Genomic DNA, 54,006 nt, shown 5'->3' with positions numbered 1-54,006 from the left:
CCCAGTTCACGGCCGAGGTCGGCGACGCCTCCGCTGAGCCAGGGCAGTTCCAGGCGGTTGCCCTGCTCCAGGTCGTTGTGCATGGAGGAGGTCATCGTGGCGGGCAGCGTGTCGCAGAAGGCCAGTTGCTCGTCGACGAAGGACTCGTCGAGGTGCACTCCCGAGGCCCGGCCGACGGCGACGACCTCCGCCATGACGTCGCGCAGCAGCCCGCGGGTCGCGGGATCGGCGCGGACGACTCCGATCGGCTGGCGCACGGCCGAGGTGGTACCCGACAGGGCCGTGAGGAACACGAACTTCTGCCACACGATCCGCGCGATGTCGGGGCTGACCTCCGCGTCGACGCCGGCCTTCTCGCACACTGCGCGGAACTCCTCCGCCCGGGCGGTCCCCTCTCCGTCGTAGGGGCCGAAGACCAGCTTCTGCATCGTCCCGCGATGGGAGACGACGCCGGGCTCCTCGATGACGGCGGAGATGTAGCAGACCCCGCCCCACACGGCCTCGGGCGGCAGGTGACGGCGCAGGACGGTGTCCTTCTGGACGCCGTTCTGCAGGGAGATCACCCGTGCGCCCGCGTCGGCCGGGCCGCGCAGCCGGTCCGCGACGTCCTCGGTGTCCCACAGCTTGACCGCGACCAGCACGACGTCGACGGGACCGACGTCGCCGATGTCCGGCACGAACCGGTCGGCCGGCGCCCGGAACTCCCCCAGCGGGCTGCGGACGACGAGCGCGCCGTTGGCGCGGATCGCCTCCAGGTGCCGGCCACGGGCGACGAAGGTGACCTCGTTGCCCGCCTCCGCGAGCCGGGTGCCGAAGTATCCCCCGACGCCGCCCGCTCCCACGACCGCTATCCGCATGGTGTGCTCCCTTCCCGGCGCTGCCACGGCTTGGTAACCGTCTTAAGGGTTACTATTGTCACATGAGCGAGCGCGCACCGGCCACTCCCCGCACCCGCGTCACGGCCAAGGTCCGTGAACTGCGCTTCGACGCGGGCTCGCTGTCGCTCGACCTCGTCGCCACCGTCGGCCGCCGCCCGAGCACCCCCGTGGAGCGGCTCGGCGATCGCGACCGGCTCCGCGCCTGGTGCCTCGGCACCGGCCTGACCCTGCGGGACGAGGAGGACGGGACGTCCCTGCTCGGAGCCCTCCACGAGCTGCGCTCCGCCGCCACCGACGTCGCCACCGCGGCCGTGGACGGCCGCGCGCCGCGACCGGGGTCCGTCGGTCTGCTCAACGACCTGGCGCGCGTCGAACCACCGGCCCCGCGTCTGCGCGTCGACTCCGGGGGGCTTCCGCGTACCGCCACGGAACCGCTGTCGTCCGCCCAGCTGCTCTCCGTCGTCGCCCGCGACCTGATCGCGCTGGTGACCGATCCGCGCCTGCGGGAGCGGCTGCGCACCTGCGCTGCGGAGATCTGCGGCATGGTCTACCTCGACCCCGGCAACGGAAAGCCGCGCAAGTGGTGCTCCATGGAACGCTGCGGCAACAACGCCAAGGCCGCCCGGCACCGGAACCGTGCCTCCGAGTCCGCCTCCAAGGCGGCGTCCGAGTCCCCGTCCGCGTCGTAGGCGGACGCCTACGACGACGCCGGCTGCTCGAACGCCGCGATGAAGTGGCCGAGGTCGCGCCGTCGGCAACTGGACGGCCACACGGCCCACGTCCTGCGGACCAGGGGATCTCCGACCAGCGGCGACCACACGACGGTGTCGGGGATCGGCTGCGCCCAGTTCGGCGGGGCCAGCGCGAACGCCCGCCCCGTGATCACGGCCGCGAGCTTCACCTCCGCGATCAGCGGCTCCACCGCGCCCGTCTCGGGACCCACGTCCAGCCCGTGGCTTCGCAGCACCGCGGTCAGCTCGTCCCACCAGGCGGGGCTCCCGGCGCGGGGGAAACCGACCCACTCCAGCCCCGCCAGGGCCTCCAGTCGTACGCCCCGCGGGCCGGCGAGTTCGGCCGCCTGTCCGGCCGCGAGCAGCACCCCCAGGTTCTCCCTGACGACCAGCATCGCGTCGAACTCCGGCCCGGCCGGGCGCTCACGCATCAGCCCGACGTCCAGCTCGTCCGCGTGCAAAGCCTCCAGCTGCGCCGCCGTGGACAGATGACGGGCCTGCACCCGGGTGTCCGGGTAGGCCCGGGACAGTTCGCTGAGCACGGGAGTGAGCAGGTCGGGCGGCAGCTCCAGCGGAACGCCCAGGCGCAGGGTGCCCCCGCTCTGCGAGGTCAGGGCCGCCATCGCCCGTACGGCCTGGTCATGGCGGACGAGCACGGCCCGCGCCTCGGAGAGCAGCACCGCCCCGGCTTCCGTCGTCCGTACGCCGGAACTGGACCGCACCAGGAGTTTGACGCCCAGTTGCCGCTCCAGGGCAGTGACGGTCTGCGACAGCGCCGACTGACTCACGTGCAGCCGCCGCGCCGCGGCCGACATCCCGCCCTCCTCCGCCACGGCGACGAAGACCCGCAGCTCCCGCAGTTCCATCCGGACATCTCACCAACGCGGCGCCGCGAGGACGTCCCGACAGGCCAGGCGAGTTCCTTATGGCCGAACGCACCGACCCCCTGGGGGTGACGCGCCGGGCGCCCCGGCCCCCGGGAGGTTCCCGGGGGCCGGCCACCGCTCAGTGCGCGGCGGCCATCAGGGGCAGGACGTTCACCAGGGGCTCGCCGTGCGCGTAGCGCTGCAGCTGCCGCGTGATGAAGGCGAGGGAGGCCGGGGTGAAGGCGTCGGTGAAGGCCCCCACATGCGGGGTGATCATGATGCCGGGCAGGTACCACAACGGGTGACCGCTGGGCAGCGGCTCGGGCGCGGTGACGTCCAGGGCCGCGCGCAGCCGCCCGCGCCCCGCCTCCCGCACCAGCGCCTGCGTGTCGACGAGTTCCCCCCTGGCCACGTTGACCAGGACGGCCCGGTCCTTCATCAGGGCGAGGCGGGAGGCGTCCATCAGGTCGCGGGTCTCGTCCGTCAGCGGCGCGCACAGCACGACGGCGTCGGCGGAGGGAAGCAGCCCGGGCAGGTCCGCGAACCCGTGCACGTGGCCGTCCGCGGTGTCGCGCGCGGTGCGTGCCAGCCGGACCACGCGGCAGCCGAACGGGGCGAGCCGGGCCGTCACGCCCCTGCCGACCGCGCCCTGGCCCACGACCAGGACCTCCTTGCCGGACAACGTCGGGAACACACGGGGCCGCCACTGGCCCAGGGCGTGCCGGCGGGAGAAGTCGTCGAGGCCGCGCTCGGCGGCCAGCAGCAGCGTCACCGCCAACTCGGCCGTGGCCTCGCCGTGCACGCCGTTCGCCGTGGCGACGCGGCTGCCGGAGGGGAGCAGGCCGAGGAACGGGTCGAGGTAGTCGTGTCCGGAGCTGAGGACCTGAAGGACCTCGAGCCGCTCGGCACGGTTCAGCAGCCGGTCCAGGATCTCGTGCTGCTTGGCCGGGACGGGCGGGACGACGACGAAGCGTACGTCCCGGGGATCGGACGGGAAGGCCGAAAGACCGTCCCAGAAGTGGTACGACAGGCCGTCGGGCAGCGGGCCGGGAAATTCGCCGGACCGATAGGGCAGCCAGACCGCGCGGCTTTCTTGCATGATTCGCAGTGCTTTTCTGTGGAACTCGGAGTACGGGCGTGCCACGCCGGGCTTCGGGAGCGCCGGCCTCTCGGACCAGGGGCTTTTCGGTCGCGGACGGTCGCGTCCGCGGGCCCGGAGCATCTGACATCGTTGTCACACGTGAACCTTCAAGAACGCTAACACACGCCCCGGAAGCGGAATCGGGCGGCGGGCGCCAGGAAATGGCGGTATGCCAACGGGAGGTGAATTCCTCTCCCGGGAAAGGCAAAGGCACAGTCACGAACCGCCGCGCGGACGCCGCACCGCTGTTGCCCTCGTCACGTTCCACCCGGGGCGTCCCGGGCCGTGGGGAACCTGCGGCGCGAAGCGGCCGAACGGAGCAGCCGAACGGAGCGCGGAGCCGTCCGGCCGCGGAGAGGCATCCCCCCGGCGCCCCGCCGCGGCGTTTCCGGCCCCCGTTCCCCCGTTCCCCCGTCCCGCGGCGTCCGGTCTGCGCGACGCCACGGGGCGGAAGTCACATGGGCGCGGAGATCAGCGCCCAGACGGACTTTCCCGACTCGTCGGGCGGTGTCCACCCCCAGGACTCACTGAGCGAGTCGATGATGTGCAGTCCCCGCCCCGTCTCGGCGAACCAGTCCGGTTCCTTCACCACCGGAATGCCCGTACCGGGGTCGGCGACCGTGCAGAGCACGGCCTCGTCGTGGCGCAGCAGGCCCAGCCAGACCGGCCGGCTGGACAACGGTGCGTACGCCGGGTCGTCGAGGCCGTAGCGGACGGCGTTGGTCAGCATCTCCGACACCACGACGGAGGCGGTGTCGACGATCGCGAGCATCCCCCAGTTGCTCAGGGTGGCACGCGTGAACTGCCGCGCGGAACCTGCGGCGTGGAGGTCGCCGCTCAGGCCGCAGGCGGCAAAGCGTGACCCCGAGTCCTCGGTCAGGCCGAAGTCGAGAGGGATCGCCGGATGCGTGGTCATCGGGAACTCCGCAGAGCTGTCGGGCGGGGGGCGCGGTGCTGTCTGCGTCCACCACTATCCCCGTCGGATCCCTACCCGTGCAAGCACATCTGCAATTACAGTCGTAAGTGCAAGGGTAAGTACATCTGCACGTGCATCTGCACGTGCAGATGGCCCGTCAAGGAGGCGTAGCCATGCGGGAGTTCGACAACGGCGTACCGGCCACCGACATCGACGGCGCGGTCTGGAGGAAGAGCGGCCGGAGCAACCCCAGCGGCAACTGCGTCGAGCTGGCCGTGCTGCCCGGCGGAGGCTTCGCGGTGCGCAACTCCCGGCATCCGGGCGGACCTGCGCTCATCTACACGCGCGCGGAGATCGAGGCCTTCCTGGGCGGCGTGAAGGACGGGGACTTCGATGACATGACGGGCTGACAAAACGTCGGCATGCCATAAGATGCGGCTGTATTCGGGCGCCACTCAGTGAGACACTGGCGGTCCGCCCAGTCACCACGGGAGCCGGCATGACCGCGACGCGGCCGAGCAACGAACCGTCGATAAGGCAGTACCTGGAGCACCCGCGCGGTGGTCCGACGGTGCTGCGCATCGTGCTCGGCACCCAGCTGCGGAGGCTGAGGGAGTCCCGGGGCATCACCCGTGAAGCGGCGGGTGACGCGATCCGCGGCTCCCACGCCAAGATCAGCCGTCTCGAGCTGGGCCGCGTCGGCTACAAGGAGCGGGACGTCGCCGACCTCCTGACCCTCTACGGCGTGACCGACGAGACGGAGCGAGCGGACTTCCTCAAGCTCGCCCGGCAGGCCAACACGCCGGGCTGGTGGCACCGCTACGCCGATGTGCTCCCCGGCTGGTTCGAGACCCTCGTGGGCCTGGAGGAGGCCGCCTCCGTCATCCGTACCTACGAGGTGCAGTTCGTCCCCGGTCTGCTGCAGACCGAGGAGTACGCCCGCGCCGTCATCCGGCTGGGGCACCCCAGGGCGTCCGGGGTCGAGGTCGAGCGCCGGGTCGCGCTGCGCATGGAACGCCAGCACCTGCTGACCGGGACCAACCCGCCGAGGCTGTGGGCGGTCGTGGACGAGGCGGCGCTGCGCCGTCCGCTGGGCGGCGCCGAGGTGATGTCGCGGCAGCTGGAGCGGCTCATCGAGGTGGCCGCGCTGCCCAACGTGACGCTCCAGGTCGCGCCGTTCAGCGTCGGCGGCCTCGCCACCGCGGGCGGGCCGGTGACGATCCTGCGTTTCCTGGAGCCGGACCTGCCCGACATCGTCTACCTGGAGCAGCTCACCAGCTCGCTGTACCTGGACAAGCAGGACGACGTCGACAACTACCTGGCCGTCATGGACCGCCTCAGCGCCGAGGCCGAGCCGCCCGTCCGCACGCCGAGCTTCCTGAGGGACTTCCTCAAGCAGCTGTCGTGAGGTGACGCGGGTCCCGGGCCGGCCGCTGCGGCCCGGGGTCCCTCACGTGCTCAGGCCTTGCGGCCGACACCGCCGAACTCGATCCATTCCTGGGTGGCCTGACGGGGCGCCAGGTCGGTGTCGGGGCGCCAGGTGGACACCTCGACGAGCCCCGGCTCGAGGATCTGCAGACCGTCGAGGAAGCCGTGGACGTCGCTCTCCTGGCGGACCCGGCCCCAGTTGCCCTGGGTGCTGGCGTCCATGAACTCGGTGACGAAGTCGCGCACCGACTTGTCCTCGCTGACCAGCTGGCACACCACCATGAAGCTGCCCGGCGCCAGACGCTCCGCGACGCGCCTGACCAGTCCTGCCGGGTCGTCCTCGTCGGGGATGCAGTGCATCACCGAGACGAACAGGGCGGCCACCGGCTGGCTGAAGTCGATCAGCCGCTCCACCTCGGGGTTGCCGAAGATGCCGTCGGTGTCACGGAAGTCGGCCTGGATGACGGCCGTGTTCTCGTTCTCCTCCAGCAGCGCGCGGCCGTGCGCCAGCACGATCGGGTCGTTGTCGACGTAGACGACGCGCGAGGCCGGGTCGATGCGCTGGGCGACCTGGTGGACGTTGTCCTGCGTCGGCAGGCCGGACCCGTGGTCCAGGAACTGGCGTATCCCGTAGTCGCGGGCGAGCACGCCCACGACGCGCTGCAGGAACCTGCGGTTGTTGACCGCGAGTTCCTTGGTGCTCGGGACGACCTTGAGCAGCTCCTCGGAGGCCTCGCGGTCGACGGCGTAGTTGTCCTTGCCCCCGAGCAGGAAGTCGTACATCCGGGCGACGCTGGGAATCCCGGTGTCGATCGCGGTCGGCAGCGGTTCTCGCTCCTGGCTCATCCGGTTCCTCACAGTCCTGCCCACGCCCTGGACGCGGGGTGATCGCGGAGCCCCCATTCTAGGCTCAAGTCACCTTGTTGCCCTGCGGTTTCACCCATGGGAAGTGAATCGATCGGCAACATGTTTGACTCCTGAAACCCCATCAGTAACGCTTAACCGGACTTATCCCCCTCACTTCCGGGAGCCGTCTGTACGCTGAGGCGGTCTTGCCGCCCTCCAGGAACAGGACGGACACCATGGAGCTCGTCTTCGACTGCCGCGTGATCGAGTGGCGCGGGCCCGCGCCCTACTACTTCGCGACCGTGCCCGAAGAGGAGGCCGCCCACATCCGCGAGGTGGCCGCGATGGCCACCTACGGCTGGGGCGTCGTCCCCGTCGAGGCACGCATCGGTGACACGGCCTTCACCACGTCCCTCTTCCCCAAGGACGGCGGCTACCTGCTGCCGCTGAAGGCCGCCGTACGCAGGCCCCACGGCATCGCGGCGGGGGACGAGGTGACCGTGGAGATGACGGTCCGGCTCTGACCCCCGGGGGCGAAGCCGGCTCGGTTCGGCCCAGTTGCGCGGGTCGCTGCCGGGGCCGCCGGCGGCGCAGGCGGAACCCCGGTCGCGCGCGATCGTGGACAACGTCCCGGGTGCCGCGACAGACTTCGGCGATGCGATCACGAACGCGAGGCATGTGGTGGGGCACCGCAGTCGAGGCGCCCGATCCCGCGGCACTGGCGGCCTTCTACGCGGGGCTGCTCGAATGGCCCGTCGTCCACGAGGAACCGGGCACGTCCGTCGTCGCAGCTCCCGAGGGCCCGGCCTACCTGGTGTTCCAGCAGGCGAACGACTACCGGCCCCCCACATGGCCGCCCGCCGACGGCGACCAGCGGCCCATGATGCACTTCGACTTCCAGGTCGGCGACCTCGAGGCCGCCGTCGCCGACGCGCTCGCCCTGGGCGCCTCCCTCTCAGGCCATCAGCCCCGGGAGAACGTCCGCGTCCTCCTCGACCCGGCCGGCCACCCCTTCTGCCTCTGCCTGGACGAGGGATAGGCGTGCGTGCGGCGCGCGTTACCGGCCGGAACCGACCGGGACCGGCCGGGACCGGCCGGGAACGCGTCCATCGCTTGCAGGGGCGGCAGGATTTGAACCTGCGGCATGCGGGTTTGGAGTCCGCTGCTCTGGCCGGGCTGAGCTACACCCCTTCGGTGGCTCCACCTTGGCATGTGCGGCGGGGGACGGGCCACGCATTATCCGGGGGCGGCGACGCCGGGCACGGCTTCCGGTCCGTTCAGGACCGCGCGAATCGCCGGACCTCCCCCGTGAGGCAGATCAGGCGGTCCAGCGCCTCCTCGAAGGACTCCGCGACCAGCCAGTGCTCCCACTGGGTGTGGCAGACCGTGGTACCACTCGCCGACACGTAGAGACCGTCGACGTACATGAGCGCGACGGGGAAGAAGCCCAGGGGGCCGAAGCGGGCGTCCAACTCCGCGAGGACCTCCCGGCCGGCCGCCGGGTCGGGGGCGAAGCGCAGCGGTTCGACGTGGAAGTTGGCCCCGACGGGTCCCACGGGCTCCACGGTCAGCCCGTGCAGCGCCTCCAGGATCGATCGGGCGAGCGGATGCATCGGCAGGCCCCAGTCGGTGAACTCCCGCGCCTCCCCGGCCATGTCGGCGTGGCGGTCGGGCCACCAGCCGGCGTGTTCCAGCATCGCCCGCGTCGCCGCGTCCAGCCGGCTCGGCCCGAAGGTCCCGCCCATGGCGCTCCCCCGATCGTGGACCGACCGCGAGCGCAACCGACAGCGCCTGCGGGTGGTCGGGCCTTGGCCTTGATTCCGCATGCGGGCAGACTTGTGCCGGTGGAGGAAGCCGTCCCGCTCGGGCGAGGCGATGTGCGCTGGGTGTTTCCGGATCCGGGGGACATCGACGCCGTACGTGAAGCGCTCGTCGACGCCGATGAGCACGTCTCCCGGCTGGCCGGGCAGCTCGGCGTCCAGGCCGGTCACACCGGTGGCGGCCTGGAGTACCACCGCGTCGACGGCTTCGTGCTCGCGGGAGTCTTCGGTTCCGTAGAGCTACCCGCGGTCTCCTTTCACGCGCGGCTGTACTTCCCGCGCCGCTGCCTCTGGGATCTGAACTGGGGTCCGCCGTGGGAGGTCGAGGCGGAGGTCAGGGTGCCGTGCGACCGCGGGACGGATTGCGGCGGGCACACCGTTGCCGAGACCGGGCGCTCGTACGACACTCCCGTCGACTCGGCGCGCGCCTTGGTGCGGGTCACAACGTGGCTGCTCGCGCAGGGTGCCGGCCGGCCGCCGGGCGCGTGGCGCTCGCACGACCCCGGATCCCCTTCCCGCACGGTGCGTTGACACCGGGGGTCGCCGGCAGCGGGCGACCCTCACGCTTCTCTCTCGCGCTCCTCGAGCCATTCGAGGTACCAGGTGCGGAAGGTGTGGCGCTCGCCTGAGGCGTCGACGCACGGCTCGAAGGGCGGGTTGCCCCCGCAGTCCCGGTCCCGGAGCTCACCGCGGTGCGGGCCGACGACGATGAGCCAGCCGCTCATCCCGCATCCGTTGTCGCTGATGAGGATCGCGCCCCGCACACGTTCCTCGAACCAGTCCGCTTCGCCGGTGTCGCCGAAGGCACTGCGGTAATCGTCCAGGTAGTCGTCGTCATCGTCACGAGTGGTGGGCTCGTACCCGGCGGCGTGCAGGGTGGCTACCTGACGGTCGGCCCAGTCTGCGGTCTCGACGAACGGCCCGCTCGCGTCCAGCACCATGGGATCACACCCTGCCCAGATCCACCCCCATGTCCCGTCGACCCGGCGCAAGGACGCCAGCTCGAATGCGGGTCCGGGTCCGCCGGCGCCGACCTCTGCAAGGAACGTGCGGTACTCGTCGGGGAGCTCGACACCGTACTGCGCCTCGACCTCGGCGATCTCGGCGGCCGTCAGGACGGGTTCGAAGACCGGGTGGGGGGATGTCCCCCGACCGCTTGCCCGACGCTCGGCCTCCTCCACCGCGATCACACGTTCCCGGACTCCCGACCAGCCCGTGCGCGTGTCCATGACTGCTCCTTCCAAGGGCGGGCCCGGACAGTATCCGAAGGCACCGACATCCCGGGGACGCGATCGGCTTCGTCGCCTCGTCCTACGGCTGGAAGTACTCCGACATCAGGCGGCTGACCCATTCCGGCTGCCTGACGTCCAGAGGGCGGAACTCCTCCATCGCCGGCTTCAGGTCGATGACCGGGGTGCCCGAGACCGCGTCGAGGCCCACCACCGTCAGTTCGCGGCCCTTGACGGATTCGATGGCGCAGGACGTCACCCCGATGCGGTTCGGCCTGCGGGGGCCCCGGCCGGCGAAGACGCCGACCGGCGGGAGGTCGGAGCGGCCGCGGTACGGGCGGGGTTCGCGGTGGTCGTCGAGCTCCGGGAACTGGTCGAAGACGAAGAGGACCTCCACGTGGGAGAAGCCCTCCAGACCCTGGAGGCAGGCCTCGCCGAAGCGCTCGTCGACGGTGATCGTGCTGCGGACGGCACCCCAGTTGTCGGTGTGCTGCACGTCCGTCCGGTCATTCCGGACCGTACCTATCGATGTGATCTCGAAGCTCGGCATGGCCCGAGGCTATCCCCGCCGCGCCCCTGCCGGTGTCGGGACGATCGGCACGGCCGGCCGAAGATCCCCGTCACGCCGCCCAGCCCGTCGTGGGCCCCATCCTGGTGTGCCAGGATCTGCCGCTGTGACGGATGACGGACCCCTCGCCGGCCTGGACGATGTGCCCTGGGCCAGTCTGCAGCACTCCTACGGCATGGCCGACGACGTCCCCGGGCACCTCCGGGCGATGCAGGCGGGGGTCCTGGAGGACGGGTACCCGCCGAGTGCGCTGCTCGCGAACCACATCGTGCACCAGGGCACGCGGTCGCAGGCCGCGGTGTACACCGTTCCATTCCTCGTGCGGATGGCACTCAATCCGAGATCGGCCGACAGGCATCGGTGCGTCGGTCTGCTGGTCGCCATCGCGATCGGGCTGGACAACAACTACCTGCCGAACGGTTATGACCCCCGGGAAGACCGCGTCGCCCTGGAGAATCTGCGCGGCGAAGCCGACATCTGGGCTCGATGGATCGGCGAGGCGGCGGACGACGAGCAGCGGGAGGACCGCGAGGAGACCTGGGCGCATGTGCTCGTCGCCGCCGAAGCGGTGGTGCGTTCCTATGACGCCGTCCGGGAGGCGCTTCCCGCGCTGGCCGTCCTGCTGACCTCGGACAGCCCTGAACTGCGTGCCATGACGGCGCGCTTGCTGGCGTGGTTCCCCGAGTCCGCGGCGACATCGATTCCACTCCTGAAGGCCTTCGTCGCCGATGAAGTCGCCCCCGGCGCGGCGGCGACGGGGCTAGTCGCCCTCGGTCTGCTCGGTGAGCCGGCGACCGTCACCTTCATCGCCCCCTACCTGGACAGCCCGATCGTCGAGCTGCGCTGGGCCTCCGCGTTCGCGTTGACGCGGTTCGGCATCGCCGGTCCGGCCGTCGTCGACGTGCTCACGCAGGCCGTCGCCCGGCCCCCCGAGAAGACCGCGACCATGTCGTTCCTGAGCGGCTCGTACAGCGGTCTCGCGGCGATGGCCCTGGCCGAAACGTCCGGGGCCACGACGCTCCGGGCGGTCGATGCCATGCTGATCGGCCTGGCCGGCTGCACGGGCGTCGAAGCGTTCTACGACAGGTACTACACGGCGCGGATGCTGTTCACGACGGTCTTCCCGGGGGATCCCGCCGAACCGCCGCAGTCCTTCGACGACCTGAGCGACGTGCAGCAGCGTGTCGTGCGCTTCGTCGTCGACCAGGACGAGCCTGCCTTGCCATCCGGTGCGATGGAGGCCTTCCGGCGCTGGAAGGTGCCGACCAGGCGCTCGGACCTGCGCGTCTACGCCGGGACCGGCCGGGCCGGCGAATAGGCGGGCGGCCCGCGGACCCGACCCGGGCCGCCCACGACCGCGGTCCGGCCGTCTCCAGGGTCCGCCGACCCCGCGCCGGTCCAGCCGGCGCGGGTACCGGCGGGCCGGGTAGGTCGGTCACATACGCCGCTCCGCGCCTCGTGACGGCGGCGGGGTCGTGACGACACAGAGGGTGAAGTCCTCGCGTACCTTCGCGTCGAGGGCCACGGGCAGGCGCAGCCGTCCGGCGGCGGCCATGCCCCGCACGGCGGACCTGCTCAGGCCGAAGCCGGTCGTGAGGAGGTTCTCGACCCTGATGGGCGCCGGGAGTTCGAATCCGACGACGACCTCGAGCGGCAGCGGGTCCGCGGGGTCGGGCTCATAGAACGGCATGTCGGTCTCCAGCTCCCATGTGCCGCTCCAGTCGAGCCGGTACGAGGCCCTGCCCGCCAGTTCCCCGTCCATCGCCAGTTGCCGCACCATGGCCGGATCGTTGTTCTCGAACCTCCGCAGCCGTTCGCCCTCGAGTGCCTGCACATGGATGCGCTCGTGGACGGGGATCTTCGACGTGCGTCCGCACAGCGCGCAGCAGATCAGCATCCAGACGTCGAGGAGCTTGCCGTTCGCGTTCACGCGGATCTTCCCGGTGGGACGGTGCCGCGTGGACCTGCACGCGACGCACGCTTTGACGATGGCGGGCAGACCGAGTTCCCGGACCACCCACAGTGTTTTCCGGTCGACGTCGGCTCCGCCGGCTTCAGCGGGCACACGGCTGCTACTGGATTCGTTCATGGCTTCGGCGAGCTCCAGGGCTTGCGCGGGAGGCACCGCGCATCGCCGTGCGGCGTCGCGGGGTGCCTCCCGGAATCAGTGGCGTACGGCCGGCGCCGCAGAGCGGGGCACGCCGGCCCGCGCGACGTCGCAGATCACGTCGCGTGAAGGAAGCCCGCAGCTCGCGCCGATCACACGGTGCGGGCTTCGGGCGGTACGGCGGAGCGGGACGGGGAGTGACTCGAACCCGTCCTCATTCCGCGCATGCGCCACTGTTCACAGATCCATGCCGGAGATGATGCGCAACCGGCGGGTGGCCGGGCAAGAGGTTTTCCCGGAGGCGGGGTTCGGTCACCGAACCCCCGCCCGGGCGGGCCCTCTTGCCGGGCGCCGCCGCCCCGCATATCGTCCCGATATGTCGACTTGACCTATCAGGACGACGCTTGTGGTCGGCCGGCCGACGGGGGAGAGGCTATGAGGACGATCGACTACGACAAGGAGCAGTACCGGGACTACGCGCGCGGCCGCGCGCTGTCCGCTCGCCAACTCGGCGTGTGGCTGGACGCCTTCGAGGCCGTGCTGCCCGGACGGCGTCCGCTGGCGGGGCTGGACGTGGGCTCGGGGACCGGCAGGTTCACCCCCGCGCTGGCGCGGGCCTTCGGGCCGGTCATCGGTGTCGAGCCGTCGGTCCGGATGCGCGAGGTCGCACAGGCGCAGTCCGAGGGCCCCGGGGTGCGGTACCTGGCGGGCAGCGCGGAGGAGATGCCGGTGCCGTCCGGCAGCGCCGACTACGCCCTGATGTTCCTCTCCTGGCACCACGTACAGGACAAGCCCCGGGCGGCGCGGGAGCTGGCCAGGGTGCTGAGGCCCGGTGGGCGGCTGCTGCTGCGCGCGAACTTCAGTGACCACCATCCCCGGCCGTGGTGGCTGGAGCACTTCCCGCGGGGATACGAGGTGGACGCCTCGATATTCCAGCCGCTGCACGAGGTCATCGCGATGTTCACGTCCGTCGGCTGGAAGGTCGTCGACTACGGGACGGTCACCGAGCCGTCCCCGGGCACCCGCGGCGACATGCTGGAGCGCCTGCGCCTGCGCACCCTCTCGTTCTTCGCCCAACTCGGCCCCGACGAGGTGGAGTCCGGCTTCCGCCGCCTGGAGCAGGCCGTCGCCGCGGACCCCGACACACCGGCGCCCGTGTTCGCCGAGCCGCTGCTCACGTTCGAACTGCGCTGACGCCGCGCTTCGCCGCACCGGTCCCGGAAGAACCGGGCCACATCATGGCCGGCGATGGTGCGCGCGGCGCCCCGCGGGGTACGGCCGTTGGTGTTCGGCCCATGGAGGTCGGCTCCGTGGGCACGCAACAGGGCGATCAGGTCGTCGGCACCCTGATCGCGTCGGTGGTCGACCCCTCCGCGGCAAGGCGCAGCGGGGTGAGTCCCCGGTGGTCCTGGGGCGAGGGGTCGGCGCCTTGGGCGAGTGGCTGCTCGACCGCGTCGGCGTCGTTCACCAGGGGCGAGCGACCGTGCGCGGGCGGGGTGGGCGTCGGCTGCGTAGGGTGGGTGGCGCCGGGACGGCCGGGCCGACGGGAGGCTGGGATGAGCGCACAGGGCACGGACGCGTACACCGACGGCAACGCGCTGGCCGGACCGCTCGGGGAGATCTTCGCGGTGGACATGACGGCCGCCGAGGGCCGCTGCACGGGCTGCGGGCGCACCGGGCCGGTGGCGACGCTGCGCGTGTACGACCACGCCCCCGGGCTCGTGGCACGCTGCCCCGGCTGCGACACCGTGATCCTGCGGCTGGTCCGCGGGCCGTCCGCCGCGTGGCTGGATCTGCGGGGGTCGGTGAGCATGCGCATCCCGCTGCCGGAGTGACGTCGCGGGGCGCGGCCCGGCACGGTTGACCCCCGCACGTGTCTTGGCTCTTGGCCCCGCGTGCCCAACACTGTGCCGATGACGACGCGAGCGGAGTGGGAGACCCTGCTGGACCGGCTGGCCGTGGACGAGCTGATCAGCGGCTACGCGGCGGCCGTCGACGACGGCGACTGGACGGCGTACGTCGCGCTCTTCGCCCCGGACGGCCGGGCCGACTACACCTCCGCGGGCGGCATCGCCGGTCCCGCCGGCGAGGTCGCCGACTGGCTCGCCTCGACGATGCGGCTGTTCCCCGTGCGCCAGCACCTGATCGTCAACCGCCGGATCGTCCTCGATCCGCCGTCGGCCGAGGCGCTGGCCGACTACGTCAACCCCATGCGGCTGGACGACCCGGGGACGAAGCCGACCGCGCCCAACTTCGTGTGCGGCGGCCGTTACACCTTCGGTCTGCGGCACACCGGGGCGGGCTGGCGCATCCGGGAGGTGCTGGTCCGGGAGAAGTGGCGGTCCTGAGGCGCCGGGGCCACGGGCGCGCAGGGCGGTGGACGCGGGTGTATCCAAGAGTCATGGACGTTGCACGACGCCTGGGGCGGTGGGGGCGGTCGTGGCGGCTTGGGCATCTGCTGGTGGCCGCCATGCTCGGGCTGATCCTGCTCGTCACCGTCGTCGACGTCATGGCTCCGCCCGAGGTCCATCTGGGGCCGTTCCTGGTGGCCGCCCCGGCGATCACCGCGTCGTTCGCGGGGCCCCGGACGACCGCGATCGTGGGCGGGGTCGCGGTCGCCGCGCAGATCGTCGTGGCGGGGATGCGCACGACGCCCCTGGACCTCAACCACTCGGCGCAGATCGCCACCCTGGCCCTGATGTCGGTGCTGGCGACCTTCTTCGCCCATCTGCGTGTCACGCACGAGCAGCAGGTGATCCGGCTGCGCTCGGTGGCCGAGACCGCGCAGCGGGTGCTGCTGCGTCCCATCCCCCGGAGCATCGGACCGCTGCGCATCGCCTCGGTGTACCTCGCCGCGGAGGCGGAGGCGCAGATCGGAGGGGACCTGTACGCGGCGGTTCGGACGGACAGCGGGACCCGGGTGATCGTGGGCGACGTCCGCGGCAAGGGCATGGAGGCGGTGAACGAGGCCGCACTGACCCTGGGCGCCTTCCGGGCCGTGGCCCATCGGCAGGCGGAGCTGCCGGCCCTGGTCCTGTGGCTGGAGCAGGCCCTCGCGTCGGAGCTGTGCGATCCCGCCGCGGAGGCCGAGCCGGCCGGCGACGAGGCGGAGTCGTTCGTCACCGCGGTGGTCGCCGACATCCCGGACGACGAGCCGGTGGTCCGCCTCGTCACCTGTGGTCATCCGCCGCCGCTGGTCCTCCACGACGGCCGCGTGACCTCATTGGACATGCCCGCTCCCGCGCCGCCGCTGGGGCTGACGCAGTTCGCCGGCGGGGCCGGCGGGGAGCCCACCGTGCGCACGTTCGCCTTCGGGCCGGGCGACACCCTGCTGCTGTACACCGACGGTGTCGTCGAGGCGCGGGACGTCTCCGGGGCGTTCTACCCCCTGACCGGTCGGCTGGCCGGGCAGCCGGACGGTGATCCCGAGGCGCTGGTGGAGCGCCTGTGCGCCGACCTGCTCGCCTACGCGGGCGGCTGCCTCGGCGACGACGCGGCCGTCCTGGCGATCAGCCGGTCGACCGCCCTGGTGCCGGCGACCGGCCGCGCGGGCGGTGACCCGCCCCCGGCGGCACCGCCGCCCCCTCAGCAGGCGGCGCCGCCGAGTTGACCGGCGCGGCACGGCGGTTGCCCGGCATCGTGGCGGGCGCTCGGGGTATCCGGTCTGTGACACGGGGAGACCATGTCCGGGAACAGACCAGAGGAGGGGGAAGTCCGTGGCTCGATGGGCGGTGCGCGGGCGTACGTCGGAAGCACCGGGAGAGGGGCGGCGGTCACCACTGGCCGCGCTGGCCCGGTGGGCGGCGATGGCGCTCGCGTTCGTGGCGATGGTCGCGTTCGGGGCGGTGCTCGCCCGGGCGACGCTCGCGCCGTCGTACGCCTCCGAGGGGCTCGCGCACGCGAACCTGCAGCCGGGCGCCTCACTGCGGCAGTACTACGAGCGGTACACGGTGGCGGGCGCCGTGCGGCAGGTCGGCGGGAACGTGCTGCTGGGCATGCCCTTCGGCGTGCTGCTCCCGGTGCTGGCGCCGAAGGCCCGCGGTGCGCTGCGCGTGGTGGTGACCACCGGGCTGGTCATGGTCCTCGTGGAGCTGGCGCAGGGGGCCGTGGTGCAGGGCCGTGCCTTCGACGTCGATGACGTGATCATGAACACCGCCGGTGCCCTGCTGGGCTACCTGCTCCTCGGTCGGCGCCTCGGCCGGGCCGTGCACGCCGTCCGCCCGGCGGCCCCCGCGCAGGATCCGGCTCCGGCGGCGAAGCCCGCGGACGGCACCAGGACGTCGAGGATCACGAAGGCGTTCCGGGGCCGCGGGAGCGGCCCGGCCGGGAAGACCGGCAAGACCGCGGGGACCGGGAAGACCGGGAGGAGCGGGAGGAGCGGGAGGACCGCGAGAGCCGGCAAGGGGACCAAGGCCGCGGAACCGGCCGCTCGCAGGCCGCTGCTGTCCTTCGGGACGGTCCGCGGCAAGGCCGCCCGGCGCTCCTGAGCGGCGCCCGGCCCCCTGGCGCTCCGCCGCTGGTACGTCCCTGACCAGCGGCGGAGCCGCATGCAGTTCGTCACATCGAGGCGGGAAAAGCTTTCCCCAGGGCACGACACTTTGTTACACAGAGTGGATTCATCCCCGATTGCCCCGGGAGCGGGCGACATGAACGACGACGACACCCCGGACCGCCTCCACGCGTTCGAGCTGGACTTCACCGACCACGAGACCCGCCGCCGGGCCGAGGTCCTCGCCGCCCTCGGCGACGAATGGGACCCGCTGGCCGTGCTCCGCGAGGAGGACGCGGCGTACCGGCTGCTCTACTCCGGCCTCGACGAGGAGCAGGAGGCGGTGTACCGCACGCTCGTGGCCGCCGGTGTGCTGCCGCCCCGTGAGGCGGCCGGGGAGGACGACGGTGCTGCTTCCGATTGATCCGACGGCCGACCCCGGCCGCCGGGCGTGGGTCCCCTGCCCGCGCTGTGCTGACCACCGGGAGTGCGCCACCTGCGCCGCGGGCCGCAACTGCCCCGACCACTGGCGCTACTTGCTGTCGAGCAAGGGGCCCGTGGTGCATCTGCAGTGCCCCGGCTGCACGCACATGTGGGCCTGGGACTCCGGCTTCGGCGCGCACCACCGCAACGGCGCCTGAACGCCGCGCCGACCGGGCCGTCCCCGGCAGGCGGCGGCCCGGCTGGTGTGCGAGGCTCGGGGTGTGGGGCTGCCCCCCTCCGCGGGGAGCAACCGCGGACCCCTCAGGGAGGCGATCATGGAAACCGATGCCCTGACGGTCGGCACCCTGCGAGAACTGCGCGCGACCAGGCCGTACCCGGCGGTGTCGCTGACCATGCCGACGCACCGGCGCGAACCGGACAACGCCCAGGACGCCGTACGGCTGCGCAATCTTCTCGCCGAGGCCGAACGCCGGATCGAGCACGATCCCGAGGCGTCCCGCCGGGCCCGGATGGCCATCAAGACCCAGCTCAAGGCCGCCGCCGCCGAGGTCGACCTGCGCTACTCGCTGGACGGGCTCGTCATGTACGCCACGGAGCGGGACCACCAGATCTGGACCCTGCCGCGGGCCGTCCCCGAGCGCGTGGTGCTCAGCGACAGCTTCCTCACCCGCAACCTGGTCGCCGCGAAGGCCAGGGCCCGCCCGTACTGGGTACTCACGGTGGCGGCCGACCGGGCCACGCTGTGGAGCGGCAGCGGTCAGTCGCTGCACCCCCAGGGCGCGCAGGGCTTCCCGCTGGAGCCCGACCCCGTGCAGTGGGACCCCGAACGGCAGGAGCAGGTCGGGGACCACCCGAGCACGTTCCGGGACGAGGAGACGCGTCGGTTCCTGCGGTCGGTCGACAGTGCGCTCGCCTCGCTCCTGGCCACCGACGGCCGGCCGTTGTACCTGGTCGGCCTGCCGGACGCGGTCGCCCTGCTCAAGGAGGTCGGCACGGCCGCCGACGCCGCGGTTGCGGTCGTGCACAAGGGCGGCCTGGCGGGCGGCCCCGCGCAGACGCTGCTCCAGGAACTCGCCCCGGCGCAGAAGGAGTTCGCCGAGCGGGAGGCCGAACGGACCGGCCGCAGGCTGGTGGACGCCCGGAGCCGCAGGACCTTCGCGGCCGGGCTGGACGAGGTGTGGGAGTCCGTGCGCGAGGGCCGCGCCGAACTCATCGTGGTCGAGGAGGACTTCCAGCGCACCGTGCGCCTGAGCGACGGTCACCTCATCCCGGTGGACGGTGCCGCGCCGGAGGCGGGCGGCTTCGAGGAGGGCGTCCGCGAGGACATCGTGGACGAACTCGTGGAGGCCGCGCTCGACAAGGGCGCCGAGGTCCGCTTCGTACCGCCGGACGGCCTCGCGGAGCACGACCGGATCGCCGCGGTGCTCCGCTACTGATCCTCCGTGCCACCCGCACGCCGGGCGCGGCAGGCCCGGCGGGCGCGACCGCCGAGCACGTCACCCGGGTCCGCTGTCGGCGGCGGGCCCGGGTGACCCGCGTCCGCCGCCCGCAACGTCACGGGCGGCATGCCGGATCAGGATGCCGGGATGGGCATGCCGGGTCAGGAGGCCTCGACGGCGGCCTTGATCCGCTGCCCGAACGCCGGGGCGTCCTTGCGCGCGGCGCTCAGCGCCACTCCCACCAGCAGCTTCCCGAGGCCGTGCCCTTCCAGGTGGTTGAAGATCCGCACCCGGGTGGTGGTCTCGGAGACCGGCTCAAGGTCGTAACCGCCCTCGGCGGTGACCAGGTTCTTCGACTGCTCGGTCCAGCGGATCCGGTTGGGCGGGTCGAACTCGGTGATCCGGAACTCCCGGTGGGACTTCATCCCGGCGTCCTTCACGATGCTGGTGAACACCGTGCCGACCGCGGTCGCCGCGTCCGGCGTGCGCACGATCTCCTGCACCCGGGGGCTGAACTTGGGGTCGTTGCGCCCGTCCGCGAGGAAGGCGAAGACCTCCGCCACGGGACGGCCGACCTCGACGACCGCCTCGAACTGACCGCCCATGTCACTCCTTGATGGCTCGGTGGATCGCCGGCTGCGGCGACCCGGCCACGATAGAGCGCTTCGCCGGGCCGGGCACCCGGGCGCGTTCCGCATCGTCGCCGCGAACGGTGAGCACTGCGGCTTCCCCGCACGTATGGAAGGCCGGGTCCCCGCCGGGATCCGCGGCAGCACATGCCGGTGACCTGCAGGTACGGAAGCGGATATTGGGGGCACGGTGAGGCGCAAACGGCGTCAGGTGCAGCGCGCGCTGCGGCTCGTGGCCGTCGCGGGAGTCGTCTGCGGCGGAGTGATGATGTCGCAGGCCTTCGGGGCGGCCCCCGACGGCACGCGGACCGGGGGCGGCAGCCAGGTGCTGGACGCCCCGGACGGCGCGCAGGGCCCACAGGCCGCGCCGGACGCGGCGGGCCTCGCCAGGGATCTGGCGGCACGTCTCGGCGACGCGCGCACGGGCGGGAGCTGGGTCGACGACCAGGGCCGCCCGGTGGTCGCCGTGACCGACCAGGACTCCGCGGCCGAGGTCGCCGAGGCGGGCGCCCGGGCGGAGGTCGTCCGCTACAGCATGCGCGACCTGAAGGACGCGGCCGGCGCACTGGGCGATGCCCCGCGCGTACCCGGTACGGCCTGGTCGGTCGACCCCGTCTCCAACGAGGTCCTGGTGCTGGCCGACAGCACGGTCTCCGCCGAGGAGTGGGCGCGCCTGCAGTCGGTGGCGGACGGCATCGGCGGGCAGGTGCGCATGGAGCGCACCGGGGCGTCCTTCACGACCAGGACCGCGGGGGCCGCACCGATCCTGACCCGGGGCAGCCGCTGTTCGGCGGGCTTCAACGTCACCAACGGCACGACCGACTTCATCCTGACGGCCGGTCACTGCGGGCCGCCGGGCACCGGCTGGTTCGCCGACAACCAGGGGACCAAGCCCGTCGGCACCACCGTCTCGGCCTCCTTCCCCGGCGGCGACTTCTCGCTCGTCCAGTACCAGAACGACGGCTCGGACCACAGCAGCGTCGTCGGGGTCGGCCAGGGCCGCGTGGTCCGCATCACGGGAGCTGCCGACCCGTTCGTGGGGCAGGAGGTCTTCCGCAGCGGCAGCACCTCGGGGCTGCACTCCGGTCAGGTCACCGGGCTGAACGCGACGGTCAACTACCCGGAGGGGACGGTCGGCGGTCTCATACAGACCTCCGTGTGCGCCGAGCCCGGTGACAGCGGCGGCCCCCTTTTCGCGCAGGGATTCGCACTGGGGATCACCTCGGGCGGCAGCGGTGACTGCACCGCGGGCGGCATCACGTTCTTCCAGCCGGTGACCACGGCGATGGCGGCACTCGGTGTGAGCCTGCCGCGCGCCACGGACGGCGGTGACGCCCCGGCGCCGGCCGCCGGCGGCGGGACGCCGGGCGCGCAGCCACCAGCCTCCGCAGGCACACCCACCCGTGAGGCGGGCGGCGGCGCGAACGGCGGTTCCGGCGGCTCCGGCAACGGTCAGGGCGGGCAGCAGGCGGCTCCGGGGGTGCCCGGGGCCCCGACGGCGCCGGGTGGCGCGCCGGTCTACCCGGGCACCGCGAGCGACCCGACGGCGCTGGGCGCGATCGGCAGCGGCGGCGGCATCGGTCCCGGTCTGCTGATCGTCGCCGTCAGCTGCCTCGCGTTCCTGGCCACGCGGTGGATCCGTCCCGCCGCGGGTGCCGGGGGCTACGGCTCGGGACGCTGGGACTGACCGGCCGCCGCGGGCGGCCAGGCGCGGAGGATCATGGGGGTATGACCAGTTCACCACGTGCCCGCTCCTTCGACCGGGCCGCCGGACGGTACGCCGCGAACCGCCCCTCCTACCCGCCGGCCCTCCTCGACGCCGTGGAGGAGCTGGCGGGGCGCCCGCTGAGCGGTGCCCTGGTCGCCGACGTGGGCGCGGGGACGGGCATCGCCACCGCGCTGCTGCACCAGCGCGGCGCCCGGGTCGTGGCCGTCGAGCCGGGCGACGGCATGGCCGCGGAACTGCACCGCAACCTGCCGGACGTCGCCCTGGTCCGGGGCGACGGCGACCGGCTGCCGCTGGCCTCCGGCGCCTTCGACTTCGTGACGTACGCCCAGGCGTGGCACTGGACCGATCCGCGGCGATCGGTGCCGGAGGCGCTGCGGGTGCTGCGGCCGGGCGGCGCGTTCGCGCTGTGGCGCAACGACCCGGACACCTCGGTGCCGTGGATCGCCGCCGAGCAGGAGCGGCTGCGCGGCTTCTTCGCGGCGCTGTCCCACCCCCGGTCGGGGCGTCTGCCGGACGGACCCGGTTTCGCCGAGCTCCGCGTGCCGTGGTCCCGGCGGGTGCCCGTCGAGGTGCACCTGGCGAACATCGGCACCCAGTCGGCGTTCCTGGTGATCGGCGAGGAACGCTCCCGGGCCTTCCTCGCCGCCGAACGGGAGCACCTGGCCCGGCGCTTCCCCGACGGCATGGTGGACGAGCACTACGTCGTGGCCCTGGTCCTCGCGATCCGCTGACGCGGCCGCCGGCCGGCCCCGGGCGCCTCGGGCCGCCCGCGGTTGATCAGGACGACGCCCGCGATACCGATCGCACCGCCCGCGAGTTCGGCGGGCCGGGGGGTCTCGCCCAGCCATGCGAAGGCGACGAGGAGGGCCACCGGCGGTACGAGGTACAGGGCCGCCGTGGAGGTCGCGAGACTGAGCCGAGCGACCGCGTACCCCCAGATCACGAAGCCCAGTGCGGACGGCAGCAGGCCGAGGTAGACCGCGCAGGCGAGCGCGGAGCCGGGGGCGTGGGCCGCGGCCCGTACGGCGCCCGGGGCGAGCGGCAGCAGCATCAGGGTGCCGGCCCACATGGCGTAGCAGGCGACCTCCAGCCCGGTACGGCCGCGCAGCAGCGGCTTGGTGGCGGCGTGGTAGACGCCCTGGACGACGGCGGCGCCGAGGACGACGAGCGCTCCCGCGGTGAAGTGCGCGCCGCCTCGGGCGAGTGCGATGACGGCGGCGCCGCCGATCGCCACGAGGCTGCCCGCGACGACGGCGCGGGTCAGCGGCTCGCCGAGGAAGACGGTCGCGAGGAGCACGCTGAACACGGGGGCGAGGGCGACCAGCAGGCTGGCGGTCCCGGCGGGGACGTGGACCTCGCCCCAGTTGAGCAGCAGTTGGTACGCCGCCATGCCGGTCAGGCCGCACAACGCGATGAGCGGCACGTCGCGCCGCCGCGGTCGGCGGACGCCGAGCAGGGGTGCTGCCACGGCGAGCGCGGCCGACGCCACGGCCAGCCGCAGGAAGGACAGGGCGGAGACGCCCAGCCCCTCCAGCCCGACGCGGATGGCGGGGAAGGCCGAGGCCCAGAGCACGACGGTGCCGGTGAGGGCGAGGACACGGGGAGACGGGGCGGGAGGCTTCACGGGTTCCACTGTTCCGACTAGGATGACAAAGATCCAGTTACTATTTCTTCCACAAAGGAGAAGGAAGACTTAATGCTCGATGTCCGCCGGCTGAGTCTGCTGCGGGCCTTCTCGGTGCACGGCACGGTCGCCGCCACCGCCGAGGCGCTGCATCTGACCGGCCCCGCCGTCTCCCAGCAACTCGCCGCGCTGGAGAGGGAGACCGGGATACCGGTCCTGGAGAAGCAGGGCCGTACGCTGCGGTTGACCCCGGCCGGACGGCTGCTGGTGGAGCACGCGGAGGTGATCCTCGGCGATCTCGCCTCGGCCGAGGCCGCTTTGGAGAGGCTGCGCGGGGGCGCCGGCGGCCCGGTCCGCGTCGCCGCCTTCCCGTCCGCGGCCCGCACACTCCTGCCGCGGGTGTGGCGGCTGCTCGCCGACGGGGATGCCGGTGTGCCGTCCGGGCTCAGGATCGCCGAGCACGAACCCGACGCGGCGGTGGAGCTGCTGCGGCGGCGCGAGGCCGACATCGCCGTCGTCCACTCGTACAGCCTGCTGCCGCGCGAGGTGCCCGCAGGCTGCGAGCAGCACCATCTGATGGAGGACCCGGTTCTGCTCGCCGTCCCTCCCGCGCTCGCCGCCGAGCACGACCTGGCCCCGGGCGAGGCCGTCGACCTCGCGCTCCTCGCCGGGCAGGAGTGGCTCATGCCCGGGCCGGAGACCTCCTGCCACGAACTGACCCGGCGGGCCTGCGGCGCTGCCGGGTTCGTGCCGCGGCCGGTGGCGCTGGCCAGCGACTTCTCGGTGCTCACCGCCCTCGTCGCGGCCGGTGCCGGTGTCGCGCTCGTCCCGCGGCTGGCGCTGCCCGCCGCCCTGGACGGCGTCAGCCTGCACCCGCCCGCGCACCCGGTGACCCGTACGGTCTCGGCGCTGCTGGCCGCCGGCACCGCGGGGCAGCCGCCGCTGCGGCGGGTGCTGGAGTGTCTGGTGGCCGCGGCGGGACGGCACGCATAGCGTGGGCGGAGTGGCACCGCGGTGGCCGCGGCCGACCGGCACAGGAAACGAGGGAGCACGCATGAAGAGCGCGGATCTGCTCGCCGACGCCTTCGGCAGGATCCAGGAGACCGTCCACGAGGCGGTCGAAGGCATGCCCCTGGAGGGCCTGCACGCGCGGCCCGACGAGGGGGCGAACTCGATCGCCTGGCTGGTCTGGCATCTGACGCGCATTCAGGACGACCACGTGGCCGGCGTCGCGGGCACCGGGCAGCTGTGGACCGACGGCGGCTGGGCCGACCGCTTCGGTCTGCCGTTCGCCCCGTACGACACCGGGTACGGCCACCGTCCCAAGGACGTCGCCGCGCTGCGCGTGGAATCGGGTGAGCTGCTGACCGGCTACCACGACGCGGTGTACGAGCACACCGTGGGCTATCTGCGGACGCTGCGCGAGGCGGACTTCCCGCGCGTCGTCGACACCAGCTGGGATCCGCCGGTGACGCTCGCCGTGCGGCTGGTCAGCGTGGTGTCGGACGACCTGCAGCACGCCGGCCAGGCCGCGTTCCTGCGCGGCTGCGTGGAACGCGGCGCGCTCTAGCGGCCGTCGACGCCGCGCGATCCCGGACCGGGAGCAGCCACGACGCGAAGCTGCGCGCCCCGACGGACGAGCGGCCTCGACACGAAGCGAGGTCCAGGTCGCACGGCGGGCCCTGGAGGCGTCGTCGGCGTGGTCGCCTTCCGCGCGTGGGAGGGGGTGCTCCGTCCGGCTGTCCCGACGTCGCCGAAGACCCCGGACGCACCGTGTCGTGCGCACGCAGGCCGGCACCTTCCTCAGCGCGGCCCGCTGCGCCGCCGGCGTGCGGTGCGGCGGACCAGGGCCCTGACAGGACGTCAGGATCCTGCCGGAAGTACGAGGGGGCCGGCCAAGGCACCCCGGCGATCGGCCTTTCCGCCCGTCACCCGCGCTCAGGCAGCACGGCGGGAGCGGGTCAGCGCCCACTGGCCCAGAACCACGGCGACCACACCGATCACCACGGCCACGTAGCCGCCGACGATGCCGTTGCCGGTACCGGGGCCCCCGTCGGCGGTGACGACCACCAGCCCGCCGTTGACCACGGACACGAGTCCCGCCGCCAGCGCCACGGCTGCCGGGGCTCGCCCGTTGCCGATGCGGATACGCCCGGCGAGGGAAAGGAGGGCCAGCGCGCCGAGGGCCACGGCGACGAGCGCCAGCAGTGCGGCCGCGCTCGCCCAGACCCGCTCGGAGGTCAGGGTGTAGGAGCTGGTGGCGGCCAGCTGGACCGGGGTCTGTGCGAAAGCCGGTGCGGCGAGGACGGATCGAACCGACATGGGGTTCTCCTTCGTTTCCCACGACTGGACGTGGACCGAGCATGTCCGTCGGACCCGGCGCGGATCGTCCCGCAGGCGCGGTCACTTCGTGCTGCCGCACGCGGCGCACCGGACTGCTGCGGATGCCGTAGGAGCCGCGCGTGTACCGCGAACGCGGTAGCACGCCGCTCGTCCGCGAGCGGGACTCGCCCACGCAGGCATCCGGCTAGGGTGCGCGCATGGACGAAGGACGGTTCGGTGTCCCCGCGGTATCACCCCGTGCCGTCGACTGGCTGATCGCCGCCGGCGTGGCGGCGGCGCTGCTGGTCACCGGGCTGTCCGGGCGGCACCCCGCCGGGAGTCCGGCTGCGCTCGGCTCGGTACTGCTGGCGACCGGCGGCCTGGCGCTCGCCGGGCGCCGCCGGGCGCCCCTGCCCGTCCTGGCGGTCACCGGGCTGTGCGCCGTCGGTTACCAGGCCGCCGGCTTCGATGTGCCCGCCGTCGCCTACCTTTTCGCCGTGTACGCAACCGTGCGGGCCGGACACCGCACCGTCGCGGTGGCGGCGAGCGTGGCCATGCTGGCCGCGCTCCCCCTCGCCGCCCTGGTCTCCCTGCACGACACCGGCGAGGCCTTCGCACGGGCCCGCGGCGCGCTCGAGGTGGCCTGGCTGATCGCCGCCGGGGCCGCCGGAGAGGCGCTGCGGCAGGCCGAACGCCGGGCGGACGAGGCCGAGCGCACCCGAGAGGAGACCGCACGGCGCCGCGCCGACGACGAGCGGCTGCGCATCGCGCGGGAACTGCACGACTCGCTCACCCACCAGATCTCGATCATCAAGGTGCAGGCCGAGGTCGCCGTCCACGTGGCCCGCAGGAGCGGCGAACACGTGCCGGCGGCCCTGCTGGCGATCCAGCAGGCCGGACGTGAGGCGAGCAGGGAACTGCGCGCCACCCTCGAGGCGCTGCGCGATGACGACACCGCTCCGCCGCGTGGCCTCGACCACGTCCCGGAACTGGTGGAACGGGCCCGTGCCATCGGGCTGGAGACGACGCTGACGATCGAGGGGCAACAACACGGCGTGTCCGCCGCCGTGGGCCGCACCGTCTACCGGATCGTCCAGGAGTCGCTCACCAACGTCGCCCGGCATGCCGCCGCCGGCACGGCGTCGGTCCGGATCGACTGCCGCGCGGACACCCTGGCGGTCCGCATCGACGACGACGGCACGGCCGCGCCGGGCACGACACCGGTGCCCGGCGTCGGGCTGCTCGGGATGCGCGAACGCGTCACCGCCCTCGGCGGCCGGCTGCGGGCGCAGCCGCGCGCCTCGGGAGGCTTCACCGTCCATGCCGAACTCCCCGTGGACCGGACGTCGTGATCCGTGTCCTGCTGGTCGACGACCAGCCGCTCCTGCGCAGCGGATTCCGCGCGCTCCTCGACCTGGAGGACGACATCGAGGTGGTCGCCGAGGCCTCCGACGGGGAGCAGGGCCTGGCCCTGGTCAGGGAACACCTCCCCGACATCGCCCTCGTCGACATCCGCATGCCGGTCCTCGACGGCATCGAGGCCACCCGGCGCATCGCCGCGGACCCGGCGCTCGCGGGGGTGCGCGTCGTCATCCTGACCAACTACGGCCTGGACGAGTACGTCTTCCACGCGCTGCGCGCGGGCGCCACCGGGTTCCTCGTCAAGGACATCATGCCGGAGGACTTCCTCCACGCCGTACGCGTCGCCGCCCGCGGGGACGCCCTCCTCGCACCCGCGATCACCCGCAAGCTGATCGACAGGTACGTCTCCCAGCCGCCGGACACCGGCACCGGCGCGGCGCTCGAACAGCTGACCAACCGCGAACGCGAGGCCGTCGCCCTGGTCGCGCGGGGCCTGTCCAACGACCAGATCGCCGACCGCATGGTGATCAGCCCGACGACCGCCAAGACCCATGTCAACCGGGCCATGACCAAACTCCACTGCCGCGACCGCGCCCAACTGGTCGTGCGCGCCTACGAATCCGGCCTGGTGGCTCCACGCACCTCCTGATGTCCGATTCACGGCATGCAGCCGCCTCCCCCGATTCGAGGGAGTCGTCCTGTCGGAATCACTGCGTCAGCGACCGGCCTGCCCGGCATCGTCGGCGTCGGCGTCGGCGTCGGCGTCGGCCCGGTCGTACTGGAGCAGCACGACCCCGTTGCCGAAGGTCCGCGTCCCGGTGTGCCGGAGGGCGGTGAGGGTGCCGGCGTCGGGGAAGGGCGTCCTGCCCCGGCCCAGCAGGACGGGGTGGACGTAGATCCGGAACTCGTCGACCAGGCCCAGCCGCAGGAACGAGGCGGCGAGGTCGGCCCCGCCGAGCACCAGGTCGCCGCCGGGCCGCGCCTTGAGCTCCGCGACCTCCTCGGCCACGACCTCGCGCACGATCGTGGTGTTCCAGTCGGCCCGCTCCAGCGTCCGCGAGTACACGAACTTCGGCATGCCGCGCCAGATCCCGGCGAACTCCGCCTCGGCGGGGCTGCTCCGCGGGTCGGCGTCGGCCGTCGGCCAGTAGGCGGCCATCAGTTCATGGGTGACGCGGCCGCTGATGAAGCCTCCCATCACCTTCAGCCGCTCGTTCATGTGGCGGTGGAGTTCCTCGTCCACCAGATGCCAGTCGATCTCGCGGCCGGGTCCCTCGAAGTAGCCGTCGAGGGACACCGCCATCTGCATGATGATCTTTCGCACGGCGGTCCTCACCTGGGTTGCCTACGACCCACTGGGTTGCCTACGACCCACCGGACGATACGCCCCCCGGGGCCCCGGCGGGGCGCTTCAGGAGCGCGCGCCGGTCGCACCGGAGGTCCCCGCCGGCTCCTCGACGGCGCTGAGCGGGGCGGCCAGGGACTCCGTGCCGCGCCGCTCGGCACGGACGCCGACGGCCGCCGCGACCAGAACCGCGAGTGTCTTCAGGGCGGCGCCGAGGCAGAAGGCGAGGGTCGTGTCGCCCGGCTCACCGCTGCCGTGCGCGACGCTCCCGGCGGATCGGCGTGGGCCGTCGACGCCGACATGGCCGCCTCCGTGCACGGCCCGTTCCGTCCGGAAGCGCGCCCTCCCCCGAGGGGGCGTTCATGCTGCGGCGGTCAGCCGTAGAAGTTGCGCTCCCAGCGGTGCCGGGCCAGGACGGTGAGCTGTTCCGGCGTCAGCGGGCGTCCGTCGCTGAGCGCGGTGTTCCGCTCGACGTTGCGCACCGACCGCATTCCCGGGATGACGGTGGAGACCGCGGGGGCGCTCAGCACGAACCGCAGGGCGGTCTCGGCCATGTCGTCCCGGTCGATGCCGAGGTCGGCGACGATGGCGTCCACGCGCCGCTCCACCTGCCCGGGGCGGTCGTCGCGGAAGTAGCGGTTGCGGAAGTCGCCTTCGGGGAAGGTGGCTCCTGCGGTGATCCGGCCCGTCAGGCCGCCCTCGTCGAGGGCGACGCGGACGATGACGCCGACACCGTGCTCCTCGCAGGCGGGCAGCAGCGCGTCGGCCGGCGCCTGGTCGAAGACGTTGTAGATCACCTGCACCGTGTCCACGAGCCCGCTGCGGACCAGCGCGAGGGCGTTGTCCGGCTCGTGGTCGTTGACCGACACCCCGAAGAGCCGGATCTTGCCCTGCTTCTTGAGGTCGGCGACGGTCTCCGCCCAGTCCCCGCGGCCGACCCACTCGTCGCTCCAGACGTGGAACTGGAGCACGTCGAAGTGGTCGAGCCCACTGGCCCGCAGGCTGGTGTCGAGGCTCTCGCGGATGTGGTCGCCGGGGAACGCGTCCGCCGGGTCCACTCCGTCGGGGGCGGGCCACAGCCGGTTCCTCGGCGGCACCTTGGTGGCCACCAGCACCTCCTCGCCGGCCCGTGCGCGCTCGCGGACGACCCGTCCGACGATGCGCTCGCTCTCGCCGTAGCCGCGGGCGGTGTCGATGAGGTTCACCCCGAGGTCCACGGCCCGGTTCAGGGCGCGTACGGACTCGTCCTCGGTCGCGCCCACCCAAGCGGACTCGCCGATCCCCCAGGCTCCGTAGCCGATCTCCGACACGCGCAGCCCGCTGCGTCCCAGGTCCCGGTAGCGCACAGTCGTCCTCCATTTGGTGCCGTCACCCGCGGAGCGGTCTCCGCAGCCACGACGATAGGCGACCGGCCCCCGCAAGGTCATCACGTCTCCGCGCCCGCCCACCGCGGGCGACCGCGCGCATACTCCAACAGGGCCCGGGCCGCGAGGAATTCGGAGATTCCGGGCCGTTGCCGGTCGGCGGGTCATAGCGTGGTCGGCCCGTAACGGATGACGGGGGGAGAACAGGGGGACCGCTGTGCCGAACCCGTCCCGCGGAGGACCGTCACGGCGCCGCATGATCGAGCCGACGCGCATCATCCCCGCCCGGGAGGCGCCCGGGGGGCCGGACGAACCGTGGGAGGAGTCCCTCGACCTCTTCCGTCCGGCGGGCGGCTCCGCCCCGCCCCCGGGGGACGGCCCCGGCACCCGGCCGCCGCCGCGCACCGAGCGGTTTCCCCGGCGGCCCGCCGCTCCCCCGCCCGCCGACCCCCGTGCCGGGGCCCGGACGGCACCGCCGCCCCGGCGCGCCCCCCGCACCACGCGTGCCGTGCGCATCGCCGTGCTGACCGGCACCGGCGGTGCCGCCGGATTCGCACTCGCGCTGGCGCTGCTCTCCCCCGGCGTCCTCCACCCCGGCGCGCCCCAAAGTGCCGCCCCTGCCGCACCCACCGCGCCCGGCACGCCCACGGCGGCCGCTCCCGGGTCCCCCGGAGCGGGCGCTCTCGGCGGGGTACTCCGCGAGGGCGACACCGGACCGGCCGTCAGCGAACTGCAGGCCCGGCTGCTGCGCATCCCGGACGTGTACGCGGGCGGCGCCGTCGACGGCCGCTTCGACGGCCGCCTCGCCGCTGCCGTCGCCCGGTTCCAGGTCTGGTACGGCGTCCGCGGCGACGAGAGCGGCGAGTACGGCGACGCCACGCGGCGCGACCTGGAGTCCCGTACGTCGCTCGCCTCGGGCTGACCACCGGCGGCCCGGCCGGGGGCGGCGCCCGCCACGCGACAGGTGAGGACGCCGAACGGCTTATAGATTGGTGGCGTGGCCCTGCCCGAGCGGGGGGACGACGAGAAGCACACCGCGGTGACACCGCAGATCGACTACGCGGCGCTCTTCGCGGCGACGCCCAGCCCGTACCTCGTACTGGACGCGGCGCTGGTCATCGTGGGCGTCAACCGGGCGTACCTGGAATCGACCAGGCGCACCCGCGACGACCTGATCGGGCAGTACATCTTCGACGCGTTCCCGGACAACCCTGCCGACCCGCTCGCCGACGGGGTGCGCAACCTCAGCGCCTCCCTGCACCGGGTGCTGGCCTCCTGCGAGCCCGACACGATGGCGCTGCAGAAGTACGACATCCCGCTGGTGGCCGAGCCCGGCAGGTTCGAGGAGCGCTGGTGGAGCCCGATCAACACCCCAGTCCTCGGGCCGGACGGCACGGTGGCGTGGATCATCCACCGGGTCGAGGACGTGACGGCCTTCGTCCGGGCCCGCCGGCACCGGCACGAGCTGCAGGGCTCCGACCTGAGCGAGCGGGAGCAGGCGATGGAGGCCGAGCTGTACGCACGGGCCCGGGAGCTGCAGCGCCTCAACGACCAGTTGCGCCAGGCCCACGCCCGCGAGCGGCAGGTCGCCCTGACGCTGCAGGAGGCCATGCTCCACTCGCCGGACCTGGCCCAGCACAAGGACATCGCGGTGCGCTACCTGCCGGCCGCGGGCTCGCTGAACGTGTGCGGCGACTGGTACGACGTGGTCAACCTCTCGCCCGGCTGCTACGCGGTGGCGGTCGGCGACGTCGTGGGCCACGGTCTGGAGGCCGCCAGCGTCATGGGGATGCTGCGCAGCGCGCTGAGCGCGGCGATGCGCACCGTCGACGGGCCCGCGAAGGCCCTGGAGGTCGTCGGCCAGTACGCCCGCTGCGTGGAAGGCGCGCTCGCCACCACCGCCGTCAGCGCGCTGATCGACAAGGAGCGGCACACGATCCGCTACAGCAGTGCCGGGCATCCGCCGCCCGTGCTGCTCCACGGCGACGGCCGCTGCGAACTGCTGGACCGGGCCACCGACCCGCCCCTGGGGGCCCGCCCCGCCCACGTCACCCGGCCGCAGGCGGTCGTGTCGTACCGCCCGGGGGACACGCTGGTGCTCTACACCGACGGGCTGATCGAACGCCGCAAGGAGGACATCTACACGGGCCTGGCCCGGCTGACCTCCGCGCTGGCCGAGAAGCCCGGTCTCGCCGCGGAGCGGCTCGCGGACGCCCTGCTGGCCCGGCTCGGCGTCACCGGGGGCTCGGCGGACGACATCGCGCTGGTCACCGTACGTCTGTGAGGCGCCGGCGCGGCCGGACCGCGCGGTGGCCGGGCGGTGCGGCCCGGCCTACGGTGATCTGGAGGGGTCCGGCGTGTCGTGGACCCGAGCAGCGAGGAGGCCGCGGGTGCCCGGTCGCGGTGGGCTGGAGTGGGTGCGGGCGCGTGATCCGGGCTTCCGGGCGGTGCGCCGTTCCGCGCGGGTGACGCTGGTGGCGTGCCTGAGCTTCTACGTGGCGCGGTACGGCTTCGGCGACCCGGTCGTGGCGATCTACGCCCTCTTCGGCGCGGTCGCCTCCGGCGCCCTCTCGTACGTGCCCGGTACGCCGGGCGAACGCGCCCGGACGCTGCTGGCCGCGCTGCCGGTGGCCGTGCTGCTGGTCGCCCTGGGGACGGTGCTGGCCGTGAGCGACTGGACGGCGGCGCTGGGGATGCTCGGGGTCGGCTTCGCGGTGACGTACGCGGGGGTGGGCGGGCCGAAGCTGGTGGGGCTCGCCAACGGCCTGCAGTTGTTCTACATCCTGCCGTGCTTCCCCCCGTACCAGCCGGAGACGTTGGGCCTGCGCCTGTGCGGACTGGTGGTCGGCGTGCTGCTGATGGCCGCGGCCGAGCTGTGGGTGTGGCCGCAGCCGTCTCCCGGCCGCTACCAGGACCGGCTCGCCCAGGCGTGCGACACCGCGGCGGAGGCCCTGCAGTCGCTGGCGCTGGAGCCGCCGGTGGTGCGGGAGCGATCGGAGGGCCTGCTGGCGGCGGCGCAGGGACTGCGCATGAGCCACGTGCCGAAGGACGAGCGCCCGACGTCGGCGGGGGCGCGCGACCGGGCACTGTGCCAGGGGGCCGCGTACCTGCGGCACCTGCTGGCGCAGACCGGGCAGTTGGCGGATGACGCGGCGGAGCGCTCTCCGGCCGCCGACCCGGCGCGGTCGCGGATGCTGCTGGCCTCGGCCACCGCCTGCCACAGCGCCGCCCGCGCCCTGCGGGGCGAGGCACCGGCGCCCCTGGTCGCCCCGTGCGCGGCCGCGGCGACGGCGTTCGAGGAGCACCGGGCGCGCCGGCCGGTGTCCGGGGCGGCCTCCGCGACGACGGTGCGGGACGGGGCGATCGCCCTCGACGTCGCGTACACCGCGGCCTTCCTGGTGACTTCGGTGCGGATCGCGCTCGGCGCGCCGGTGCGGTCCGAGGCCTCGCGGCCCGCGGAGGGGCCGGGGCCGTTCTGGTACGCGGGGCAGTCGCCCGTCGCGCTGTACGGGCACCGGATGCGGGCCCACCTCACGCCGCGTTCGGTCTACTTCCAGAACGCCGTGCGCATCGCGCTGGCGCTGGCGGCGGCGCGGCTGATCGCGGGCGGGCTCGAGCTGTCGCACGGCTTCTGGGCGCTGCTGACCACGCTGACCGTGATGCGCACCAGTGCCGCCGGCACCCGTACGACCGTGGTCCCCGCGGTGCGGGGCACGCTGGTCGGGGCCGGGGCGGCGGCGGTGCTGCTGGGGTTCGTGGGCGACCAGCCCCTGGTGTACGCCGTCGCGATGCCGCCGGTGTTCTTCCTGGCGTTCACCGCGGGGCCGCTGCTCGGACTCGGCTGGGGCCAGGCCTTCTTCACGCTCGCGGTGGCAACCGCCTTCACGCAGATCGCCCCCGCGGGTCCGGAACTCGCCGCGTTCCGGATCGCGGACGTGGTGACGGGCGTGCTGACCGGCACCCTCGTCGGGTTGCTGGCCTGGCCGCGGGGCGGCACGGGCGAGCTGGGGCGGGCCTGTTCGCGGCTGCTGGACCAGGGCACCCGGGCGGTCACCCAGATCACCGACTGCATCACCGGCACGGGGCCGATGGGCGACGCGCTGCCGCGGGCCCGGCTCGCCCAGCTGATCGCGGAGGCGAGCTACGCGCAGTTCGCGACCGAACGCGACGCCCCCGGCGCCGAACCGCCCCTGCCGACGGATTTCCAGGCGATCGTCCTGGCCGGGAACCGGGTCCTGACCATGGGACAGACCCTGGTGGACCACTGCCCGCCGGGCGCTCTGGCGGCCTGGCCGCTGAGCGCCGCGCACCTGCGGGACGCGGCGCACCATCTGCGGCTGACGACACTGCCGCTGACGTACGACCTGCGCTCGGGGAGCATGCGTCCGGCGCCCGACGAGTCCCCGGACCGGAACGTGCCGACGGACCGCACCGTCATCGCGGACGTCTGCGCGGCGTCCGGCGGCCGGGCGCCGGACCCGCTGCTGTACTACGCCGTCGACGCCGCGATCTGGCTGGCCAGCCTGCAGCGGGTGGTCACCGCGGTCCGCCGGCCGGCGGAAGGTCCGGCAGCAGCGCAGTGTTGACGACCGCCAGGATCGCGGCGACGTCCTCACGGGGCACCGCGGGCCACAGGATCGCGCGTGCGCGGCGGTACTTGGCGGCCAGCCGCAGCCGCTGCGCCTCGTCGAGGCGCGCGGCCCGTTCCGGGTGGCTGTTGTGGGCGTTGTCGGCGATCTTCACCAGGGCCGCGTCGCGGCAGGCGGTGATCCGCCGCAGCTTGTCCTCGTAGGGAACGCCCGGCTGGTTGGTGACCTGCTCGACGACGGCGACGACCCGGTCCGGGACGCCGGCGGCGCGCAGCCGGCCGGCGGTCCAGGGGGTGTCCTCGATGATGTCGTGCAGGAGCCCGGCCATCTGCAGTTCCGGGCCGAAGGCGGCGAGCCCCGCCGCGACCGCCCGCACGTGCTCGATGTAGGGCACGCCGATGCGGTCGGTCTGCCCCTCGTGCGCCAGGCGGGCCAGGGCGTCGGCGTCGGCCACGCTGTTCACCGTCATGGCACCCCATCCTCGGGGGCGCCGGGCGGGCCGGTCCAGCCTCAGTCCAGCGCGGCGAGCAGGCGCTCGGCCAGCGGGCCGGAGGAGGCGGGGTTCTGACCGGTGATCAGGTTGCGGTCGGTCACCACGTGGGGTGCCCAGGGCTCGCCCTCCTGGAAGTCCGCGCCGAGGGCGACCAGCCGGTCCTGCAGGAGCCAGGGAGCGCGGGCGGCCAGACCGCCCTGGATCTCCTCGGTGTTGGAGAAGGCGGTCAGCCGGTAGCCCACGAACGGCCAGCTGCCGTCGGCGCGTTCGGCGGCGAGCAGGGCCGCCGGGCCGTGGCAGACGACGCCGAGCGGCTTGCCCGAGTCGAGGGCGGCGGTCAGCAGGGCTCCGGAGACCGGGTCGGCGGCGAGGTCCTCCATCGGTCCGTGGCCGCCGGGGTAGAACACGGCGGCGTAGTCGTCGAGGTCCGCCTCCTCCAGCTTGATGGGATGCCGCAGCGCCGTCATCGCCTCCAGCTCCTCCGCGACGGCCCGGGCGCCGTCCTCCCCACCGTTGAACTCGGCGGCCAGACTCCCGCGGTCCACGGCCGGGACCGCACCGCCCGGGGTCGCGACGACGACCTCGTGCCCCGCGGCGGTGAGGACGCGGTGCGGGGTCACGGCCTCCTCCGCCCAGAAGCCGGTCGGGTGCTCGGTGCCGTCGGACAGCGTCCAGGACGAGGCGCCGGTCAGGACGAACAGGATCTTCGCCATGTCAGGTCTCCTTGGGGTGCTCGATAGCCGCCGGCCCGTGTCTGAGCGGGCCGGGGACCTCGACGGTAGGACGGGCAACCCATCGGTTTCCAATAGGATGACCATCATGAGCCATACGGATTCCAATGGGTCACCGGGAATGCGCCCGGGGCGCGGGGGCGGCGGCGCGGGCGGGGGGTCCCTGGACCTGACGCTGCTGCGCACCTTCCTCGCGGTGCACCGCGCGGGTTCCTTCACCGCCGCCGCGCGGCTCCTGGGGCTCTCCCAGCCGACGGTGACCACCCAGATCCGTACCCTCGAAGGGCAACTGGAACGGGAGCTGTTCGAGCGGCTGCCCCGCGGGGTCGCCGCCACACCCTTCGCCGACGAGCTCGCCGGCCGGGTCGCCGAGCCGCTGGACGCGCTCGCCGCCGTCGCCGACCGCGGGCACGGCGACCCGGACCAGCCGGCCGAACCGGTCCGTCTCGGAGGCCCGGCGGAGGTGCTGTGCGAGCGGGTGCTGCCGGCTCTGGCCCCGCTCGTCGAGCGCGGTGTACGGCTGCGGATCGGCACCGGGCTCACCGACGACCTGCTGGAGTCGCTGCGGGCCGGACAGCACGACCTGGTGATCTCCACGCACCGTCCGCGCGGCCGCCTGCTCAGCGCCGTCCCCCTGATGGACGAGGAGTTCGTCCTGGTGGCCGCCCCGTCGCGGGCCGCCCGGCTGGACGTGGCCTCCGGCGGGCCCGGCGCGCTGAGCGGCGTCCCGCTCGTCTCCTACGCCGAGGACCTGCCGATCGCCCGCCGGTACTGGCGTCACGTCTTCGGCCGCCGGCTCGCCGCCCAGGCCGCCGTGACCGTCCCGGACCTGCGCGGTGTGCTGGCCACCGTCGCCGCGGGCGCGGGCTTCACCGTCCTTCCCCGCTATCTGTGCGCCGCCGCCCTCGCCGGGGGGACGCTCGTGCCGCTGCTGGAACCCGAGGACCCGCCCATCAACACCGCCTACCTCGTCCAGCGCCCCGGCCCCGACCACCACCCTCATCTCGGCCTCGTCCGCGATCTGCTGCTGCGCGAGGCCCGCTCCTGGTGACGTGCGGCGCCGGTGGTCAGGACGCGAGCAGCTTCAGCACGAGCACCGCGACCAGCACGAGCCACCCCGTCAGGAAGACCGCCTGCACGCCCGCGGCGGCCCCGAAGCCACGGCGCACGAGGACCAGGGCCGTTCCGGCGGAGTGGACGGCCGGGAGGCCGAGGACGGAGCCGTACACGGCGAGGTCGGCGGCATCGGGCCCGGGGCAGCCCGGCCCGTCGAGGCAGAAATCGTGGGTCACCTCCCACAGGCCGACGGCGACGTACGCGGCGACGGCCAGGAGGAGGCTGGTGAGGAACATCGCGACGGCGGTCAGGATCTCGGCACGCCGTGTCGGGAGGCGATCGACCGGAGGAGTCATGACGCGAGTCTGGAAGCCGGGGCGGGATCGCGCCTGAGTACGGGTACTCAAGCGCGGGCCCGCGGCCCCGGGGCGCATGCTTGAGTCTCCCGCGGCGGGAGACCCCAGGATGACGGACATGGACGACGACACCCTCCACACCATCGGTGACCTGGCCCGGCTGACCGGTCTGACCGTGAAGACCATCCGGTACTGGTCGGACAGCGGAGTGGTGCCGCCGACCGACCGGACACCCGCCGGCTACCGGCTCTACGACCGGGCCGCGCTCGACCGCCTGGCCCTCGTGCGCACGCTGCGCGACCTCGGCATCGACCTCGCGTCCGTCCACTCCATCCTGGACAGCGAGGTCACCGTCGCCGAGGTCGCAGCGGCCCACGCCGAGGCGCTGGAGGTGCAGATCCGCACCCTGCGGATCCGCCAGGCGGTGCTGCGGACGGTCGCGGGGCGCGGAGCCTCACCACAGGAGACGGAACTGATGCACCGACTCGCCACCCTCTCGGACCGTGAACGCCGCCGCCTCGTCGACGAGTTCGTCGACCACATCATCGGCGGCATCGACGTCGACCCCGGATTCCCGGCGATGATGCGCGCCGCGACGCCCGAACTCCCCGACGACGCCTCGCCGGAGCAGGTGGGCGCCTGGGTGGAGCTGGCCGAGCTGATCCAGGACGAGGACTTCAGGGCCGGAGTCCGCCGGGCCGTGGCCGACCAGAGCCGTGCGCAGGCGGAGGGCGGGCAGCCCGATCCGGCGGCGGCGCGCCGGACGGCCGACCTGCTGCGCGAGCGCGCCGGTGGCGCCGTGGCGGCGGGCATCGATCCGGCCTCACCGTCGGCCCGTCCGGTCGTGGCGGAACTCGTCGCCGCCTACGCGGAGTTGTCGGGCCGTTCGGACGGCCCGGAGTTCCGGGAGTGGCTGGCCGAGCGGCTGGAGATCTCCCACGACTCCCGTTACGAGCGCTACTGGCAGCTGCTGGCGCGGGTGGGCGGCCAGGAGGCACCGCCCGCGCTGGCCCCGGCGGTCGCGTGGCTGACGGCCGCCCTGCGGGCGGGATGAGGCCGGGAGCGGCGGGCCGTCAGCGTTCCTCGGCGACGCGGGCCCGCGCGCGCAGGACCCCGGCGGCCCGCCGGCACCAGTCCCGGTTGCCCTCCTCGAAGGCGAGGCCCCGCAGACAGGTGAGGTAGGGGCCGACGCGGCGGCCGCGGCCGAGGAACTCCTCCTCGGTACGGTCGCCGCGCATCCGCGCGAGGAGCCGTTCGAAGAGCTCGATCTTGGCGTCGGCGAAGGCGGCCCGCTCCCCCAGCCGGGCGATCAGCTCGCCCGCGTCGACGACGTCGGCGGCCTGCACCGCGACCAGCAGGTCGTCGCGGATGAAGGAGGGTTTGCCGACGGCCGCGGCGAACCGTTCCAGCTCGGCGACCCCGCCCTCGGTGACGAGGAAGAGCCGCTTGTTGGGCCGGTTGTCCTGGACGACCTCCCGGCCCGCGATCAGCCCCTCCTTCTCGAGCCTGGCCAGTTCGGCGTAGAGCTGCTGCGGCAGGGCGTGCCAGAAGTTGGCCACGCCGATGTCGAACGCCTTGGTCAGCTCGTAGCCGCTGAGTTCCCCGTCCAGGAGTGCGGCCAGGACCGCGTGCCGCAGGGCCATTCCGGCTCCCCTTCCGTCCGCTCCGTCCGCCTGTTCCGGCGTGCCGCGCTCTTCCGTGTGAACGCCCCTCATGATACTCAAGAAACTGACTATTCAATTTTCTGAGTGCCGGTGTCCGGAGCCGCACGACCAGGAGGAGCCATGACAGCCGCCGACCGCTTCCGGTCCGCCGTCGAACGCCGCGATCTCAGCGCGCTGGACGAGCTGTTCCACGACGACATCCGCCTCTTCAGCCCGGTGAAGTTCACGCCGTTCGAGGGCAAGCCCATGGTGATGGGGCTCTTCGGTGTCCTGCTGCGCACGTTCGAGGACTTCCACTACGTGGGGACCCTCGACGGCACCGTCGAGACCGGCACGGACGGCACCGAGGCGCCGTCGACCGTGCTGGTGTTCCGTGCCACCGTGGGCGGCAAGAACATCCACGGCATCGATTTGCTGCAGGTCGACGAGGCGGGATTGATCAAGGAGTTCACGGTGATGGTGCGCCCGCAGTCCGCCGTGCACACGCTCGGTGAGGCCGTCCTGGCCGGTCTCGTCGCGGACGGCCTCGTCCCGGCACCGTAGCGGCACTCCCCGGGCCGGCGGACCTGGCACTCCCGGGGCGGCGGACCTAGGCCCGGTCCTACGTCCCGGGCCGGTTACGCCGGCCGTGGCGCCCGGCCTACCGTCGTGGCCATGGATACGACAGGGACCCTCGACGAAGCGCTCCAGCGGCTGCACCGATCGGGGCCGGAACGGCTCGGGCGGCTCACCAACCACGCGCCGATGGCCGTCGAGGCGCTCGCCGCCCGCGGGCAGGCCCGTTCGGTGCACCGCTGGCTGGACCTGTACGCGCGCAAGCTCGAGGAGTTCCCGTCCGGCGTCGAGGCCGTCACGGCGGCCAACTGGCGTTCCGCGCTCGGTGATCCGCGCCGCGCCGCCGACTGGATCGAGCACTTCGGGCGCGAGATCGCCGAGCACCCCTGGCAGGAGGTGCTCACGCAGTGGTGGCCCCGGCTGCTGCCCGGCATGTACGGCGGCTCGACGCACCCGGTGATCCGGGTGGGCCACGCCGTGCGCAGCCTGCTCTCCGGCGAGAGCACCGCGCCGCGCCTGGCCGAACTCGCCCACGGCCTCGGCTACTGGGCCGCCCGCCACCGCCCCGTCGCGGAACTGGCCCCGCTGCCCGGCGCGGGCAGCGCGGCCGCCGCCCTCGACGCGGTGCCGCCCATCGCCGTACGGGACGGCGGGTTCCCGGCCCGGCTGGGCCGGGTCACGGGTCTGCCGGTGTGGGCACCCGCCGTCACGGACCCGCAGGAGGCCCGCGGACGGCTCACCGAGCTGGTGCGGGCGGCCACCCACCGGTACGCCACCCACGGCCACGGTGAGGAGACGATGCTGGTCCACGCGGCCACCGCGCCCAACGCCGTCCTGCGCACCCTGCCCGCACTGCCGCGCGCCCTGTGGGTCCCGAGTCTGCGGGCCGCCTGGACGGCCTCGGCGGCGGTGACCGCGATGTACGCACCGGACGCGCCGGTCGCGTACACCCCGCCGGGCACGTTCACACCCGAGGAGGTCTTCGAACGGGCTCTGGCCCACGGCGACGAACACGTCGTCAAGCTGACCGACACGGCTCTGGACGTCGGCGACGGGCAGGCCCTGGCGGCGGCCCTGCGCTCCGTCGAGCTGAGCGAACCACTGCGGTAGCCGGCCGTCCGCCGGGCCGTCAGCGGGTGGCGGAGACCAGGCGGCCCAGGGCGGGGAGCACGCTGCGCAGGTCGCCGTCGTCCACCGTGACGGTCGCCGCGTCACGCGCTCCCGCCGAGGCGTTGAACGCCACGCTCAATCCGACGGACGCGAACAGCGGGAGGTCGGAGCGGCTGTCCCCGACGGCCCCGCACGAACGGGGAGCCAGTCCCAGCTGCCGCGCCTGGGCGAGGGCGACGTCGCGTTTGTCGTACTCGTCGAAATGACGGGCGACCCGGCCCGTGAACCGCCCGCCGGAGGTCTCCAGCCGGGGCCCGCCGAACGCGTGGAAGCCGAAGCGGTCGGCCAGGTGGCTGCCGACGGGCGACCAGGCGAGGGTCGCCAGCACGGGCACCAACCCGTTCCGCCGGCACCAGGCCACGGTCTCGGCGATGCCGGGGACCAGCGGGAGCCCGTCGAGCCAGCCGCCGACCCGCTCCACGGGCACCCCCGCCCAGCCCGCGGCGTCCAGCTCGGAGACCTGCCGGTTGTCCAGGTCACCGGCGGCGTAGCCGTCCTCGGCCCGGGCCAACTCCTCGCGGTGGCCGAGGAAACCGGCCAGGAAGACGGACGAACTCGTACCCGGGACGAGGGTGCCGTCGACGTCGAAGAAGACGGCGCCCGCATGATCGAAGGAGGACACCGGGCAAGGATGTCACGGGCTAGCGGCGCCGGGCGCCGGGCGAGCGGCGCAGCCGGAACAGCAGGGCGATCGCGGCCGTGCCGCCGATCAGGGTGGCGCTGCCGAGGGCCAGCACGGTGCGCCCGGGTCCTTCGCTCTGGGCGGCCACGGGGCGGGTTGCGGGCGTCCGGACCGCGTCCCGCGGGGAGGCCGGGGCGGCCGCGGCGGATGCGCCGGTCCGGGCGGCGGAGGGGGACGCGTTGCCGCGGGAAGCCGTGGCCTCGGGGCTCGCGGAGCTCGCGGTCGCGGAGGGCCTGGCGGGCTTCGCCGGCTTCGCGGGCTTGGCCGGCGCCTTGGCCGCGGCGGCCGGGAAGACGACGTCGGAGCAGGAGTAATACGTGTCGGGCGTCGAGGAGTTCTGCCAGATCGTGAAGAGGACGTGCCGCCCGGTGCGGTCCGAGGGCAGCCGCCCGCTGATGCGGTAGGCCCCGCCGGACACCGGCGGGTCGGTGACCTTCACGAAGGGGTCGCTCGCGAGCGCCGACCAGGTCAGCGGCCGGGTCGGGTCGTAGCCCTGCTTGGTGAGGTAGAGGCGGAACGTGCCCTGGTGCGGGATGGTCGTCCCGTACGCCATGGTGAAGCCGGCGCCCGGTGCGAGCCGGGTGGCCGGCCAGTCGGTGCGCGGCAGGTCGAGGCCGCGGAAGGCGGCCAGTCCGCCGCTGCACAGCTTCCCGTCCGGGATCACCTGGCGGTCGCGGCCGGCGACCCCGGCGACCCGGAGGTTGTCCCAGTCCGCGAAGGGCCGGCTGCCGCCGTTGGCGGCCGCGGCGGCCCGGCAGGCGGCCGTCCCCACGTACTGTCCGCTTCCGGACGCGCACGCCGCGGCGCGGCTGACCGGGGAGACCGGCGCGCCGTGGGCGGCGGCCGGTCCCGCCAGGGCCAGCGGCAGCAAGGCGGCCGTGCCTGCGACGACGGAGCTGAGCACGTGGCGCGATGGGGCCATGCCGGCCGCCTTCCTGTTGCCGTTCGGTGGATCGGAACGCACGTCCCCCCGTAGTACGGACGGTCGGCGGGGGGTGTTCAGCCGGGTGGGGGGTTCCCCGGGAACCGGCCGTGGAGGAATCGTGTCTGTTGAGGAAAAGTCGACGCGGTCGCCGGCACCGCGCCACGTGCAGGGGGGACAAGTGAATGAGCGGCTGGAGGGCTCCCGGGTACACCGAGGCCGGAGAACTGGGCTCGGGCGGCGGCGGTCGCGTGGTGCTCGCGTCCCATGACGCCACGTCAACCCCCGTCGCGATCAAGTACCTGGGTGACGAACTCCGAACGGACCCGGAGTTCCTCCAGGAGTTCCGCGCCGAGGCACAGCTGCTGGGAGGTCTGGAAACACCGTATGTCGTCAGTCTGTACGAGTACGTGGAGGGTCCCGACGGCGCCGCGATCGTCATGGAGCTGGTCGACGGCGTCGCCCTGAGGGCACTGCTCCGCCAGGAAGGAGCCACCGGACCCGAGGCAGCACTGGTGGTGCTGAAGGGCTCGTTACTCGGCCTCGCCGCCGCTCACCGCACCGGTGTGGTGCACCGCGACTACAAACCGGAGAACGTCCTGGTCGCGGCGGACGGATCGTCGAAACTGGTCGACTTCGGCATCGCTTTGCGCAGCGGGACCAAGGGGGGCGTGGCGGGAACGCCCGCCTACATGGCCCCCGAGCAGTGGAACGGGCACCCTGCGTCACCGGCCGCCGACGTGTACGCGGCGACGGCGACGTTCTACGAGTGCCTCACCGGCCGCAAGCCCTTCCGCGGCGAGAACTTCGCCGAGCTGGCCGTCCAGCACATCGAAGCGGATGTACCGGTGGAGGGGGCGCCGGAGCCGGTGCGGCAGCTGATCCTCCGCGGGATGGCGAAGGACCCGGCGCAGCGCCCGGCCGATGCCGAGGCGTTCGTCGCGGAACTGGAGGTGATCGCGGGAGCGGCCTACGGAAGCGACTGGGAGGAGCGCGGTCAGCGCAGGCTCGCCGCCCTCGCGGCGTTGTTGCCGCTGCTCTTCCCGTCGGCAGGACGGGCGGCCGGTACGGCCGACCTGGCCACGACCGTGGTCCGCGGTGGGGCACGGCGCCTGACGCGTCAGGGCATGCTCGCCGCGGTGGGCGGACTGGTGGTCGCCGGACTGCTGACCTTCGCCGCGGTGGCCTCGGAAGAGGGCCCGCGGCAGACGACAGCCAACTGGACAGGGGAAACGACGAGAGCGACCCCGCGCGGCAGCTCCGCCGCTCCGGGGACGACGGCTCCACCGGGCAGTCCCTCGCCCGGCCCGACGAGTCCGTCGCCCTCGCAGCCGGAGAGCGCCCCGGCCTCCACCGGGACCACCGCCGTCACCACGCCGAGCGCGCCGACTACGCCGACGCCGACCACGACGGCCTCGGCCACGGCCTCCGCGTCCGTGACGACGACGCCGCCGGCGTCGCCCTCCACCTCGCCGACACCACCGGTGAGCGTCAGCGAGGTCTCCGTCACCTCGCTCAGCCAAACGGGTGCATTCAGCGCGGCGGCCGCGATCCAGCTGCGTACCGGTGATGCACGCCCGGTGACCGTCACGGTCACCTGGTACTCGAGCCAGGCGAAGGGTGAGCGCGGTACCGCCGACGGCGCGCAGACCTTCACCCGCAGCGGCTCGACCTCGTACTCCTTCACCGCCGAGCACACGTTCCCGCGGGGCAGCGGCTGTTGGTTCGGGGCGCTCGCCACGACCGTCCCGGCGGCCGCCAACGGGCAGTCGTTCCAGCAGATCCTCACCCGTCAGTGCGTGATCACGTGAACGGGCCACGCGACCTCCCACCGGAGGAGACGGAGCCCACCGTCCGTCTCGGCCCCGCGGACGCACCGCCGGACGACGCGGCTCCGCGGCACGTCACGCCGCACGATGCAACGCCGCAGGACGCCGGACCCGTACGGACGGTGTCCGATGCCGAGTACAGCGCCACCGTCCTCGCCGAGCACTGGGCGCCGTCCACACTTCCCACGGCACGGCTGGAACCCACGGTCAGAGCCGAGGGGGCGGTGCCGACGGTGAAGGCGGGCCCCACCGTCGTCCTCCCCGACCGGGTCGAGGGCGACGTGATGCGGTTCGGGCCCGGTGTGACACCGGCCGCGGCCGCCCGTGCGAACGTCGCCGCCGAGGTGTGGCGGGGCCTGATCACCCCGCCCCGGCAGTCGGGACCGCCACGTCGCAGGTGGCCACGCCGGTACGCACTGGCCTCGACGGTGCTGGTGGCGGTGCTGCTCTTCCTCGCCTGGCAGCGCTTCGGTCCGGGCCTGCAGGTGAAGCGGGTGACGGTGACCGCCTCCCCGTCGGCGCCCGCCTGCGACACCACCGTCGACCTCGTCGCGGTGGTCACGACCAACGGCCGCCCGGGCACGATCAGTTACCGTTGGCTACGCAACGACGGCACCTCCTCCGACGTGCTGTACGAGGAGGTGCCCCGCGGCCGCCACGAGGCCCGGCTGCACCTGCTGTGGACCTTCCGCGGTCACGGCACGTACCGGGCGCGGGCGGAACTGCGCATCACCACCCCCGGCCACCGCGCCGTCACGACGGGTTTCACCTACGACTGCCCGTGACCGCCGGGCCCGCCCGCGCGCCCTGTGCGCGGGCGGGCCCGGCCATATGACGAGGCTTCAGCGAATACCCGTCGGCTTTTAACTCTCTTGACCGGGACGAACACTCTCGGTAGCGCTTATCGCACCTCCGCGACTTTCCCGCAACCTTTCGAATCGATGGTTTTTCCGGCTTTCCGGAACGGTACTCGTCGATTCGTCGCGACTTCTCGAGCATTTGCGCAGTCCAGGGCCGCGACATGCCACTTCGATCATCTTCGAGTGGCAGTCCGAACGAGGACGGCGGAGACTACGAGGAGCGACATATGGTTGTATGGCGAGAGAAGAGCTCACGACCGCATGGCTTCCGGATTACTCGCTCCGGCCCAGCCGGGGCGCGAGGGACACCGGGTACCGGCCTTACCGGCCGCCCGTGGTCGACTTTTCCTCAAGGAGCTCACATCGTGGAAAAATCTGCAGAGGTCCTGGCGTCGGATCCCGCTTCGGATCCCGATGAATCTTCAACCACCGGGCGCCCCTACGCCGCCCCGGCCGACGGCACGGAAAGAATTCTCGCCGACATCCTGGCGGGCATCGTGCACACGGACCGGGTGTCGGTCGACAGCCATTTCTTCACGGAAATGGGTGCCGACTCCCTGGTGATGGCGCATTTCTGCGCCCGCGTGAGGAAGCAGCCGGACCTGCCGTCGGTGTCGATGAAGGACATCTACCGGTATCCGACGATCAGAAGCCTCGCGTCGGCCCTGGCGGACGTCCCGCAGGCCGCCGCCCAGGCCCCCGCCGCCGCGTCGGCCCTCGCCGACGTGCCGGTCCCGGAGGCGATCGAGGCTGCGGCGGCGAGGGGCACACCGCGCTACGTGCTCTGCGGCGTGCTGCAGGCCCTGTTCTTCCTGGGTTACTCGTACCTCGCCGCGCTCGTGGTGATGCGCGGCGCGGAGTGGATATCCGCCGGCACGAGCCCCTTCGACACCTACCTGCGGTCCGTGGAGTTCGGCGGCGCGGCCTTCGCCGGCGTCTGCGTCCTGCCCATCGCGGGCAAGTGGCTCCTGGTCGGACGGTGGAAGCCCCAGGAGATACGCATCTGGAGCCTGGCGTACTTCCGGTTCTGGTGCGTGCGCACCCTCATCCGGTCGAACCCCATGGTCCTGTTCGTCGGTTCACCGCTGTACGTCCTCTACCTGCGGGCGCTCGGCGCGCGAATAGGCCGCGGCGTGGCCATCTTCTCCAAGCACGTCCCGGTCTGCACCGACCTGCTGACCATCGGCGACGGCACGGTGATCCGCAAGGACTCGTACTTCTCCTGCTACCGGGGACACTCGGCGGCGATCCAGACCGGCCCGGTCACCCTCGGCAAGGAGGTGCTGATCGGCGAGGTGACGGTGCTGGACATCGGCACCTCCATGGGCGACGGCGCCCAACTCGGCCACGCCTCCTCGCTCCACACCGGCCAGTCGGTCCCCGCCGGCGAGCGGTGGCACGGCTCCCCGGCCCAGCCGGGCGCGGCGGACTACCGCTTCGTCACCCCGGTGGAGTTCGGCAGGAGCCGCCGCGTCACCTACTGCCTGACGCAGCTGCTGATCCTCCTGGCCGCCTGGATCCCGCTCGCGGTCGGCGGGGTGGCGATCCTGCTCGCGGTGGTCCCGCGGCTCGACCCCCTGCTGGAACCGGGCCCGCTGGCCCTGACGTCGTGGACCTTCTACGCCGACGCGCTGGCCGCCTCCTTCGTGCTCTTCTGCGGGGTGGTGCTGCTGGGCCTGCTGTGCGCGGTGACGGTGCCGCGACTGCTGCACCCGCTGGTGAAGCCCGACACGGTCCACCCGCTCTACGGATTCCGCTACGGGGTCCACCGGACCATCGGCTTCCTCACCAACCGGAAGTTCTTCCGCGTCCTGTTCGGTGACAGTTCCGCCGTCGTGCACTACCTGCGCGCCATCGGTTACGACCTGTCGCCGGTGGAACAGACCGGCTCCAATTTCGGCACCGAGGTGAAGCACGAGAACCCCTACCTGAGCAAGGTCGGCAGCGGCACCATGGTCGCCGACGGTCTGTCCATCATGAACGCCGACTACTCCAGCACCTCTTTCCGCGTCACCCGGACGGCGATAGGCCCGCACAATTTCCTGGGCAACCACATCGCCTATCCGCCCCAGGGCAGGACCGGCGACAACTGCCTGCTGGCGACCAAGGTCATGGTCCCCGTCGAGGGGCCGGTCCGGGAGAACGTCGGACTGCTGGGGTCGCCCAGCTTCGAGATCCCGCGCACGGTGGACCGCGACAGCAAGTTCGACCACCTCAAGGACGGGGACGGATTCCGCCGCCTGCTGTCGGACAAGAACAAGCACAACACCGGCACCGCGGTGCTGCACCTGCTGCTTCAGTGGCTGCTGCTCTTCCTGGTGATGCTGACGGCGTCCTGCGCCGCCGACTTCTACCCCGCGTACGGAGCCGCCGCGGTCGCCCTCGCGAACGTCGTGGTCCTGGTCGTCACGATCACCTACATCGTGCTCGGCGAGCGTGTCGTGACCAGGTTCCGCGGTCTGCGGCCGCTGTACTGCTCGATCTACGACCTCGACTTCTGGCGGCACGAACGCTACTGGAAGGTGACGGCCGCGACGGAGTACCTGAACGTCCTCAACGGCACGCCGTACAAGAACGTCGTCTGGCGTCTGCTGGGCGTGCGCATCGGGCGCAGGGTCTTCGACGACGGCCTCTTCCTCCCCGAGCGCTCGCTGGCCGCCATCGGCGACGACTGCACGCTCAACGCGGGCACCGTCATCCAGAGCCACTCCCAGGAGGACGGCGCCTTCAAGTCCGACCACAGTTCGCTGGGTGCCGGCTGCACCCTCGGGGTCGGCGCCCTCGTCCACTACGGCGTGACCGTCGGGGACGGCGTCGTGATCGCCCCGGACTCCTTCGTGATGAAGGGCGAGGAACTCCCCGCGCACGCCCGGTGGGGCGGCAACCCCGCCCGGGAGATGCCCGAGAACCCGAAGAACCCGAACAGCGGCGGCGATCGCGCCACCGCGCTGATCAGCGGTGTGTAGCCCCGTGGAAACCGCGAGTGGAGGCAGGTCGATGGACATGGCAGCGCACGCCGGACGGGAGTTCTGGCGCGGAGTGCTCGTCAAGGGCGGGTTCACCGCGATTCCCCGCTGGACTTCCGAACCGGTCACCGGCGCAGCCGAGCACGTGGTGGCGGTCCCCGACGGCCTGACGGCGTCCGTGCGCCGAGTGGCGGACGAGGTCGCCGTCCCGCTGGGCTCGGTGCTGCTGGCCGCGCACGCCAAGGTGCTGGCCGCGCTCTGCGGCGAGACCGACGTCGTGACCGGTTACGTCGCCGCGGGCGGCGCGGTGCTGCCGTGCCGGCTGTCCGCGGGCCCCGGCTCGTGGCGGTCCCTGCTGCTGGACGCGCACGGCGCCGAGTCGCAGCTGCTGGCCTTCCAGGACTTCCCCGTCGACGCGCTCCGCAAGGAGCTCGACCTGGCCGAGCCGCTGTACGAGACGGTCTTCGACCTGTCCGGCGGCGGCGTCGAGCTCGCTCAGGGCACCGTCCTGTGGGTCGGTGCCTCGGACCGCGACGGCCGCCTCTCGCTCCGGCTGCGCTACTCCACCGACGTCATGGACGAGGACGCCGCGGCCCGCGTCGCCGGCTACCACCTGGCCGCGCTGGCGCGGATCGCCGCCGACCTGGACGCCGAGCACACCCGCAAGAGCCTGCTGTCGGCGGAGGAGAACCGTCTGCAGCTCACCGGGATGGCCGGACCGCGCCGGAAGCTGCCGGACCGGCGGATGCACGAGCTGTTCGAGGAGCGGGCCCGGGCGCACCCGGAGGCGGTCGCGGCCGTCCACGGGGACCGCCAGTGGACCTACGGCGACCTCAACGCCCGCGCCAACCGCCTGGCCCACGCGCTCCTGGCGCGCGGTCTGGAGCGCGAGGGCGTGGTCGCGGTGGTCACCGAGCGGAACCTGGACTGGCTGGCGGCCGTGCTGGCGGTCTTCAAGGCCGGTGGTGCCTACCTGCCGATCGAGCCGCACTTCCCGGCCGGCCGGATCAGGAACACCCTGACCCGCGCCGACTGCCGTCTGGTGCTGACCGAACGCGGCAGCACCGCCACGCTGGACGAGGCGCTGTCCGCGCTCCCCGAGGTGCAGCGGCTGCCGGTCGAGGACGCCTACGCGGAGGACCACCCGAGCGAGGACCCGGGCGTGGCCGTCGCCCGCGACCAACTGGCCTACATCTACTTCACCTCCGGCTCGACCGGGGAGCCCAAGGGCGCGATGTGCGAGCACGCGGGCTTCCTCAACCACCTCTACGCCAAGCTCGACGACCTCGGCATCGGCGAGGGGCAGGTGGTCGCGCAGACCGCCCCGCAGTGCTTCGACATCTCGCTGTGGCAGCTGGTCTCGGCGCTGCTCGTCGGCGGGCGCACCCTGCTGGTGGAGCAGGAGACGATCCTCGACGCCGACCGCTTCCTCGACAAGGTCGTCGAGGGACGGGCGAACGTCCTCCAGCTCGTCCCCTCCTACCTGGACGTCGTCCTGTCCGCCCTGGAGCGGCAGCCGCGCGAACTGCCGGACCTGCGCTGCGTGTCGGTGACCGGCGAGGCCTTGAAGAAGGACCTCATCGGGCGCTGGTTCGCCGCCCGGCCCGGCGTGAAGCTGGTGAACGCCTACGGGCTGACCGAGACCAGCGACGACACCAACCACGCGGTGATGGACCGGGTCCCGGACACCGACTGGGTGCCGCTGGGCCGGCCCGTCAACAACGTCCGTGTGTACGTCGTCGACGAGCACCTGTCCCCGGTGCCGCTGGGCGCGCCCGGTCTGGTCGTCTTCTCCGGGGTCTGCGTGGGCCGCGGCTACGTCAACGACCCCGAGCGCACCCGGCAGGCGTACCTGACCGACCCCCACCACGCCGGTGAGCGGCTGTACCGCGGCGGCGACTACGGTCGCTGGCACCCGGACGGCACGCTGGAGTTCCTGGGCCGCAAGGACCACCAGGTCAAGATCCGCGGTTTCCGCATCGAGATCGGCGAGATCGAGAACACCCTGGTCCGGGCGCCGGGCGTGCGCGACGGCGCGGTCGTCGTCAGCGAGGACGGCAGCCAGCTGATCGCCTTCTACTCGGGCCCCGGGCCGGTGGCGGCGGACGCGCTGCGCGAGCACCTGGCCGAGTCCCTGCCCGCTTACATGGTGCCCGCGGCCTTCCACTGGCAGGAGACCCTGCCGCTGACCGCCAACAGCAAGATCGACCGCAAGGCCCTGACGGCGCTCGCCGCGCGGGAGGGGTCCGGGCGGGCCTCCGCCGAGCCGGACGGGCAGGCCCCCGGCACCGCCGCCGAGCAGCGTCTCGCGCGGGCGTGGTCGACGGTGCTCGGCATCCCGCAGGAACAGATCGGGCGCCGGGACCACTTCTTCGACCGCGGCGGCACGTCGCTGTCGGCCGTACGGCTGGCGATCCTGCTGGACCGCGCGATCTCCCTCAAGGACGTCACCGCCCACCCGGTCCTCGCCGACCTCGCCGAGGTCGTCGACGGCCGCACGCCGGCCCGGCCGGGGCTGCTGCAGACCCTGTCGGAGCCGGACGGCGAGCCGCACGGGGCTCTGGTGTGCTTCCCGTACGCCGGGGGCAACGCGGTGAACTTCCGGCCGCTGGCGGCGGCCCTGCGGCCCGCCGGCTGCGCGGTCTACGCCGTCGAACTGCCCGGTCACGACCCGGCCGCCCGCGACGAGGCCTTCGCCCCGATGGCGCAGGTGGTCGACTCGGTGGTCGAGGAGATCGCCGGCCGCGGACTGTCCCGGATCCTGCTGTGGGGCCACTCCTCGGGCACCGCCCTCGCGGTGGAGACCGCCCGGCGGCTCCAGGAGCGGGGCGTGGTGGTCCAGCGGGTGTTCCTCGGCGCGCAGCTGCTCGGCGACTCCGCCGCGCGGCGCGCCGCGGCCGAGGCGCTGGCCGGCCGGGACGACGCCGGGATCGCCGCCGAGCTGAGCGGCGACGGCGGTTACGGCCAGCTCGCCGAGCTGGACAAGGTCCGTGCCGAACACGTCGCCGCCGCCTACCGCCACGACTGCGTGGCGGCCCACCGATACTTCGCCGACGCCCTGGACTCCGCACCGCCGGTGCGGCTGTCCGCGCCGGTCACCGTGGTCGTCGCCGCCGACGACCCGTACACGGCGGACCACTCCCGCCGGTACCGCGAGTGGCAGCTGCTGGCCGAGCACGTCGAACTGTACGAGCTCGCCCGCGGCGGTCACCACTTCCCCCGCACCTGCCCGGACGAGGTGGCGCAGGCGGTCCTGCGCGCCGCCGAACTCCTGGCCTCCCCATGAACGCGAACCGAGAGGAGACGCAGTTGTCGACCTCAGCTTCCCCGCAGTCCCTGCTCGACCTCGAGCTGCGGCCCGGCTCACCCCCGCTCCTGCGCACCGCGGCCGTCGAGGACCCGGCGGGCTGGGCCGACGGGCACCGCGACGCGCTGCGCGCGGTCGTCGCCGAGCACGGCTCGGTCCTGATCCGCGGTCTCGGCCTGGCCGACGCGGACAGGGCCGCCGGCGTCGTACGGCGGCTGGCCGGCCGGCTGACCGCCGAGAAGGAGGCCTTCGCATCCCGGCGGACCTACGCCGAGGGCCTGTACTCCTCCTCCAACTGGCCGCCCAACCAGCCGATGTGCATGCATCACGAACTGAGCTACCGGCTCGAGTTCCCCGGCATGATGATGTTCGCCTGCCTGACCGCACCGGAGAAGGGCGGGGCGACGGCGGTGGCCGACGCGCCGACCGTGCTGGAGGCACTGCCGGCCGAGCTGGTCCAGCGCTTCGAGCGCGAGGGCTGGCTGCTCACCCGCAGCTACAACGACGAGATCGGGGCGACCGTCGCCGAGGCCTTCGGCACGGACGACCGCTCCGCCGTCGAGGAGTACTGCCGCGCCAACGCCATCGCCTTCGAGTGGCAGCCGGACGGGGCCCTGCACACCCGCCAGCGGCGCAGTGCCGTCGTCCGCCACCCGGTCACGGGCCGGCGCTGCTGGTTCAACCAGATCGCGTTCCTCAACGAATGGACGATGGACCCCGAGGTGCACGAGTACCTCGTGGACATGTACGGCGCCGAGGGCCTGCCGTTCAACACCCGCTTCGGCAACGGCGACCCGATCGGCGCGGACGTCGTCCAACTGCTCAACACCGTCTACGAGGCGAACACCGCCCGCGAACCGTGGCAGACGGGCGACCTGATGCTCGTCGACAACATCCGCACCGCCCACAGCCGCGAGGCCTACGAGGGCTCCCGTGAAGTGCTGGTCGGCATGGCCGACGCGGTGCGCCTGGCCGACTGCTCCCCGACCGTCGAGGTGACCACCGCATGACCAGCAACCGCCCCGCCGCCCAGGGTTCCGCGCCCTCCGGGACGCTCACCGTACCGCCGTTCGCGGTGGTGCCCGGTGTCCAGGTCCAGCGCGCGCTGCACGGGCGCGAGAAGCAGATCACGGAGCTGGTGGAGACCACCTACCGGCTGCACGCAGCCGGTGACTCGGTGAACCCGCCGTCGTACTTCCTGAGGTTCCCCGACCGTCCCACGGCCCGGATCATCGCCCTGCCCGCCTCCATCGGCGGCGAGGTGCGCGTGGACGGCCTGAAGTGGATCTCCAGCTTCCCGGAGAACGTTCCGGCGGGGATCCCCCGGGCCTCGGCGGTGCTGATCCTCAACGACCACGACACCGGCTACCCCATCGCGTGCCTGGAGAGCTCCATCATCAGCGCCACCAGGACGGCGGCGATGGCGGCCCTGGCCGCGGACCGGCTGAGCCGTCCGGACCGGCGCCCCCGTCGCGTCGGGTTCTTCGGGACGGGGCTGATCGCCCGCTACATCCACACCTACCTGGTGGGCACCGGCTGGCACTTCGACGAGATCGGCGTGCACGACCTGTCGGCCGAGAGCGCGAAGGGCTTCCAGGGCTACCTTGAGCAAACCGGCGCCCCGGGACGTATCACCCTGTACGACGACCCCGAGCAGATCATCCGGGCGAGCGACCTGGTGGTCTTCGCCACCGTCGCGGGCGAGCCCCACGTACGGGACATGACCTGGTTCGGGCACAAGCCGCTCGTACTGCACATGTCGCTGCGCGACCTGACGCCGGAGATCGTGCTCGGCTCGACCAACGTGGTCGACGACGTCGAGCACTGCCTGAAGGCGGACACCTCGCCGCACCTGGCGGAGCAGCGCACCGGCAACCGGGACTTCCTGGCGGGCACGCTGGACGACGTGATCACCGGCCGGGTGGCGCTCCGTGAGGACCGGCCCGTGGTGTTCTCGCCCTTCGGCCTCGGAGTCCTGGACCTCGCGGTCGGCAAGTACGTCTACGACGAGGTGGCGCGTTCCGGCGAGCTGCACGTCGTCGACGACTTCTTCCACGAACTGCGCCGGTACGGATGAACGGCCGCGGCCCCGCCCCCACGACACCCGGCCCGCGGACCTGGGCCCGGGCCCCCGACGCCGGAGCGGGCACCACGGCGACCGACCACAAGGAGCCGCATGCGGAGGTACCTCCGGGAGAGACCCACGGTCCAGCCACGCAAGCTCACCAGTGCAGGACACAGCGGCCGCTGACGCGCTGCTCCCCCGTCTCGAAGGGACAGGCGCTGCAGATGAGGAGGCCATCGTGACAGTCATATCCGTTCCCCAGGCCTTCAACGAGGAAGAGCTCTTCGTCGACCTCGAGTCGATCTTCGGGCAGTCACTCTTCCTCAAGTGCGAGGGCTTCAACTTCGCCGGTTCGATCAAGCTCAAAGCCGCGACCGAGATGGTGGAGACCGCCGAGCGGGAGGGGATCCTGACTCCCGATTCGATCCTGGTCGAGTCCTCGTCCGGCAACCTGGGCGTGGCACTGAGCATGATCGCCGCCAGCAAGGGCTACCGGTTCCTGTGCGTCACCGACGCGCGCTGCAACCTGTCGACCCGGCTGCTGATGAAGGCCCTGGGCAGCCAGGTGCACATCATCTCCGGGCCGGACGCCCACGGCGGCTACCTCGGCGCACGGCTGGACTTCGTCCGCGCGCTGTGCGCCTCGGACGACCGGTACGTGTGGCTCAGTCAGTACACGAACCCGGGCAACTGGCGGGCGCACTACCGGACGACCGCTCCGGAGATCGCGCGGCAGTTCCCCGAGGTCGACGTCGTGTTCGTCGGGGCCGGCACCACGGGAACGCTGATGGGCTGCGCCCGCTGGTTCCGGGAGTGGTCGCGGCCGGTCAAGGTCGTGGCGGTGGACAGCGTCGGTTCCGTGACGTTCGGCGGGGCGCCCGGCCGCCGGATGATCCCCGGGCTGGGAATGAGCGTCCACCCGCCGCTGCTCGACGAGTCGTTCGTGGACGAGGTCGTCCTGGTCGAGGAGGCGGACACCATCCGCGCCTGCCACCGGCTCGCCCGTCGCGGCTTCCTGTTCGGCGGCTCGACGGGCACCGTGGTCAGCGGCGCGACAAGCTGGCTCGAGAAGAACGGCGGACCCGGCCTCACGTCGGTGGCGATCGCGCCGGACCTCGGCGAGCGCTACCTCGACACGATCTACCAGAGCAACTGGCTGCAGGACCTGTACGGCGAGGACGTCCTCGAACCGGACGAACGGGCCGACACCTCCTGGGCCGACCCCGCGTGGGCGGCGGCGGCCGAGGCCGCCTGGGCCTCCGCTCCCCCGCCGGCACCCGCCGAACCGGCGACGACGCCGTCGGTCTCCCCCGACGGTCAACTGCACTGACGGCCGGGCGGCGACGCCGCCCCCGTCGACCCCATGCTGCTGCGGCGGTCACCGACCGCCGCAGCAGCACGTCCGGGCCCGGCCCGGGATGAGGAGATACGCCGGGGGGGGGTTATTTAGCGGAAACCTACCCACCCCGGTGGCCACCCGTTAA

57 protein-coding genes and 1 tRNA gene (1 of these 58 only partly in view) are annotated in these 54,006 nt (G+C 73.0%); 35 read left to right on the top strand and 23 right to left on the bottom strand.

Annotated elements, in window-relative coordinates; all coding sequences use genetic code 11:
• Positions 1 to 857, bottom strand: the 5' portion of a protein-coding gene (locus tag ACFW3D_RS16240) for a 2-dehydropantoate 2-reductase (protein ID WP_500504786.1). Its footprint begins 76 nt before the window's first position; 857 of the gene's 933 nt are visible here — the first part of the coding sequence; it begins with the start codon at positions 855 to 857; the stop codon falls past the left edge of the window.
• A 62-nt stretch (positions 858 to 919) separates the two neighbouring features.
• Here ACFW3D_RS16240 and ACFW3D_RS16235 point away from each other — a divergent pair, with 62 nt between their 5' ends.
• Positions 920 to 1,567 carry a CGNR zinc finger domain-containing protein gene (locus ACFW3D_RS16235; protein ID WP_500504785.1) on the top strand — a complete coding sequence of 216 codons (648 nt, stop codon included), beginning with the start codon at positions 920 to 922 and terminating at the stop codon, positions 1,565 to 1,567.
• Positions 1,568 to 1,575: 8 nt separating this feature from the next.
• Here the strand turns inward: ACFW3D_RS16235 and ACFW3D_RS16230 are convergent, their stop codons facing one another.
• The 3 genes from ACFW3D_RS16230 to ACFW3D_RS16220 form a co-directional block, all read right to left on the bottom strand.
• The gene (locus ACFW3D_RS16230) at positions 1,576 to 2,475 is read right to left on the bottom strand and encodes a LysR family transcriptional regulator (RefSeq protein WP_500504784.1); all 900 of its coding nucleotides are present in this window, start codon (positions 2,473 to 2,475) and stop codon (positions 1,576 to 1,578) included.
• Positions 2,476 to 2,614: 139 nt separating this feature from the next.
• On the bottom strand, positions 2,615 to 3,574 hold the full coding sequence (locus ACFW3D_RS16225; RefSeq protein ID WP_500504783.1) for an NAD(P)-dependent oxidoreductase: 960 nt from the start codon (positions 3,572 to 3,574) through the stop codon (positions 2,615 to 2,617).
• Between the two features lie 496 nt (positions 3,575 to 4,070).
• Positions 4,071 to 4,532 carry an ATP-binding protein gene (locus ACFW3D_RS16220; protein WP_500504782.1) on the bottom strand — a complete coding sequence of 154 codons (462 nt, stop codon included), beginning with the start codon at positions 4,530 to 4,532 and terminating at the stop codon, positions 4,071 to 4,073.
• 173 nt (positions 4,533 to 4,705) lie between these two features.
• Between ACFW3D_RS16220 and ACFW3D_RS16215 the strand changes: the two genes are divergently transcribed.
• Together ACFW3D_RS16215 and ACFW3D_RS16210 are read left to right on the top strand one after the other, a co-directional pair.
• Positions 4,706 to 4,942: a DUF397 domain-containing protein gene (locus ACFW3D_RS16215; RefSeq protein WP_500504781.1), complete on the top strand. Its 237-nt coding sequence runs from the start codon at positions 4,706 to 4,708 to the stop codon at positions 4,940 to 4,942.
• A gap of 89 nt (positions 4,943 to 5,031) precedes the next feature.
• A complete protein-coding gene (locus tag ACFW3D_RS16210) occupies positions 5,032 to 5,940 on the top strand; it encodes a Sco1979 family transcriptional regulator (RefSeq protein ID WP_500504780.1) in 909 nt (302 codons plus the stop codon).
• Between the two features lie 50 nt (positions 5,941 to 5,990).
• Here ACFW3D_RS16210 and ACFW3D_RS16205 read toward each other — a convergent pair whose 3' ends face one another.
• Positions 5,991 to 6,806, bottom strand: a complete 816-nt coding sequence (locus ACFW3D_RS16205) for an SAM-dependent methyltransferase (RefSeq protein ID WP_500504779.1) — start codon at positions 6,804 to 6,806, stop codon at positions 5,991 to 5,993.
• A 236-nt stretch (positions 6,807 to 7,042) separates the two neighbouring features.
• Between ACFW3D_RS16205 and ACFW3D_RS16200 the strand changes: the two genes are divergently transcribed.
• Positions 7,043 to 7,330 carry a DUF1905 domain-containing protein gene (locus ACFW3D_RS16200; protein WP_500504778.1) on the top strand — a complete coding sequence of 96 codons (288 nt, stop codon included), beginning with the start codon at positions 7,043 to 7,045 and terminating at the stop codon, positions 7,328 to 7,330.
• Between the two features lie 131 nt (positions 7,331 to 7,461).
• Positions 7,462 to 7,845: a VOC family protein gene (locus ACFW3D_RS16195; RefSeq protein ID WP_500504777.1), complete on the top strand. Its 384-nt coding sequence runs from the start codon at positions 7,462 to 7,464 to the stop codon at positions 7,843 to 7,845.
• 77 nt (positions 7,846 to 7,922) lie between these two features.
• On the opposite strand, the gene ACFW3D_RS16190 is transcribed toward ACFW3D_RS16195, so the two are convergent.
• Together ACFW3D_RS16190 and ACFW3D_RS16185 are read right to left on the bottom strand one after the other, a co-directional pair.
• Positions 7,923 to 7,997: transfer RNA gene (locus ACFW3D_RS16190), tRNA-Trp, on the bottom strand.
• An 86-nt stretch (positions 7,998 to 8,083) separates the two neighbouring features.
• Positions 8,084 to 8,551: an SUKH-3 domain-containing protein gene (locus tag ACFW3D_RS16185; protein WP_500504776.1), complete on the bottom strand. Its 468-nt coding sequence runs from the start codon at positions 8,549 to 8,551 to the stop codon at positions 8,084 to 8,086.
• Positions 8,552 to 8,650: 99 nt separating this feature from the next.
• On the opposite strand from ACFW3D_RS16185, the gene ACFW3D_RS16180 reads away from it, so the two are divergent.
• On the top strand, positions 8,651 to 9,157 hold the full coding sequence (locus ACFW3D_RS16180; RefSeq protein ID WP_500504775.1) for a hypothetical protein: 507 nt from the start codon (positions 8,651 to 8,653) through the stop codon (positions 9,155 to 9,157).
• A gap of 29 nt (positions 9,158 to 9,186) precedes the next feature.
• Here the strand turns inward: ACFW3D_RS16180 and ACFW3D_RS16175 are convergent, their stop codons facing one another.
• Together ACFW3D_RS16175 and ACFW3D_RS16170 are read right to left on the bottom strand one after the other, a co-directional pair.
• Entirely contained in the window at positions 9,187 to 9,855 is a 669-nt protein-coding gene (locus ACFW3D_RS16175) for an SMI1/KNR4 family protein (RefSeq protein ID WP_500504774.1), read from the bottom strand.
• A gap of 82 nt (positions 9,856 to 9,937) precedes the next feature.
• Positions 9,938 to 10,405 (bottom strand): SAM-dependent methyltransferase, encoded by a 468-nt coding sequence (locus tag ACFW3D_RS16170; RefSeq protein ID WP_500504773.1) that lies wholly within the window; start codon positions 10,403 to 10,405, stop codon positions 9,938 to 9,940.
• Positions 10,406 to 10,598: 193 nt separating this feature from the next.
• Between ACFW3D_RS16170 and ACFW3D_RS16165 the strand changes: the two genes are divergently transcribed.
• Positions 10,599 to 11,741, top strand: a complete 1,143-nt coding sequence (locus ACFW3D_RS16165) for a HEAT repeat domain-containing protein (RefSeq protein ID WP_500504772.1) — start codon at positions 10,599 to 10,601, stop codon at positions 11,739 to 11,741.
• A 117-nt stretch (positions 11,742 to 11,858) separates the two neighbouring features.
• On the opposite strand, the gene ACFW3D_RS16160 is transcribed toward ACFW3D_RS16165, so the two are convergent.
• Positions 11,859 to 12,512: a DUF1062 domain-containing protein gene (locus ACFW3D_RS16160; RefSeq protein WP_500504771.1), complete on the bottom strand. Its 654-nt coding sequence runs from the start codon at positions 12,510 to 12,512 to the stop codon at positions 11,859 to 11,861.
• A 453-nt stretch (positions 12,513 to 12,965) separates the two neighbouring features.
• On the opposite strand from ACFW3D_RS16160, the gene ACFW3D_RS16155 reads away from it, so the two are divergent.
• Entirely contained in the window at positions 12,966 to 13,724 is a 759-nt protein-coding gene (locus ACFW3D_RS16155; RefSeq protein ID WP_500504770.1) for a class I SAM-dependent methyltransferase, read from the top strand.
• 136 nt (positions 13,725 to 13,860) lie between these two features.
• Here ACFW3D_RS16155 and ACFW3D_RS16150 read toward each other — a convergent pair whose 3' ends face one another.
• Positions 13,861 to 13,998, bottom strand: coding sequence for a hypothetical protein (locus tag ACFW3D_RS16150; protein ID WP_500504769.1), 138 nt, complete (start codon positions 13,996 to 13,998; stop codon positions 13,861 to 13,863).
• An 88-nt stretch (positions 13,999 to 14,086) separates the two neighbouring features.
• Here ACFW3D_RS16150 and ACFW3D_RS16145 point away from each other — a divergent pair, with 88 nt between their 5' ends.
• The 7 genes from ACFW3D_RS16145 to ACFW3D_RS16115 all read left to right on the top strand — a co-directional run bounded on the left by ACFW3D_RS16145 (position 14,087) and on the right by ACFW3D_RS16115 (position 18,899).
• Positions 14,087 to 14,365 carry a DUF6510 family protein gene (locus ACFW3D_RS16145; RefSeq protein ID WP_500504768.1) on the top strand — a complete coding sequence of 93 codons (279 nt, stop codon included), beginning with the start codon at positions 14,087 to 14,089 and terminating at the stop codon, positions 14,363 to 14,365.
• 78 nt (positions 14,366 to 14,443) lie between these two features.
• The gene (locus tag ACFW3D_RS16140) at positions 14,444 to 14,878 is read left to right on the top strand and encodes a nuclear transport factor 2 family protein (RefSeq protein WP_500504767.1); all 435 of its coding nucleotides are present in this window, start codon (positions 14,444 to 14,446) and stop codon (positions 14,876 to 14,878) included.
• Positions 14,879 to 14,931: 53 nt separating this feature from the next.
• On the top strand, positions 14,932 to 16,140 hold the full coding sequence (locus ACFW3D_RS16135; RefSeq protein ID WP_500504766.1) for a PP2C family protein-serine/threonine phosphatase: 1,209 nt from the start codon (positions 14,932 to 14,934) through the stop codon (positions 16,138 to 16,140).
• Between the two features lie 106 nt (positions 16,141 to 16,246).
• Positions 16,247 to 17,017 (top strand): VanZ family protein, encoded by a 771-nt coding sequence (locus ACFW3D_RS16130; protein ID WP_500504765.1) that lies wholly within the window; start codon positions 16,247 to 16,249, stop codon positions 17,015 to 17,017.
• Positions 17,018 to 17,176: 159 nt separating this feature from the next.
• Positions 17,177 to 17,443: a DUF6400 family protein gene (locus ACFW3D_RS16125; protein ID WP_500504764.1), complete on the top strand. Its 267-nt coding sequence runs from the start codon at positions 17,177 to 17,179 to the stop codon at positions 17,441 to 17,443.
• The gene (locus ACFW3D_RS16120) at positions 17,430 to 17,660 is read left to right on the top strand and encodes a hypothetical protein (RefSeq protein ID WP_500504833.1); all 231 of its coding nucleotides are present in this window, start codon (positions 17,430 to 17,432) and stop codon (positions 17,658 to 17,660) included. Before ACFW3D_RS16125 ends, ACFW3D_RS16120 begins: the two co-directional genes overlap by 14 nt.
• Positions 17,661 to 17,777: 117 nt before the next feature.
• A complete protein-coding gene (locus tag ACFW3D_RS16115) occupies positions 17,778 to 18,899 on the top strand; it encodes a baeRF3 domain-containing protein (protein WP_500504763.1) in 1,122 nt (373 codons plus the stop codon).
• Positions 18,900 to 19,063: 164 nt separating this feature from the next.
• Here ACFW3D_RS16115 and ACFW3D_RS16110 read toward each other — a convergent pair whose 3' ends face one another.
• The gene (locus ACFW3D_RS16110; protein ID WP_500504762.1) at positions 19,064 to 19,507 is read right to left on the bottom strand and encodes an SRPBCC family protein; all 444 of its coding nucleotides are present in this window, start codon (positions 19,505 to 19,507) and stop codon (positions 19,064 to 19,066) included.
• A gap of 214 nt (positions 19,508 to 19,721) precedes the next feature.
• Here ACFW3D_RS16110 and ACFW3D_RS16105 point away from each other — a divergent pair, with 214 nt between their 5' ends.
• The gene (locus tag ACFW3D_RS16105; protein ID WP_500504761.1) at positions 19,722 to 21,218 is read left to right on the top strand and encodes a S1 family peptidase; all 1,497 of its coding nucleotides are present in this window, start codon (positions 19,722 to 19,724) and stop codon (positions 21,216 to 21,218) included.
• 41 nt (positions 21,219 to 21,259) lie between these two features.
• Positions 21,260 to 21,991, top strand: a complete 732-nt coding sequence (locus tag ACFW3D_RS16100) for a class I SAM-dependent methyltransferase (protein WP_500504760.1) — start codon at positions 21,260 to 21,262, stop codon at positions 21,989 to 21,991.
• On the opposite strand, the gene ACFW3D_RS16095 is transcribed toward ACFW3D_RS16100, so the two are convergent.
• Positions 21,958 to 22,884 (bottom strand): DMT family transporter, encoded by a 927-nt coding sequence (locus tag ACFW3D_RS16095; protein WP_500504759.1) that lies wholly within the window; start codon positions 22,882 to 22,884, stop codon positions 21,958 to 21,960. The two genes, ACFW3D_RS16100 and ACFW3D_RS16095, sit on opposite strands and share 34 nt — an antisense overlap.
• Before the next feature lie 72 nt (positions 22,885 to 22,956).
• Between ACFW3D_RS16095 and ACFW3D_RS16090 the strand changes: the two genes are divergently transcribed.
• The gene (locus ACFW3D_RS16090; protein WP_500504758.1) at positions 22,957 to 23,877 is read left to right on the top strand and encodes a LysR family transcriptional regulator; all 921 of its coding nucleotides are present in this window, start codon (positions 22,957 to 22,959) and stop codon (positions 23,875 to 23,877) included.
• A 61-nt stretch (positions 23,878 to 23,938) separates the two neighbouring features.
• Entirely contained in the window at positions 23,939 to 24,454 is a 516-nt protein-coding gene (locus ACFW3D_RS16085) for a mycothiol transferase (protein ID WP_500504757.1), read from the top strand.
• 368 nt (positions 24,455 to 24,822) lie between these two features.
• On the opposite strand, the gene ACFW3D_RS16080 is transcribed toward ACFW3D_RS16085, so the two are convergent.
• Complete coding sequence (locus ACFW3D_RS16080; RefSeq protein WP_500504756.1) at positions 24,823 to 25,206, bottom strand: DUF6223 family protein; 384 nt, start codon at positions 25,204 to 25,206, stop codon at positions 24,823 to 24,825.
• A gap of 218 nt (positions 25,207 to 25,424) precedes the next feature.
• Between ACFW3D_RS16080 and ACFW3D_RS16075 the strand changes: the two genes are divergently transcribed.
• Entirely contained in the window at positions 25,425 to 26,558 is a 1,134-nt protein-coding gene (locus ACFW3D_RS16075; RefSeq protein WP_500504755.1) for a sensor histidine kinase, read from the top strand.
• Positions 26,555 to 27,217: a response regulator gene (locus ACFW3D_RS16070; protein WP_500504754.1), complete on the top strand. Its 663-nt coding sequence runs from the start codon at positions 26,555 to 26,557 to the stop codon at positions 27,215 to 27,217. Before ACFW3D_RS16075 ends, ACFW3D_RS16070 begins: the two co-directional genes overlap by 4 nt.
• A gap of 66 nt (positions 27,218 to 27,283) precedes the next feature.
• Here the strand turns inward: ACFW3D_RS16070 and ACFW3D_RS16065 are convergent, their stop codons facing one another.
• From ACFW3D_RS16065 to ACFW3D_RS16055, 3 genes are all read right to left on the bottom strand, one after another.
• A complete protein-coding gene (locus ACFW3D_RS16065; RefSeq protein WP_500504753.1) occupies positions 27,284 to 27,892 on the bottom strand; it encodes a dihydrofolate reductase family protein in 609 nt (202 codons plus the stop codon).
• Positions 27,893 to 27,979: 87 nt separating this feature from the next.
• Positions 27,980 to 28,231: a hypothetical protein gene (locus tag ACFW3D_RS16060; RefSeq protein WP_500504752.1), complete on the bottom strand. Its 252-nt coding sequence runs from the start codon at positions 28,229 to 28,231 to the stop codon at positions 27,980 to 27,982.
• 56 nt (positions 28,232 to 28,287) lie between these two features.
• Entirely contained in the window at positions 28,288 to 29,259 is a 972-nt protein-coding gene (locus ACFW3D_RS16055) for an aldo/keto reductase (RefSeq protein ID WP_500504751.1), read from the bottom strand.
• A 274-nt stretch (positions 29,260 to 29,533) separates the two neighbouring features.
• Here ACFW3D_RS16055 and ACFW3D_RS16050 point away from each other — a divergent pair, with 274 nt between their 5' ends.
• From ACFW3D_RS16050 to ACFW3D_RS16040, 3 genes are all read left to right on the top strand, one after another.
• Positions 29,534 to 30,199, top strand: a complete 666-nt coding sequence (locus ACFW3D_RS16050; protein WP_500504750.1) for a peptidoglycan-binding domain-containing protein — start codon at positions 29,534 to 29,536, stop codon at positions 30,197 to 30,199.
• Between the two features lie 117 nt (positions 30,200 to 30,316).
• Positions 30,317 to 31,561: a PP2C family protein-serine/threonine phosphatase gene (locus tag ACFW3D_RS16045; RefSeq protein WP_500504832.1), complete on the top strand. Its 1,245-nt coding sequence runs from the start codon at positions 30,317 to 30,319 to the stop codon at positions 31,559 to 31,561.
• A 106-nt stretch (positions 31,562 to 31,667) separates the two neighbouring features.
• Positions 31,668 to 33,863, top strand: coding sequence for an FUSC family protein (locus ACFW3D_RS16040; protein ID WP_500504749.1), 2,196 nt, complete (start codon positions 31,668 to 31,670; stop codon positions 33,861 to 33,863).
• On the opposite strand, the gene ACFW3D_RS16035 is transcribed toward ACFW3D_RS16040, so the two are convergent.
• Positions 33,814 to 34,335, bottom strand: a complete 522-nt coding sequence (locus ACFW3D_RS16035; RefSeq protein ID WP_500504748.1) for an HD domain-containing protein — start codon at positions 34,333 to 34,335, stop codon at positions 33,814 to 33,816. The two genes, ACFW3D_RS16040 and ACFW3D_RS16035, sit on opposite strands and share 50 nt — an antisense overlap.
• 41 nt (positions 34,336 to 34,376) lie before the next feature.
• Positions 34,377 to 35,072: a type 1 glutamine amidotransferase domain-containing protein gene (locus tag ACFW3D_RS16030; RefSeq protein WP_500504747.1), complete on the bottom strand. Its 696-nt coding sequence runs from the start codon at positions 35,070 to 35,072 to the stop codon at positions 34,377 to 34,379.
• Between the two features lie 106 nt (positions 35,073 to 35,178).
• On the opposite strand from ACFW3D_RS16030, the gene ACFW3D_RS16025 reads away from it, so the two are divergent.
• Positions 35,179 to 36,141, top strand: coding sequence for a LysR family transcriptional regulator (locus ACFW3D_RS16025; RefSeq protein WP_500504746.1), 963 nt, complete (start codon positions 35,179 to 35,181; stop codon positions 36,139 to 36,141).
• Between the two features lie 16 nt (positions 36,142 to 36,157).
• Here ACFW3D_RS16025 and ACFW3D_RS16020 read toward each other — a convergent pair whose 3' ends face one another.
• Positions 36,158 to 36,502, bottom strand: coding sequence for a hypothetical protein (locus ACFW3D_RS16020; RefSeq protein WP_500504745.1), 345 nt, complete (start codon positions 36,500 to 36,502; stop codon positions 36,158 to 36,160).
• A gap of 118 nt (positions 36,503 to 36,620) precedes the next feature.
• On the opposite strand from ACFW3D_RS16020, the gene ACFW3D_RS16015 reads away from it, so the two are divergent.
• Positions 36,621 to 37,556, top strand: a complete 936-nt coding sequence (locus ACFW3D_RS16015) for a MerR family transcriptional regulator (RefSeq protein WP_500504744.1) — start codon at positions 36,621 to 36,623, stop codon at positions 37,554 to 37,556.
• 19 nt (positions 37,557 to 37,575) lie between these two features.
• On the opposite strand, the gene ACFW3D_RS16010 is transcribed toward ACFW3D_RS16015, so the two are convergent.
• Entirely contained in the window at positions 37,576 to 38,145 is a 570-nt protein-coding gene (locus tag ACFW3D_RS16010) for a PadR family transcriptional regulator (RefSeq protein ID WP_500504743.1), read from the bottom strand.
• Positions 38,146 to 38,286: 141 nt separating this feature from the next.
• Between ACFW3D_RS16010 and ACFW3D_RS16005 the strand changes: the two genes are divergently transcribed.
• Both ACFW3D_RS16005 and ACFW3D_RS16000 read left to right on the top strand, forming a co-directional pair.
• Positions 38,287 to 38,709 carry a nuclear transport factor 2 family protein gene (locus ACFW3D_RS16005; protein ID WP_500504742.1) on the top strand — a complete coding sequence of 141 codons (423 nt, stop codon included), beginning with the start codon at positions 38,287 to 38,289 and terminating at the stop codon, positions 38,707 to 38,709.
• Positions 38,710 to 38,820: 111 nt separating this feature from the next.
• Positions 38,821 to 39,831: a questin oxidase family protein gene (locus ACFW3D_RS16000; RefSeq protein ID WP_500504741.1), complete on the top strand. Its 1,011-nt coding sequence runs from the start codon at positions 38,821 to 38,823 to the stop codon at positions 39,829 to 39,831.
• A 19-nt stretch (positions 39,832 to 39,850) separates the two neighbouring features.
• Here the strand turns inward: ACFW3D_RS16000 and ACFW3D_RS15995 are convergent, their stop codons facing one another.
• Positions 39,851 to 40,513: an HAD family hydrolase gene (locus ACFW3D_RS15995; protein ID WP_500504740.1), complete on the bottom strand. Its 663-nt coding sequence runs from the start codon at positions 40,511 to 40,513 to the stop codon at positions 39,851 to 39,853.
• 19 nt (positions 40,514 to 40,532) lie between these two features.
• Complete coding sequence (locus ACFW3D_RS15990; RefSeq protein WP_500504739.1) at positions 40,533 to 41,495, bottom strand: lytic polysaccharide monooxygenase auxiliary activity family 9 protein; 963 nt, start codon at positions 41,493 to 41,495, stop codon at positions 40,533 to 40,535.
• 185 nt (positions 41,496 to 41,680) lie between these two features.
• Here ACFW3D_RS15990 and ACFW3D_RS15985 point away from each other — a divergent pair, with 185 nt between their 5' ends.
• The 7 genes from ACFW3D_RS15985 (at position 41,681) to sbnA (ending at position 53,852) form a co-directional block, all read left to right on the top strand.
• The gene (locus tag ACFW3D_RS15985) at positions 41,681 to 43,306 is read left to right on the top strand and encodes a serine/threonine-protein kinase (protein WP_500504738.1); all 1,626 of its coding nucleotides are present in this window, start codon (positions 41,681 to 41,683) and stop codon (positions 43,304 to 43,306) included.
• A complete protein-coding gene (locus ACFW3D_RS15980) occupies positions 43,303 to 44,109 on the top strand; it encodes a hypothetical protein (RefSeq protein WP_500504737.1) in 807 nt (268 codons plus the stop codon). Before ACFW3D_RS15985 ends, ACFW3D_RS15980 begins: the two co-directional genes overlap by 4 nt.
• Before the next feature lie 437 nt (positions 44,110 to 44,546).
• Positions 44,547 to 47,150: a Pls/PosA family non-ribosomal peptide synthetase gene (locus ACFW3D_RS15975; RefSeq protein WP_500504831.1), complete on the top strand. Its 2,604-nt coding sequence runs from the start codon at positions 44,547 to 44,549 to the stop codon at positions 47,148 to 47,150.
• A gap of 31 nt (positions 47,151 to 47,181) precedes the next feature.
• Complete coding sequence (locus ACFW3D_RS15970) at positions 47,182 to 50,436, top strand: non-ribosomal peptide synthetase (protein WP_500504736.1); 3,255 nt, start codon at positions 47,182 to 47,184, stop codon at positions 50,434 to 50,436.
• On the top strand, positions 50,433 to 51,467 hold the full coding sequence (locus ACFW3D_RS15965) for a TauD/TfdA family dioxygenase (protein ID WP_500504735.1): 1,035 nt from the start codon (positions 50,433 to 50,435) through the stop codon (positions 51,465 to 51,467). The genes ACFW3D_RS15970 and ACFW3D_RS15965 overlap by 4 nt, the downstream gene beginning before the upstream one ends.
• Positions 51,464 to 52,534 carry a 2,3-diaminopropionate biosynthesis protein SbnB gene (gene sbnB / locus ACFW3D_RS15960; RefSeq protein WP_500504734.1) on the top strand — a complete coding sequence of 357 codons (1,071 nt, stop codon included), beginning with the start codon at positions 51,464 to 51,466 and terminating at the stop codon, positions 52,532 to 52,534. The genes ACFW3D_RS15965 and sbnB overlap by 4 nt, the downstream gene beginning before the upstream one ends.
• 226 nt (positions 52,535 to 52,760) lie before the next feature.
• Positions 52,761 to 53,852, top strand: coding sequence for a 2,3-diaminopropionate biosynthesis protein SbnA (sbnA, locus tag ACFW3D_RS15955; protein ID WP_500504733.1), 1,092 nt, complete (start codon positions 52,761 to 52,763; stop codon positions 53,850 to 53,852).
• The last annotated feature ends 154 nt before the right edge of the window (positions 53,853 to 54,006 follow it).

It is taken from the genome of Streptomyces sp. NPDC058864, assembly GCF_042742985.1.
GTDB lineage: Bacteria > Actinomycetota > Actinomycetes > Streptomycetales > Streptomycetaceae > Actinacidiphila.
This window is presented reverse-complemented; position numbering and strand designations above follow the sequence as displayed.

What these genes read in the sequence shown, in the direction of transcription:
- ACFW3D_RS16000 (WP_500504741.1), top strand. Translation starts at nt 38,821, where the DNA reads ATGGATACGACAGGGACCCTCGACGAAGCGCTCCAGCGGCTGCACCGA.
- ACFW3D_RS16170 (WP_500504773.1), bottom strand. Translation starts at nt 10,405, where the DNA reads ATGCCGAGCTTCGAGATCACATCGATAGGTACGGTCCGGAATGACCGG.
- ACFW3D_RS16050 (WP_500504750.1), top strand. Translation starts at nt 29,534, where the DNA reads ATGATCGAGCCGACGCGCATCATCCCCGCCCGGGAGGCGCCCGGGGGG.
- ACFW3D_RS16090 (WP_500504758.1), top strand. Translation starts at nt 22,957, where the DNA reads ATGCTCGATGTCCGCCGGCTGAGTCTGCTGCGGGCCTTCTCGGTGCAC.
- ACFW3D_RS16160 (WP_500504771.1), bottom strand. Translation starts at nt 12,512, where the DNA reads ATGAACGAATCCAGTAGCAGCCGTGTGCCCGCTGAAGCCGGCGGAGCC.
- ACFW3D_RS15990 (WP_500504739.1), bottom strand. Translation starts at nt 41,495, where the DNA reads ATGGCCCCATCGCGCCACGTGCTCAGCTCCGTCGTCGCAGGCACGGCC.
- ACFW3D_RS16035 (WP_500504748.1), bottom strand. Translation starts at nt 34,335, where the DNA reads ATGACGGTGAACAGCGTGGCCGACGCCGACGCCCTGGCCCGCCTGGCG.
- ACFW3D_RS16205 (WP_500504779.1), bottom strand. Translation starts at nt 6,806, where the DNA reads ATGAGCCAGGAGCGAGAACCGCTGCCGACCGCGATCGACACCGGGATT.
- ACFW3D_RS16030 (WP_500504747.1), bottom strand. Translation starts at nt 35,072, where the DNA reads ATGGCGAAGATCCTGTTCGTCCTGACCGGCGCCTCGTCCTGGACGCTG.
- ACFW3D_RS16075 (WP_500504755.1), top strand. Translation starts at nt 25,425, where the DNA reads ATGGACGAAGGACGGTTCGGTGTCCCCGCGGTATCACCCCGTGCCGTC.
- ACFW3D_RS16200 (WP_500504778.1), top strand. Translation starts at nt 7,043, where the DNA reads ATGGAGCTCGTCTTCGACTGCCGCGTGATCGAGTGGCGCGGGCCCGCG.
- ACFW3D_RS15970 (WP_500504736.1), top strand. Translation starts at nt 47,182, where the DNA reads ATGGACATGGCAGCGCACGCCGGACGGGAGTTCTGGCGCGGAGTGCTC.
- ACFW3D_RS16080 (WP_500504756.1), bottom strand. Translation starts at nt 25,206, where the DNA reads ATGTCGGTTCGATCCGTCCTCGCCGCACCGGCTTTCGCACAGACCCCG.
- ACFW3D_RS16135 (WP_500504766.1), top strand. Translation starts at nt 14,932, where the DNA reads ATGGACGTTGCACGACGCCTGGGGCGGTGGGGGCGGTCGTGGCGGCTT.
- ACFW3D_RS16005 (WP_500504742.1), top strand. Translation starts at nt 38,287, where the DNA reads ATGACAGCCGCCGACCGCTTCCGGTCCGCCGTCGAACGCCGCGATCTC.
- ACFW3D_RS16100 (WP_500504760.1), top strand. Translation starts at nt 21,260, where the DNA reads ATGACCAGTTCACCACGTGCCCGCTCCTTCGACCGGGCCGCCGGACGG.
- ACFW3D_RS16235 (WP_500504785.1), top strand. Translation starts at nt 920, where the DNA reads ATGAGCGAGCGCGCACCGGCCACTCCCCGCACCCGCGTCACGGCCAAG.
- ACFW3D_RS16155 (WP_500504770.1), top strand. Translation starts at nt 12,966, where the DNA reads ATGAGGACGATCGACTACGACAAGGAGCAGTACCGGGACTACGCGCGC.
- ACFW3D_RS16085 (WP_500504757.1), top strand. Translation starts at nt 23,939, where the DNA reads ATGAAGAGCGCGGATCTGCTCGCCGACGCCTTCGGCAGGATCCAGGAG.
- ACFW3D_RS16215 (WP_500504781.1), top strand. Translation starts at nt 4,706, where the DNA reads ATGCGGGAGTTCGACAACGGCGTACCGGCCACCGACATCGACGGCGCG.
- ACFW3D_RS16125 (WP_500504764.1), top strand. Translation starts at nt 17,177, where the DNA reads ATGAACGACGACGACACCCCGGACCGCCTCCACGCGTTCGAGCTGGAC.
- ACFW3D_RS16165 (WP_500504772.1), top strand. Translation starts at nt 10,599, where the DNA reads ATGGCCGACGACGTCCCCGGGCACCTCCGGGCGATGCAGGCGGGGGTC.
- ACFW3D_RS16015 (WP_500504744.1), top strand. Translation starts at nt 36,621, where the DNA reads ATGGACGACGACACCCTCCACACCATCGGTGACCTGGCCCGGCTGACC.
- ACFW3D_RS16225 (WP_500504783.1), bottom strand. Translation starts at nt 3,574, where the DNA reads ATGCAAGAAAGCCGCGCGGTCTGGCTGCCCTATCGGTCCGGCGAATTT.
- ACFW3D_RS16210 (WP_500504780.1), top strand. Translation starts at nt 5,032, where the DNA reads ATGACCGCGACGCGGCCGAGCAACGAACCGTCGATAAGGCAGTACCTG.
- ACFW3D_RS16175 (WP_500504774.1), bottom strand. Translation starts at nt 9,855, where the DNA reads ATGGACACGCGCACGGGCTGGTCGGGAGTCCGGGAACGTGTGATCGCG.
- ACFW3D_RS16140 (WP_500504767.1), top strand. Translation starts at nt 14,444, where the DNA reads ATGACGACGCGAGCGGAGTGGGAGACCCTGCTGGACCGGCTGGCCGTG.
- ACFW3D_RS16010 (WP_500504743.1), bottom strand. Translation starts at nt 38,145, where the DNA reads ATGGCCCTGCGGCACGCGGTCCTGGCCGCACTCCTGGACGGGGAACTC.
- ACFW3D_RS16020 (WP_500504745.1), bottom strand. Translation starts at nt 36,502, where the DNA reads ATGACTCCTCCGGTCGATCGCCTCCCGACACGGCGTGCCGAGATCCTG.
- ACFW3D_RS16195 (WP_500504777.1), top strand. Translation starts at nt 7,462, where the DNA reads ATGCGATCACGAACGCGAGGCATGTGGTGGGGCACCGCAGTCGAGGCG.
- ACFW3D_RS16145 (WP_500504768.1), top strand. Translation starts at nt 14,087, where the DNA reads ATGAGCGCACAGGGCACGGACGCGTACACCGACGGCAACGCGCTGGCC.
- ACFW3D_RS15985 (WP_500504738.1), top strand. Translation starts at nt 41,681, where the DNA reads ATGAGCGGCTGGAGGGCTCCCGGGTACACCGAGGCCGGAGAACTGGGC.
- ACFW3D_RS16220 (WP_500504782.1), bottom strand. Translation starts at nt 4,532, where the DNA reads ATGACCACGCATCCGGCGATCCCTCTCGACTTCGGCCTGACCGAGGAC.
- sbnB (WP_500504734.1), top strand. Translation starts at nt 51,464, where the DNA reads ATGACCAGCAACCGCCCCGCCGCCCAGGGTTCCGCGCCCTCCGGGACG.
- ACFW3D_RS16230 (WP_500504784.1), bottom strand. Translation starts at nt 2,475, where the DNA reads ATGGAACTGCGGGAGCTGCGGGTCTTCGTCGCCGTGGCGGAGGAGGGC.
- ACFW3D_RS15965 (WP_500504735.1), top strand. Translation starts at nt 50,433, where the DNA reads ATGAACGCGAACCGAGAGGAGACGCAGTTGTCGACCTCAGCTTCCCCG.
- ACFW3D_RS16110 (WP_500504762.1), bottom strand. Translation starts at nt 19,507, where the DNA reads ATGGGCGGTCAGTTCGAGGCGGTCGTCGAGGTCGGCCGTCCCGTGGCG.
- ACFW3D_RS16025 (WP_500504746.1), top strand. Translation starts at nt 35,179, where the DNA reads ATGAGCCATACGGATTCCAATGGGTCACCGGGAATGCGCCCGGGGCGC.
- ACFW3D_RS16115 (WP_500504763.1), top strand. Translation starts at nt 17,778, where the DNA reads ATGGAAACCGATGCCCTGACGGTCGGCACCCTGCGAGAACTGCGCGCG.
- ACFW3D_RS16185 (WP_500504776.1), bottom strand. Translation starts at nt 8,551, where the DNA reads ATGGGCGGGACCTTCGGGCCGAGCCGGCTGGACGCGGCGACGCGGGCG.